The sequence below is a fragment of the Duganella sp. CF402 genome (genome assembly GCF_900109645.1).
GTDB lineage: Bacteria > Pseudomonadota > Gammaproteobacteria > Burkholderiales > Burkholderiaceae_D > Rugamonas.
The window spans coordinates 1-57671 of record NZ_FOBG01000001.1; the positions used below are offsets into that span (position 1 = coordinate 1).

Below are 57671 nucleotides of genomic sequence, written 5' to 3' on the forward strand. Positions count from 1 at the left end.
CTTGTCCCTATAACCTTGACGGTTATACGCATTTACTCGTTGATGAGTTACCCCTAAGTTAAATTGGATCCCGGCCTTCGCCGGGACGACGCGAAGCGTCGCTTTACTTCTCCCAGATTCGCTGCGCAGCCACCGGCTGCGCAGCATACAAGTCAAAGCTTGATGACCATAGTAAGTCGGTCCCACCCCTTCCCATCCCGAACAGGACCGTGAAACGACTCTACGCCGATGATAGTGCTGCAACCAGTGTGAAAGTAGGTTATCGTCAAGCTAGTTATTAGAAGAAGCCCCGTCAGGATGAAATCCGGCGGGGCTTTTTTGCTTTTTCTAGTTGCATAATGCATAATTGCCAATCGTCAATCTTGCCTATGCTTCTATATGTTTTATCAACGATTTTTGATTCTGGCTACGCTGCTTGGCTTACTGTCCGCTTGCGGCGGCGGAAGTGGTGCTCCTGCTACGCCTGCCCCGCCGCCAGTGGTGGTGGTGGATACTGATAAAGACGGTTCACCGGATAACCAGGACGTCGCACCGAACGATCCGCTGTGCTTCGCAGCCTCAGATGCCGTTGGTGGCGTCTGCTATCTGAAAATTCTCGCTAGTTCACGGCTGAAAGTGGTTGGCAACGCCAATGGCAAGATCTTCTTTAATTCTGAAGACGATGCGCTGCGCCTGTATGCCTACGACCTGAAAACCAGGCACTTCCTCGGCCGCGTGAACATGGTGGGTTTTACGCCGGTGGCCTACGCCTATGTGCCCGACCACGCCACGCTGTATGTCGGCGACTCGGCTGGCAAGGTGCACGCCTATTCCGAATCGCTGCAGGAAAGCACCACCCTCTTTGCCAGTGTGAAAAGCGCAATTGGCGGCATGGCTGCCGCCGGCAAATACCTGATGGTGGAAGATGGCAGCGGCGCCTGGGCTACTCACTACGTCTACGATAAACAAGGCAAGCTGACTGACAGCAAGGATTGGAACTACTATTCGCGTTATTACGAATGGAGCGCGGCACTGTCGCGCCTGTATTTCTTCCGCGACGCGCAAACGCCCAATGACCTGATGTATGAAGTCATCGACCAGTCCACTGGCAAGATTAGCGCCAACGGTGAGACGCCTTATCACGGTTCTTACATTATCAACGGACCGATCAAGGCCAATCCATCGGGAAGCAAGGTGCTGCTGGGCAGCGGCGATATCTACGCAGCGCCCGAGCTGACCTGGAGCGGCAGCCTGGGTAGCAGCGTCACCAATGCGGCCTGGATCGCCAGCGGCGAACTGATTTCCCTGAGCCCGGCGGGTACGCAAACCCGCTTGTTACGCTACGATGCCAACAACCGGCGTGTCGAGGAAGTGCTGATCGCCGGCGACGTGCTGGAGGTCGCGGTCGACAGCGGCGTCAATTACCTGGTGGTGCGACTGGCGGACCATATCGATTTCGTGCGCTACACGCCTTCGGACGATACCGATGGCGACGGCGTTCCCAATACGCTGGACAAATTCCCGCTCGACAAATCGGCTGCGGTTGACTCCGACAACGACGGCTATCCGGATGCTTTCCTGAGCGGCATGTCGGCCGCCGACAGCACTACCGGCCTGACACGCGACTTCTATCCACTCGATGCCAGTTGCCATGCCCAGGAAGAGGGCGATGGCGTCAACTGCAAGGTGGTGATGCCGGCCTTCACGCCCGATGTGGTGGCTGGCGACGGACGCGACGTGATCTACCTGTTGAGCAAGGCAAATAACCGCGTGTACCGCTGGTCCAAGGCCAGCGGCGGCTACGTGTCGCCGTATGTGGTCGGGCAAAAAAGCGGCACGCCGGAAAGCCCGGTCAAGATGGCCCTGTCGCTGGAACACCAGCGGCTCTATTTGGGCTACGCTTCCGGTCTGATCACCTACATCAGTCTCAGCGGCGATCCGGTCGAAACCCGCTTTGCATCGACGGCAATGGCTGTCGGCGGCCTGGCGGCCACAGGCAACTATTTGCTGGCGCAGGATGCCAGCGGCGCATGGGCCACGCACTACATTTTCGACAAACAAGGCAAGCTCACGGACAGCAAGGACTGGAACTATTACTCGCGGTCATATGAATGGTACGGTGCGCTGTCGCGCATCTATTTCTTTCGTGACGACACCAGTCCAAATGACTTGCTTTACGAAACGATCGACCAGGCCAGCGGCAAAATCAGCGGTGATGGCGAGACCCCGTATCACGGCAGTTACGCGATCCAGGGGCCGATCCGGGTATCGCTGGGCGGCGGCCGGATTCTTCTCGGTAGCGGCGATATCTATAGCGGCAGCGACCTGACAGTGGTCAAATCGCTGGGCGCGTCCGTCTTCGACGCCCAATGGCTCGATAGCGGCGGATTAGTCACGATGACGGCTAGCGGAACGGAAACCCGGCTTGCCAGCTACGATGCCAGCATCAAATTGAGCGGGCAGCAGACCGTGGCCGGGAAGCCGGTGGCCATGTTGCGGATGGGGACGGGGATCGTCGTCATCACCCAGGCTGCCGATCTGTCGAGGCTGAATTTCGTGAGTATGTGATTTAATGCAACGCGTCATCACTATTCCTGTGCAGGGCAGCGTTTGGGTTGTATTATTTATCGGTGTCCAACCCACCTGAGGTAGAGATCTTATGGCAGATGCAAAAAAATATCGCTTGGTTACGCGGAGCGATTTTGACGGCTTGGTGTGTGCGGTACTGTTAAAGCACCTGGACTTGATCGACGAGATCCTGTTCGTACACCCGAAGGACATGCAGGATGGCAAAATCACCATTACCGATCGCGACATCACGACCAACCTGCCGTACGTGGCGGGCGCGCATCTGGCGTTTGACCACCACTTGTCCGAAACCATCCGTAATACTGGCGAGCGCAAGAACCACATCATCCATCCCGAGGCGCCATCGGCCGCGCGCGTGGTGTATGACTACTACGGCGGTTTGAAAGCGTTCCCGGCCTCGTGGGACGACATGATGGCGGCGGTAGACAAGGGCGATGCGGCGCGCTTCAACGAGCAGGAAGTGCTGAATCCGGAAGGCTGGGATCTGCTGAACTTCCTGATGGACGCGCGCACCGGCCTGGGCCGCTTCCGCGAGTTCCGCATCTCGAACTACAACCTGATGATGGACCTGATCGACTACTGCAAGAACCACTCGATCAAGGAGATCATGGAACTGCCGGATGTGAAGGAGCGCAAGGAGCTGTACTTCGAGCATGCCGAGAAGTGCAAGGACCAGATCCGCCGCTGCGCTACGGTACACAAGAACCTGGTGGTGCTGGATCTGCGCAATGAAGAGATCATCTTCGCCGGCAACCGCTTCATCGTCTACGCGCTGTTCCCGCAGACGAATATCTCGATCCACGTGCTGTGGGGCCTGAAGAACCAGAACACCGTGTTCGCCACCGGCAAATCGATTTTGAACCGCACCTCGAAGACCAATATCGGCGCGCTGATGCTGGAATATGGTGGTGGTGGCCACGAGAATGCCGGCACCTGCCAGGTCGATAATGAAATGGCGGATGACGTGCTCGGCGCGTTGATCCATCGGATTACTACCGAGGGCTAAAACCAAAACGGCGCCAGAGGCGCCGTTTTTAATTAGAACTCTTTTTCAGGAAGAGCTATGGTGTTATCGGTGCTGAACTGGTAGTCCCTGAACACGTGCTCCGCCGTCAGCATCTGGTAGTCGCCATCCGGCTTCTTGAACGAAGTGTCCTTCAGCTTGTAGGTGTAATGGCCGCAGGTCCAGCAGTTGAAGTTGCGCATGTGGGTGCACAGGCAGGTCTTGTCCATCACCACCACGGTCTTGGCGTCGGGATTGGCCATCACCTCGCGGTTGTACGCGTTGATGTAGGAGCAGTTGCCGGTCGAGTCCAGCAGGTAGCCATACGATTCGCAACCCGGACGGATGCCGGAGCCGATCGCCGGCGTGTTCTTCAGCATGCGCATCGGATAGCCGGTCGGCGAGACGCCGTTGACGATGATGTCGTCTTCCGTCGCCTTGAAGTATTCCTGCTTGACCTTCTCCGGCAAGCCGCATTCCTTGGTGACGGTGAAGCGGGTCGCCACCTGCACGCCAGCCGCGCCGGCTTCGAGGAAGCTCACCGCGTCCGAGCCGGTGAAGATGCCGCCGGCCGCGATCAGCGGAATGTCCAGGTTCTCTTCCTTGAAGTATGCCAGCAACTCCTTGGTGATGGTCATCAGGTCGTAGTCTTTCCAGTCCTCGAGGCCGAAGCCGAGGTGGCCGCCGGCCAGCGGGCCTTCGACAATGACGTAATCGGGCAGGCGGTTCAGCTTGGCGTTCTTGCGCAGGAAGATCTGCAGCGCGCGCACCGACGAGACGATGATGCCCAGCTTGGCTTCACGGAAGCGCGGATGGTCGGCCATCAGCGCGAACGAGCCGAAGTGCAGGCCGGCCGACAGGGTGATGCCGTCGATGCCGGCGTCCAGCGCCGCGTTGAGGCGGGTGCGCAGGGTCTCGCGCGGGCCGTTCATGGTCAGCTTTTCCATGCAGTTGACGAAGATCAGGCCGGGCCCTTGTTTCGCCTTCATGGTGGCGCCGATGTGCAGGCGCTGGGCTTCGGCCAGGCGCTCCAGGTCGAACTGGACAATCGACTTGTCCATGTTGTTGATGTTGTGCTTGTACAGCTTGGTCTTGTCCTTGACGAAGCTGGTGTCGAACTTGCGGTCCGACACGTCTTCCACCATCGCGTCCGAGATATGGCCGATACCGCCCAGGCGGGCCGCTTCCAGCGCCAGTTCCGAGGTCGAGATATCGACACCCATTCCGCCGATCATGATGGGCACATATTCTTCATTGCCAAATCGCAGGCGGAAATCATCAACACGTTTCATTGCTATCCTTAGACTACCGAAGTTATTTGCGGTCGCGCGGCAGTACGCATGATCGGGGTTCCCGATTCATTCTACTCCATGTGTACTACAGCTTTGTGACGGCGCGGCAGCGCTGGGCTGGCCGCGCGCGCGGGCGGCGGATGGACCTTAGTCGCGGAAGTTGTTGAATTCCAGCGGCAGATCGGTGGCATCCTTGCGCAGCAGGGCCATCGCGGCCTGCAGGTCGTCGCGCTTGGCGCCGGTGACGCGCACCGATTCGCCCTGGATCGCGGCCTGCACCTTCATCTTGCTGTCCTTGATGATGCGCACGATCTTCTTGGCGTCGTCGGATTCGATGCCGTTCTTGACCTTGATCACCTGGCGCACTTTGTCGCCGCCGATTTTCTTGATCTCGCCATCTTCGAGGAAGCGGACGTCGACCTTGCGCTTGCCCAGTTTGCCGATCAGCACGTCGCGCACTTGCTGCAACTGGAAATCGGAGTCGGCGGTCACGGTCAGCTCGCGCTCTTTTTGTTCGACGGCGGCGCCGGTACCCTTGAAGTCAAAGCGCGTGCCGATCTCTTTTTGAGATTGCTCGACGGCATTCTTTACTTCGATCATATCGGCTTCCAAAACTACATCAAACGACGGCATAGCTATTTCCTTTATTGTGCTGCTTCAAAGACTGCCATTTTAACGGACAACCTGCGATTCGCAGCCATATCGACGCTGGTTTTTTGCTTGTTTGGCTCTATAATCGACTAAATTTATTGGTTATTTCCCCTCATGTCCGCACCGTCTTCGATCCAGTACCAGCATTCGCTACTATCTCTCAACACTTTCGGCATCGCGGCGACCGCGCGCGCGTATTTGCGCGTTACGGAAAAAGAGCAACTGCTCGGCGTTTATGCTGATGGCGCTTGGGCTACTTTGCCGAAGCTGGTGTTGGGCGGTGGCAGCAATGTGCTGTTGACGCGCGATTTCGACGGCCTGGTGTTGCACATTGCGCTGGCAGGAAAAGAGCTGGTTGGTGGCGATGAGCGGCATCACTTTGTGCGCGCGGCGGCCGGTGAAAACTGGCATGCGTTTGTGCAGTGGACCATCGCACAGGGCCTTGGCGGCCTGGAAAACTTGTCGCTGATTCCAGGCACGGTGGGCGCCGCGCCGATCCAGAATATCGGCGCGTACGGACTCGAAATCAAGGACGTGTTCCGCAGCGTGACGGTGTTCGATCCGGCCAGCGGCGAGACGCGCGTGATGGACGGCGCCGCGTGCCGCTTCGGTTATCGCGACAGTGTGTTCAAACACGAAGGCCGCCATCTGATTATTCTCGACGTGACCTTTGCGCTGCCCAAGCAGTGGACGCCGAATCTGCGCTACGCCGAACTGGCGGCGGAGCCGGACCTGACCTCGCCACGCAACATCGCCGACGCGGTGATCGCGATCCGCAGCCGCAAGCTGCCGGATCCTGCGGTGATCGGCAACGCCGGCAGCTTCTTCAAGAATCCCGTGGTGCCGGGCGCGCAATGCGCGGCGCTGCTGGAGCGTTTCCCGAACCTGGTGCACCATGCGCAGCCCGACGGCAGCGAGAAGCTGGCCGCCGGCTGGCTGATCGATCAATGCGGCTGGAAGGGCAAGAGCCTTGGCGCGGCCGGCGTGTATCCGAAGCAGGCGCTGGTGCTGGTGAATAACGGCGGCGCCACCGGCGCCGAGGTGGTGGCGCTGGCCCAGGCGATCCAGGCCGACGTGCAGGCGCGCTACGGCGTGCTGCTGGAACCGGAGCCGGTGTTTATCTGAGTTTAAGGCCGGGCCGCCTGCACCAGTTCAATCGCGCTGTGGGCGTCTTCAGGGTAGAGCGAGCTGCCGGTGTGGCAGGCGGCGCGCAAGGCGGCGTCGCTGAAGCCTGGCAGAGGTTCGCCCGTCACCGACAGGCTGATGCGATGTAGCTGGCTGGTGACGATGGAGCGGCGCGACGCCATGTTCAGGATCACGCCGAATTCATCGTGGCCGATGCGCGCCACCAGGTCGCCGGCGCGGCATTCGCGTTCGATGCGGCGCGAGATGTCGGCCAGCGCTTCCGGCAGCTTGTCGATACCGTCGATGCGCAGCACCGCCACGCCGATGTGCCCGCCGCCGGCTTGCGCCGGTGCTGCCGCCAGCTTGGCCTGCAGCTGTTCGTAGAAGAAGGCGCGGTTGGCGGTGCCGGTGGCTTCGTCCAGCGTCATGCGCTGCTTGAGCACATTCGGGCCTTCCTGCGTGGCGCGCTGCATCAGCATGGCCGTCATATTGGCCAGCAGCTGAGCAATCTCCACCTCGTACTCATTGAATTCGCGGGCTTCCTTCCACACCAGCTTCATGACGGCGACGGCCTCGTCGCCGGCGATCAGCGGCACGATCACCATCGCGCGCAGGCCGACCTTGCGGCAGGCTTCGCGGTTGACGCGGTCATCGGTTTCGCTGTCGGTACACAGGGCGGCGGTGCGGCTGGTGAGCACGTGGCCGGACAGGCTGTTCGCCACCTTCATGCGCAAGCCTAGCTGCGCTTCCGCCAGGCCGCTGGCGGAGCGGTAGACGATGGAGTCGCCTTCCAACAATTCGACCACGGCGCCGTCGGCTCCCGTCAGTTGCACCGCCGTGGCGGAGGCGGCGTCCATCACCGCGCTCAGGTCATTGCCGAGGCCTACCAGCTGGACCTGTGCTGCGATGATGGCGAGTAGTTTATGGTTTGGGATCATGGTCGTAAAAAAAGCAGGCATATGCCTGCTTTCAGTGTAGTTGCGGTTTAGCCGAAGTGGCAAACGTAATCGAGGGTTTCTACCGTTTCGATATCGAACTTGCTGTTGCCCGGCACTTTGAATTCCTGGCCGGCCGAATAGGTCTGCCATTCGCTGGCGCCGTCCAGGCGCACCTTGCACACGCCGCCGGTGATTTCCATGATTTCTGGCGCGCCGGTGTTGAAGGTCAGGCTGGATGGGAAGATCACGCCGACGGATTTCTTGCTGCCGTCCGCGAGGATGATATTGTGCGATACGCATTTGCCGTCGAAGTAGATATTGGATTTCTTGACGACGCTGACTTGATCGATTTGAGCACTCATGCTGCTGGTTTTCCTTGGTTCGATGAGGTGGGAGCGGGCAGTTCATCCGCGCTGACCACGCGGTTGCGGCCCGCGTGCTTGGCGGCGTACAGCGCCCGGTCGGCTTGCTGGATCAGCTCTTCGATGCTGCTGGCCGGCGACGGCACCACGCTGGCCACGCCGATCGACATGGTTACGCAGGACAGTTCCGTGGTCGCCTGCGGGTTCTCGATCGCGAGCTGCTCCAGGTGGCGGCGGCATGACTCGGCCACGATCAGCGCCCCAGTCAGTTGAGTATCCGGCAGGATAATCGCGAATTCCTCGCCGCCGTAGCGCGCAGCCAGGTCGGCCGGGCGCTTCAGGTGTTCGGTTAATACCGCGGCCACCTTCTTCAGGCATAAGTCGCCCGTGAGGTGGCCGAAGCTGTCGTTATACAGTTTGAAGAAGTCGACATCGCACATCAGCAGCGTCAACGGCTGCTTGTCGCGCTGGCCGCGCTGCCATTCGATGCGCATCACGTCATCGAAGCGGCGGCGGTTGGCGATGCCGGTCAGGCCGTCCAGCGCGGCCAGCTTTTGCAATTCGATGTTGGCGTCGGCCAGCTGCTTCTGGCTTTCGCGCAGGAAGCGGAAGGCCTGGTCGCGCTGCAGGCGGCTGATGTGGGCGCCCGAGTGGTAGCGCACGCGCGCCAGCAGTTCCAGCTTGTCCGGCAGCTTGACCATGTAGTCGTTGGCGCCGGTGGCGAAGCTGTGGGCCTTGAGCTTGGGGTCTTCCTTGGCCGAGAGGACGATCACCGGCACGTTGCGCAGGCCTTCCTCGTTGCGGTACTGGATGATCTGGCCGAAGCCGTCGATGGCCGGCATCACCAGGTCCTGCAGGATCACGGTCGGCTGCAGTTGCAGGGCCGTCTCCAGAGATTTGGTGGCGTCGGTCACGTAATGGAATTCGATATCCGGCTGGTCGCTCAGCATGCGGCGCACGGCTTCGACGATGATCAACTGGTCGTCGACCAGCAGCACGCGCACTTTGAAGATGGTCAGGCCTGTTTCTTGATCTGCTGCGATTACTTGTGCTTCCGACATCAGGATTCTCTTCTTCTGTGTTATTAACTACGCCCACCCAGGGTGCCGCGCAGGACCGGCCCGATTTTCGCGAGCGGTAAAATCATCTGCGCCGCGTCCAGTTCAGCTGCGGCGCGCGGCATGCCGTACACCGCACTGCTGGCCTGGTCCTGGGCGATGGTGGTGTGGCCGGCGCGGCGCATGGCCAGCAAGCCTTCAGCGCCATCGCGTCCCATGCCGGTCAATAGTACACCAACTGCCTCGCCCTTCCAGTGTTGGGCCACACAGTGGAAGAATACGTCCACCGACGGGCGGTAGGCATAGTCCTTTGGATTGGCATCGTAACGCAAGCGGTGGTTTTGATCCAGCGTCAGGTGGTCGTTGCTCTTGGCGATAAGGACGGTACCGGCCGCCAGTTCGTCGCCTTCATCGATGGCGCGCACCGGCATGTCGAGCTGCTCGCCCAGCCAGCGCGCGAAGTTGTCGGCGAAGTGCTGGTCGATGTGCTGCACCACCACGATGGCGCAGCCACGCGGCGGCTTCCATCCGGCCAGCATCTTGGACACCGCCACCGGACCGCCGGTGGAGGCGCCGATGGCCAGCAGGGCGGTGACCCGTTCGGCGTCGGACGCATCGGCCGCGCCGTTGCCGTTGAGGGCAGTCTTGGGCAGCATGGCCTGGTTGCCGCCGCTGTGGCGTATCAGCTTGTCCATCGTGCGGATCTTGGCCAGCAGCTCGGCATCGCCGCCTGGCTGGCCTTGCAGCACCGGCGTCGCTGTCACATCCAGTGCGCCCGCACCGAGGGCGCGGAACACCTGGTTGACGTTGTCCTGCGGGCGGCCGGTGACGATCAGGATGGCGCACGGGCTTTGCTCCATGATCTGGCGCGTCGCCTCCACGCCGTCCAGCTCCGGCATGTTCAAATCCATCAGCACCAGGTCCGGGCGGTTTTCCGCGCACATGCGCACCGCTTCGGCGCCGGTGCGGGCGATCCACAGCACCTGATGTTCGGCGGTGCTGGCGACCACGCGCCGCAGCGCTTCGGCGGCCATTGCGACATCGTTGGCGATGGCGATTTTCATCTGCGGGCGTCTCCAATTAAATCGCTGACGGCATCGAGCAGGGTCTCGTCGTGGAAGCTGCCCTTGGTCAGGTAGTAGTCGGCGCCTGCCGAGAGGCCGCGTGCGCGGTCCTCAGGCCGGTCTTTGTAAGAGACTATCATGACTGGCAGCTTGTGCAAGTGGATGTCTTTTTTAATTAACGTCACCAGTTCGATACCGTCCATGCGGGGCATGTCGACGTCGGTGATCACCAGGTCGTAATCGCCGCTGCGCACCACGTTCCAGCCGTCGATGCCGTCGATGGCGATATCGACCTGGAAGCCGCGGCCAAGCAGCAGCTTGCGTTCCATCTCGCGCACGGTGAGCGAGTCGTCGACCACCAGGATGCGCTTGGTCTTGCGGCGCTCGGCGGCGTCGGACTTGGCCAGTTGATGCAGGCCGCCTTCGTGCAGCAGCTTGTCGATCGAGAGCAGCAGGTCCGGCACGTCGAGGATCAGCACCGGTTCGCCGTTGTCGAGCAGGGCGGCGGCCGAGATGTCGCGCATCTTGCCGAAGATAGGATCGATGGCTTGCACCGCCAGGCTTTGTTCGCCGCGTATGGCTTCCACCACCAGCGCGTAGCGGCGCGCGCCGGCGCCGATCACCACCACCGGCAGCTCGTTGCTGCCGGCGTCGGTGTCGCCCAGTTCCAGCACTTGCGAGGCCGAGACCAGCCCGAGATGCTCGCCGCCGAAGTCGAAGAACTGTTTGCTCTCCAGCGTGTGGATGGCCGACTGCGGCACCTTGAGCACCCGCTCCACCTGCACGATGGGCACTGCGTAGGCTTCGCCTTTGATGTCGACCACCAGCGCGCGCACGATCGATTGCGTCAGCGGCAGGGTGATGTAGGTGTTGAAGCCGACGCCCAGTTCGGACTCGATGCGCACGGTGCCGTTTTGCGAGCGGATGGTTTCGTGCACGATGTCGAGGCCAACGCCGCGTCCTGAAATTTCGGTGATGTTTTCTTTCAGGCTGAAGGCGGGCAGGAACAGGAATTCCATCAGCTCCGCCGGCGACATGGAGGCGGCCATTTGGGCCGGCGCCATTTTGCGCTCGATCACGCGGGCGCGGATTTTTTCCAGGTTCACGCCTTTGCCGTCGTCGCGGATTTCGATGCTCAGCATGCCGGCGCGGTGTTTGGCTTCCAGCACAATGGTGCCGGTGCCCGGCTTGCCGGCGGCGATGCGCTCGGCGGCGCTGTCCATGCCGTGGTCGATGGCGTTGCGCAGCATGTGGTTGAGCGGGCTCTCGATCCTGGCAAGGATGTCGCGGTCTACCAGCGTGTCTTCGCCGATGATGTGCAGTTGCACGTCCTTGCCCAGGCTGCGCGAGAGGTCGCGCACCATGCGCGGGAAGTGCTGCACGCCGTCGCGGAAGGGACGCATGCGCATGGTCAGCACTTCGTCCACCATGCCTTGCGAAACGCCGAGCAGGCGGCGCTCGTAGGCTTCGATGTCGGCGATGTGTTCGAGCACGAACTGCTTGAGCGGATGGGTCTTTTGCAATGCCAGCAGGGATTTCTCTTTCAGGCTGGCGTCGCTGCTGTTGGAGATGGCTTCGTGCAGTTGTTCGATCAGCGAGAACAGGCTGCTCTGGTTGCGCTTGAAGCGCTGCATGTTCTGGATGAACGGGTGCATCTGGTGCGCGTTGATGCGCGATTCGCTGGCCAGCGAGAGCAGCTTGTCGAAGTTCTGCGCGTGCTTCATCGGCGCGTGCGCGGGCTGGCGCGCGGCCGGTGCGTCATCGGTGACCGGCGCGGCGACAGGTGCTGCGGCAGGCGAGGGGGCAGCGGGCGGCGGCGGTGCTGGCGGCGGCAGGCCCACCGGCTCCGGCAGGAAGGCGATGGTGCTGATGGCGCTGAGCGTGGATTTTATCTGCCCGCCGTTGGCGGCCAGCCAGGCATCGACGCCGCTGTCCTGCAGGCGCGATGCCTGCAGGATCAGGTCCACGCCGGCCAGCAGCACGTCGACCCGGTTGGGCGTCAGCGCCAGCTTGCCGTTCTGCGCGGCGATGAAGGCATCCTCCATGCCGTGCGCCAGCTGTACCACCACTTCCAGTCCGACGATGGCGGCCGCGCCCTTGATCGAATGCGCCGCGCGCATCATCGATTCGACCGCGCTGGCGTCATCCTTCAGGCGTTCCATCGCCAGCAGGCCGTCGGTCAGGATTTGCGTCTGGCTGTCGGCCTCCATGCGGAACAGGTCCAGCATGGAGAACTGGCTCAGGTCTCCGTTGTTATCGACGCTCATCGTAGGGTTCTCGCGAGTTGGTAGCCGATCAGCGCTTCGTCCAGCAGGCCGATACGCATGTCCTGATGCGATATCACGCCGGAGAGGAAGCGGGACAGGCCCTTGTTGATGGTGGCGGCCGGCGCTTGCACGCCGCTGGCGGCGTAGCGCAGGATGCCGTGCAGGTCAGCCACCGGCAGCGCGTAGGCCTGGTCTTCCCAGCGGGTGAGCAGCAGGCGCGCGAAGGTGTGGCGGTGGGTGGCGGCTTCGCCTTCGTTTTCGTCGATGTCCAGCAGGTCGGCCAGCGCCATGCAGGGATACAGCGTGCCGCCGACGTTGACGATGCCGCCCAAACCGCGCGCGTCGCGATGTGGCAGGCGGTGCGGCTTGGCGATCGGCGCCACCGAGACGAACATGCGGGTCGGCAGCGACAGCCATTCGCGGCCGATGCGGAACACCAGGCAGGAACTGTCCTGCTGCTGGTTGTCGGTGGCGGCCTGGCTGAAGTGGGCGGCCCAGTCTTTCTTGTAGTCGTCGCCGACCTGGCGTTGCAGGTTTTGCTGCGCGGCGGCGGCGTAGACTTCGCAGTTGCGGCAGTGGACGTGCTGTTCCAGCTTGTCGCAGCTTTGGTCGCCGTTCACGCCGATCCGGTTCCAGCAGGCTTCGATGATGGTTGTGCTCATGGCTTAGCGTCTCAGGAGGCCTGCTGGCGTTTGTAGATGCGGGCGGCGCGCGCTTTGAGCGCGGCGGCGCCGGCGGCGTCGTTGTTGGCTTCGGCCAGCAGGGCAAGGTGGCACAGGGCTTCGTAGTGGTCGGGCTGCAGGTAGATGCAGCGCTTCCAGTAGTCCGAGGCCATCTGCGGCTTGTTGGTCAATTCGTTCAGCAGGCCGAGGATGAAGTAGGCTTCGGCCGATTCCGGATGCCGGGCCAGATGGTCGCGGCACTTGCTCTCGGCGGCCTTGACGTCGCCCAGGTCGGCCAGACGGCGCGCTTCGGCCAGCAGGTCAGCCGCCGGCGCCGGTGCGCTCGCAGCGGGGGGCGCGGCGGCACTGGCACGCGCAGCGCGCACCGGCGTAGGGGCGGGGGCAGGGGCAGGGGCAGACGGCGGCAGCGATGGCGGCGAGGCGATGCTGCGCGCGGCGCGCGGCGGCGGAGCCTTGGCCGGTGCGCGTGGCGTGTGGGCCGGCTTGCGCAGCGGCGCTGCGGCTTCCTTCTGCAAGCCGAACGCCTGGTTAATCGGCAGTGGCGAGAAGCCGTGCTGGCAGAACGACGGCACTTCGGCGTAGCCGGCGAACAGCTGGCCGTCATCCATCAGCAGCGCTTCCAGTTTTCCGATGGCGGCCTTGGTGGTCGGCTTGTCGAAGTAGATCAGCAGGTTGCGGCAAAACACCACGTCGTAGTAGCGGTTGCGCGTGGCGAGGTCGAACTCCAGCAGGTTGCCCTGTTTGAAGCGCACCTGCTTGCGTATGGCGTCGTTGATGCGGTAGTCGCCATCGCCGACGTTGCTGAAGTGCTGGTCGCGGAACGCCAGGTCCTGCGCGCGGAAAGCGTTGCGGCCGTAGATGCCGCTGCGCGCGCGCTCGACGCAGGTCGGGCTGATGTCGAAGGCTTCGATGATGAAGTTATGCGGCGCGATGCCGGCGTCCGTCAACACCATCGCCATCGTGTACGGTTCCTCGCCGCCGGCGCAGGGGATCGACAGGATGCGTACCAGCCGTTCGCTGTTGACGGCCAGCCGTGCGCGCACGAAGTCCGTCATCGCCGCGAAGGCTTGCGCATCGCGGTAGAACCACGACTCCGGCACCACCACCAGTTCCACCAGCGCGGTCAGCTCTTCGGGCGTGATCTGCTCCAGGTAGGCATCATGGTCGGTGACGGCGGTTTGCTCCATGCGGTTCTTGATCGCGCGTTCGACCACCGACTTGGACAAGTTCAAGCCGGTGGCGGCGCGCAGCATGGACTGGGCCGGCGTCATAAGGCGTTATCCGTGGTCTGGAACAGCAGCGCGCGCAGCTCGGCCGGCAGCAGCTGCGACAGTTCAACCAGCTGCAGCATGCCGTGGGCGTCGCTGGCCACCTGGCCGAGGAACGGCGCGGCCTGCACGCCGCTGTTGAGCAGCAGTTCGTCGCGCACTTCCTGCACGCCCAGCACGCGCTCTGCGCGCAGGCCAAGCGGGTGGTGCGCGCCTTCCGGCGTCACATAGTCGGCGACGATGATGCGGGTGTCGAAATGGTCCTCGCCGCTGGGCAGGCCGCTGGCGCGGCACAAGTCGATCACCGGCACCGAGGCGCCGTGCAGATCCATCAGCCCGGCCACGCTGTCCGGCGCCAGCGGCAGCTGCTTGAGCTCCACCAGCGGCAGCACGCGTACCACGTCGCGCAGGCGCAAGCCGTAGCGATCGGCGCCGATGTGGAAGACAAGGAGTTTCACGTTACACCGCCACCGCGAAGTTGGCGACGCTGGTTTGCAGGTCGCCGGCCGCGTACTGCAGCTGGTGCACCGCCTCGCTGGTGGCTTTCAGCGATTCCACGGTCTGCTGGGTGGCGTCGTTCAGCTGCATCATGGTGGCGGTGATCTGTTCCGCGCCCACGGCCTGCGACTGCATCCCTTGCAGCACCACGTCGAACTGCGGCGCCAGTTTCTGCACCTGGTCCATCACGCCGGACAACTGATCGGTCACCTGGCGCACCTCGCCCACGCTGCGGCGGATCTCTTCCGAGAATTTATCCATGCCCATCACGCTGGCCGAGACGGCGGACTGCATCTCTTTCAGCATCTGCTCGATGTCCCAGGTCGAGACCGAGGTCTGGTCGGCCAGGCGGCGGATTTCAGTGGCCACCACCGAGAAGCCGCGTCCCGCCTCGCCGGCCTTCTCGGCTTCGATGGCGGCGTTCAGCGACAGGATGTTGGTCTGGTCGGCCACCTTGGTGATGGTAATCAGCACGCTGTTGATATTGGAGGCTTTCTCCGACAGCGCCGCCAGCTTGGCGTTGATCGAATCGGTCGCCGACACCATGTGCTGCATGGTGCCGTCCATGCGTTTCAGGTTGTTCTGCGCGTCGGCGGTGGCGCTGGTGGTGTAGTCGGCGACGGCGGTGGCTTCTTCCATCGTCTTCAGCAGCTGCGAGGTGTTGGCCGAGATTTCCTTGGTGGTGCTGAGGATCTCGACGCTGGTCTGCGCCTGTTCGATGCCGGTGGCTTCCTGCTGCTTGGCCGAGGCGGCGATTTCGGTGGCCGAGGTGGTGACCTGGATGCCGGCCTTCTGCACATTGTTCAGCAGCGCGCGCAGGTTGCTGAACATGCGGTCCAGCCCACCGGCCAGGCGGCCGATGGCGTCCTCGCCTTGTACCGTGATCTGGCCGGTCAGGTCGCCGTCGGCGGCCTTGCTCACCACGCCCAATAAAGAATCGACCTTGGACTTGAGCAGGTTGGTGGCCGCCAGTTCGTTGGCCTGGTTGTCCTGGATCGCTTGCGCCATGCGGTTGAACTCCGTGCTGACGTCGCCCAGTTCATCGTTGGACAGCACGCGCGCGCGCGCCGACTGGTCGCCGGCGGCGATCTTGTGCACGGCCTGGGTCAGGTTGTTGAGCGGCGCGAGCAGGGCGCGCGCCAGCAGCCACGCCACGCCCAGCGACAGCAGTACGCACACCATGCCGCCGCCGATCAGCACCGCGCGCATGGTTTCCTGCAGCTGCTCTGAAGCCTTGGTACGCGCCACCAGCAGGCGTTTCTCTTCGGCCGAGGCGTCATTCATGGTCTTGTAGACTTCACCGATGGCGGAGGTGGCGCTGCCGGACAGCTGCGGCGTGCGGCCCATTGCGTCGGCGGCGCCGACCTTGTCGCCCAGTTCCTGGCGCAGCTTGAGCTGCGATTCAATGATCTCGTCGCTCCACGTGCGGATCATTTGCTCGAGCTTCTTGAAGCGCGCCACCTGGTCCGGATTGTCGGCGGTGAGTTTTTGCAGTTCGCCGATGGCGCCCGGCAGGTCGGCTATTTCCTTGTGCGTGCGCTCAAGGCGCTGCTGATTGCCGGTCAGGTAGTAGCCGCGTGCTTCCACCTGCACTTGCAGCAGGTCGTTGCGCAACTGGTCGATGGCGTGGATCACATCCATCGTATGCCGGTCCCACCCGTTGGCTTCGGACAGGTTGTTGAAGCGGTTGTAGGCGATGGATAACAGCACCAGGATGATGGCGAGGATGGCGCTAAAACTGAGGTACAGCTTCTTCTTGATGCTCAAGTCTTTAAACATTTTTTCTCCAGGGCTGGCGGCTACCAGCGTGCGACTGGCATTGTCCCATACCGGCCGTTTTTATGGTATTCAGGTCGCGACCGAAAAAGTGGCGACGCTGCTTTGCAGTCCGCCGGCGGCATACTGCAATTGATGGACTGCCTCGCTGGTCGATTTGAGCGATTCCACGGTTTGCTGGGTGGCGTCGTTCAACTGCATCATGGTTTCATTGATCTGCGATGCGCCGACGGCCTGCGACTGCATCCCTTGCAGCACCAGGTCAAATTGCGGCGCCAGTTTCTGTACCTGGTCCATCACGCCGGACAGCTGGTCGGTCACGGCGCGCACCTCGCCCACGCTGCGGCGGATCTCTTCCGAGAATTTGTCCATGCCCATCACGCTGGCCGAGACGGCGGACTGCATCTCTTTCAGCATCTGCTCGATATCCCAGGTGGAGACCGAGGTCTGGTCGGCCAGCCTGCGGATTTCGGTGGCCACCACCGAGAAGCCGCGTCCCGCCTCGCCGGCCTTTTCGGCCTCGATGGCGGCGTTCAGCGACAGGATGTTGGTCTGGTCGGCCACCTTGGTGATGGTAATCAGCACGCTGTTGATGTTGCTGGCTTTTTCCGACAGCGCCGCCAGCTTGGCGTTGATCGAGTCGGTGGCGGCGACCATGTTCTGCATGGTGCCGTCCATGCGTTTCAGGTTGCCCTGCGCGTCGGCGGTGGCGTGGGTGGTGTAGTCGGCCACCGAGGTGGCTTCCTCCATCGTCTTCACGAGGTGCGATATATTGGCCGAGATTTCCTTGGTGGTGGCGAGGATTTCGATGCTGGTCTGCGCCTGTTCGACGCCGGTGGCTTCCTGCTGCTTGGCCGAGGCGGCGATCTCGGTGGCCGAGGTGGTGACCTGGATGCCGGCCTTCTGCACATCGTTGATCAGGGCGCGCAGGTTGTCGAACATGCGTTCCAGTCCCGCCGCCAGCTGGCCGATGGCGTCTTCGCCCTGCACCGTGATTTGTCCGGTCAGGTCGCCGGCGGCGGCCTTCGACACCACGCCCAATAAAGAATCGACCTTGGACTTGAGCAGGTTGGTGGCCGCCAGCTCCTTGGCCAGGTTGTCCTGTATCGATTGCGCCATCTGGTTGAAGGCGCGCGATACCTGGCCCAGTTCATCGTTGGAGCTGACCTCCACGCGCGCGCTTTGCTCGCCGTGGGCGATGCGCTCCACCACGGCGCTCAGACGCACCAGCGGTCCGGCCAGCGCCGAGGACAGCACGCCGCCAATGACGAGGGCCAGCACGGTGCAAACCGCGCCGCCGACGATCAGCAGCAGCATCATCGTTTGCGACAGGTTGCTGGAGAACTGATTGCGCTCGGCCAGCAGGCGGTCTTCCTCGTCGCTGATCTCCTTGATCAGCAGGCGCGCTTCGGCGATGGTCTTGGCGCCATTCAGGACATCGGCCGACGTGGCCACCTGCTGCGATACGCCGACCTGCTTGTTCAGGGCGCGGCGCTTTTCCAGCAGCGGGTGAATCACATTGTCGATCCAGCCTTGCACCATTGGCGCCAGCCGTTGCAGCCGCTCCTGTTGCGCGGGATTGTCGGCGGTCAGGCGCTTGATCGTGACCATGTGCTGGCGGATCTTTTCCTCTTCGATGGGGATCGGCTTGGTGATGCTTTCCTCGCCGGTCAGCATGAAGCCGCGGGTGGAGTTCTGGACCTGGATGACCGAGGTTTCGATCTCGCCCGCTTCCAGCAGGACGCGCAGCGTATGCTTGTCCCATTCATTGGCGACGGATAGCTTGGTGAAGTTGGCGTGGGCCGTGGCCAGCAGGATGACGATGATGACGATAATTGCGCCAAAGCCGCTGGCGAGTTTTTTCTTGATACTGAGGTTTGCTAGCATGGTGGCTTCACTCTCGATCAGACGGTGGAGCCAATGTATCAAAAAAATGGCCGCTCAGCGAGCGGCCATTCCTGGGAGAAGCGAATGTGGCTTATTGGCCGCGCTTCAGGCGTGCGTTGGCGGCGATGCGCATGCGCAGCGCGTTCAGCTTGATGAAGCCGCCGGCGTCGGCCTGGTTGTAGGCGCCGCCGTCTTCGTCGAAGGTGGCGATGTTCATATCAAACAGGGAGTCGGTCTTCGAATCGCGCGACACCACGATCACGTTGCCCTTGTACAGCTTGATGCGCACCCAGCCGTTGACGGTGGCCTGGGTGTGGTCGATCAGGGTTTGCAGCGCGACGCGCTCCGGCGCCCACCAGTAGCCGTTGTAGATCAGCGAAGCGTAGCGCGGCATCAGGTCGTCCTTCAGGTGGGCCACTTCGCGGTCCAGGGTGATCGACTCGATGGCGCGGTGGCCTTTCAGCATGATGGTGCCGCCCGGGGTTTCGTAGCAGCCGCGCGACTTCATGCCGACGTAGCGGTTTTCCACCAGGTCGAGACGGCCGATGCCATGCTTGCCGCCCAGGCGATTCAGTTCGGTCAGCACGGTGGCCGGCGACATGCGCACGCCGTTGATGGCGACGATGTCGCCTTTTTCGTATTCGAGGTCGATGTATTCGGCTTCGTTCGGCGCCTGTTCAGGGCTGACGGTCCAGCGCCACATCGATTCTTCGGCTTCGGCGCTTGGGTTTTCCAGGTGGCGGCCTTCGAACGAGATGTGCAGCAGGTTGGCGTCCATCGAGTACGGCGCGCCGCCGTTCTTGTGTTTCATGTCGATGGCGATGCCCGCGTCTTCCGCGTACTTCAGCAGTTTTTCGCGCGACAGCAGGTCCCATTCGCGCCACGGGGCGATCACTTTGACGCCCGGTTTCAGCGCGTAGGCGCCCAGTTCGAAGCGCACCTGGTCGTTGCCCTTGCCGGTGGCGCCGTGCGAGATGGCGTCGGCGCCGGTCTGGTTGGCGATCTCGATCAGGCGCTTGGCGATCAGCGGACGCGCGATCGAGGTGCCCAGCAGGTATTCGCCTTCGTACACGGTGTTGGCGCGGAACATAGGGAACACGAAGTCGCGCACGAATTCTTCGCGCACGTCGTCGATGAAGATGTTCTCAGGCTTGATGCCGAACTTCAGCGCCTTGGCGCGCGCCGGTTCCAGTTCTTCGCCCTGGCCCAGGTCAGCGGTGAAGGTGACGATTTCGCACTGGTAGTTATCCTGCAGCCATTTCAGGATGACGGAGGTATCGAGGCCGCCCGAGTAGGCGAGGACTACTTTTTTAATGTCGCTCATGATGGTTCTCTTTAGGTGATTATTTGTTTTCGATGCGGCCCAGCAGCAGATACTCGATCAGCGCTTTCTGGATGTGCAGGCGGTTCTCGGCTTCATCCCAGACCACCGATTGCGGGCCGTCGATGACGTCGGCCGACACTTCTTCGCCACGGTGGGCCGGCAGGCAGTGCATGAACAGCGCGTCCGGCGCGGCGCGCGCCATCTTGGCGCTGTCGACGATCCAGCCGTCGAAGGCTTTCAGGCGGGCGGCGTTTTCTTCCTCGTAGCCCATGCTGGTCCAGACGTCGGTGTTGACCAGGTGCGCGCCGTCGCAGGCGTCGGCCGGATTGGCGAACACGGTGAAGCGGTCGGTCGAGACCAGCGACATGTCCATCTCGTAGCCGTGCGGCGTGGAGACGTTGACGTGGAAGCCGAATACCTCGGCCGCCTGCAGCCAGGAGTACAGCATGTTGTTGGCGTCGCCGACCCAGGCCACGGTCTTGCCGGTGATCGAGCCGCGATGCTCGATGTAGGTGAAGATGTCGGCAGCCACCTGGCATGGGTGGTGTTCGTTGGTCAGGCCGTTAATCACCGGCACGCGCGAGTTGGCGGCGAAACGCTCGATGATGTCCTGGCCGAAGGTGCGCACCATGATGATGTCGCACATGCGCGACATGACCTGGCCGGCGTCTTCGACCGGCTCGCCGCGACCGAGCTGCGAATCGCGCGTGTTCAGGTAGATGGCGGCGCCGCCCAGCTGGTGCATGCCGGCCTCGAACGAGAGGCGGGTGCGGGTCGAGTTTTTATCGAACACCATGACCAGCGTGCGGTCGATCATCGGGTGATAAATCTCGTAGTTCTTGAACTTGCGCTTGATGATGTGCGCACGCTCGATAACGTACTGGTACTCGTCCAGCGTGAGGTCGGAAAACTGCAGGTAATGCTTGATCGGTTTTTGGATAGGCATAATGACAACTGACAGATGGCTACGGCTTAGCCGAACAATTATAAAGGCAATTCGGCCGATAGGGCTAATCGCCGCAGATTATGCTGTCTATACAGGTAGTTTAATTGTAAATCTGAGCGGTGGCAGGCTGCTGATGCTCGGGCGCGGTCAGGGGCAGGTCGAGCGTGAAGGTGGTGCCTTCGCGCGAGCTGTGGACGGAAATTTGCCCGCCCATGAGCGAAGTGACAATGTTGTAGCTGATCGACAGTCCGAGGCCGCTGCCGCCCTGACCGAGCTTGGTGGTGAAGAACGGGTCGAAGATGCGCGACATGTGCTCGGGCGCGATGCCGCAGCCGTTGTCGCGGAAGGTCACCAGCACCCGGCCGTCCACCGGCGCCTGCGCGCGCAGCCACATGCTGCCGCTGCCGGCGCTGGTGAAGGCGTGCAGCAGGGCGTTGTTGATGAAATTGGCGATCACCTGGCCATACGGGCCGGGATAGCTGTCCAGCGCGATGGTGTCCGGCACCTCGATCTCGATGCGGTGGTTGGAGGCGCGGATGCGGTTCATCATGGTGGCGATCACCTCCATCGACACCTGCGACAGATTGAATTCGCGCCGCTGCTCGGTGGTGCGGTCGACCGCCACCTGCTTGAAGCTGTTGACCAGGTTGGCGGCGCTGTTCAAGCCGCGCATCACCAGTTCGTGCGCCTTGCGCGCATCCTCGAGGTAGGCCGCCAGCGCCGAGCGTTTCAGGCCGGCGCCGTTCATCTGCGCTTCCAGCTCCTCGGTTTTTTGCACCAGCGTGCTGGCGATCAGCAGGCTGTTGCCGATCGGCGTATTGAGTTCGTGCGCCACGCCGGCCATCAGCGCCCCCAGCGCGGCCAGCTTTTCCTGCGAGACCAGCTGCGTTTGCGCGTCCTTCAGCTGGCGGTAGGCCTCGGCGTTGTCGAGCGCGATGGCGCCGTAGGCGCACAGGGTGCGGAAGATCAGCCGTTCGCGCGCGCCGTAGGCGTTGGCCAGCGTGCATTGCACCGTCATCACGCCCAGCGCGCGCTCGCCCACCAGCAGCGGCACATACAGCGCGCTGGCCATCAGCTGGGTGCCGGGGGCGAGGAAGATGTCGTTCGGGCCGGCGTCGGCGACGTAGATCTCGGCCCGCTCGCGCAGGCTGCGCGCGGCGTTGGCGCGCGGGTTGTCGATAGCGATGGTGTTGGCCGCCAGCGGCTGGCCGTTCTCGATGCCGAACACGCGGCTGATGCTGTCGTGGCCCGGATCGCACAGGTAGACCGCCAGCGAATTGGCCGGCAACAGCGCCTGCACGTGGCGGTCCAGCGCCTGGAACACGGCGCCGGCGTCGAGGTGGGTGGTGATCTCCTGGCCGATGGCCGACAGCCGTTCCAGCGTGGCGGTGGTCTGCTGCAGCAGCTGCACCCGGCGCGCTTCGGCGGCGGCCAGCTCGCGGTGGTGCTGGCCCTCGGCGCGCGCGTGCTCGGTCTGGTGCTGCACCTGCATCGCGATGGCGCGGTTGGTGGCGTCCTGGCTGTGGGTCTTCTCGCGCGCGGCCGCCGCCAGCTGCGCCGAGGCGTAGGCCTTCTGGTAATCGCCGATGTGCGCGTACTCGCGCGCCAGCGCGTCGTGCAGGTCGGCCGGCAGGGTGTAGCCGTTGATGTGGCCCGCCACCGCCAGCGCCTGGTGCAGGAAGTGCAGGGTGGCGTTGGGCTCGGTCATGCCGGCCGGCGCGGGCAGCTGGTGGCGCAGGTGGATCAGCGACATCACGCGCAGCGCCGCCACGTGGTTGTAGCGGTTGGCCTGCTCCTGTGCCAGCTGCGCCGCCTGTTCGGCCATCGCCAGCGCTTCCTGCGGACGGTCGAGGAAGCAGAGCGCGTGGGCCTGGCCGCGCCGGGCGATGCTCTGGAAGTCGGCGTGCTGCAAGGCGACACCGCGCTCCTGCAGCTTGCGGAAGGCGTCCAGCGCGGCGGTGTAGTCGGTCTTGTCGAGCGACAGGTCGCCCAGGTAGTGCAGCGCGGTGGCGTAGGCGCGCGCGCCGGACATCGGCGCCAGGATGTCGAGCGCTTCGTGCAGCAGTTCGGCGGTGGCGTCGAGCCGGCCGAGGCGGCGCATGGTGTCGGCCGTGTGCATCAGGCAGGCGCCGATGCTGCGCGGCCAGCCGGTCGGGCGGGCCAGGTCGAGCGCGCTTTCCATCCACTCCAGCGCCGCGTGGTGGTCGTTGAGGATGGTGAAATCGAGGCCGATGTTGATGGCGGCGGTGATCGCCATGCGCAGCTGGCCGGTCTCCAGCGCCGCCTCGTAGCAGCGCAGGTAGTGGGCGGCGGCGGCGCCGAAATCGCTGGCCTGGCTGGCCGCCAGGCCGTAGTAGTCGTAGATCCAGCTGGCCACCGCCGGCACGGCTTCGTCGTCCGCGGTGAAGCGGCCGCCCCAGCGCTGCTGGGCGGCGGGCAGGTCGTGCAGCACGCACCAGCGGGCGTTGACGGCGTCGGCGATGGCGCTGCGCTGGGCGTCGCCGGCCGCGCGGGCGGCGGCGGCCATCTGGTCCAGCTCGGCGGCGGCAGCTTCGTGCCGGCCCTGGTCGATGGCGATCCAGGCGCGCAGCCAGTGGGCGTCGGCCTGGCCGAGCGGATGGTGGAGGGAGGCAAAGCGTTCGCCGGCGTCGGCGGCCTGCTCGTCGGCCAGTTCCAGCTGGCCGGCCAGCCAGCTGGCTTCGGCCCGTACCAGCAGGAAGCGGGTGGCGATGGCCTGGGCGTCGGCCGTGGGCAGGGCGGCCCCGGCCAGCAGGGCCAGACCTTCGTCGGTCAGTTGCAGCGCACGCGGGGTGTCGCGCTGGCGCAAGTGCCAGGCCAGCGGCAGCAGCATCGGCAGCCGCGCAGGGCCGCGCGAGGAGGGCAGGGCTGCCTCCCAGTCGGCCAACGCGTCGTCGAGCGCAAACATGTCCATCGCTACTCCCCAGGCTACTTGCCTCAGAGCATTATAGACACAAAACCTTGTAGTTAATACAGGGTCTGTGAAGATTCATGCAAGAGCTGGCCGTACAGCGTGTGTCGCATCCTGGCGATCTTGCCTTCCTCGACGGCGGCCAGCACCGCGCATTGTGGTTCGATCAGGTGGCGGCAGTTGTAGAACTTGCAATGCCCGAGGTAGGGCGCAAATTCGACGAAAGCGCGCTCCAGCATGCCTTCGCTCAAATGGTAGAGGCCGAATTCCTGGAAGCCCGGCGAGTCGATGATGGACGAGTCCGGCCCCAGCTCGGGCAGGGTGTACAGGCGGGTGAAGGTGGTGGTGTGCTTGCCGGTGTCCAGCGCGGCCGAGATTTCACGCACGGCGATGTCGGCTTCCGGGATCAGCAGGTTGATCAGCGAGGACTTGCCCATGCCGGACTGGCCGATCAGGATCGACGATTGCCCGGCCAGCAGCGGTTTCAGCACGGCCAGCGTTTCCTCCGGCTTGGCCTTGGCCGACACTTCATGCACCGGATAGCCGAGCGCGGCGTACGGCGCCACCCGTTCGCGGGTGCGCGCCAGCGATTCGACCACGTCGGTCTTGTTGAGGATCAGGTGGGCCTTGATGCCGGCCGCGTCGGCCGCGACCAGCGCGCGCGACACCAGGTCGTCGGTGAAGCCGGGCTCGGTGGCCACCACGATGAACAGCTGGGTCAGATTGGCCGCCAGCAGCTTGGACTTGTACTGGTCCGAGCGGTACAGCAGCGTGTTGCGCTCTTCGATCTTGTCGATCACGCCCTGGTCGGGCGAGGTCATGGTGATGTGGACGATGTCGCCGACGGCCACGTTGGTCTTCTTGCCGCGCGTGACGCATTGCAGCTTCTGGCCGTCCACTTCCGCCAGGTAGTGGCGGCCGTGCGCGGCGATGATGGTGGCGGTACGTTTATGGTTCATGCTTGTGCCGCCAGTTTCAGTTGACGGATGCGCACGCTGGCCGGCGGGTGCGAGTCGTAGAAGGCCGAGTGCAGCGGATCGGGCGTCAGGGTCGAGGCGTTGTCCTCGTACATCTTGACCAGCGCCGACACCAGGTCGCGCGCGTCGGTGTGCTGGGCGGCGAAGGCGTCGGCCTCGAACTCGTGCTTGCGCGAGGTGAGCGAGGTCAGCGGGCCGAGCAGGAAGGTGAACACCGGCAGCACCAGCATGAACAGCAGCAGCACCATCGCGTCGTTGCTCTGGCCCGGCAGCAGCACCGGATTGACGCCGAGGCCGTCGTAGAACCAGGTCTGGGTTTTCAGGAAGCCGAGCAGGGCCAGGAAGCCGAGCGAGATGGCAAACATCACCACCACGCGCTTGACGATGTGCTTGAGCTTGAAGTGGCCCAGCTCGTGCGCCAGCACCGCCTCGATTTCCTGCGGCTGCAGGCGCGCCAGCAGGGTGTCGAAGAAGACGATGCGCTTGGCCGCGCCGAAGCCGGAGAAGTAGGCGTTGCCGTGGGCGCTGCGCTTGGAGCCGTCCATCACGAACAAGCCCTTGGAGGCGAAGCCGACGCGCGCCATCAAGCCTTCGATGCGGGCTTTCAGCGACTGGTCTTCCAGCGGCGTGAACTTGTTGAACAGCGGCGCGATCACGGTTGGATACAGCACCATCATCAGCAGCTGGAAGCCGCTCCACACCATCCAGGTGTACAGCCACCACAGATCGCCGGCCTTGCCCATCAGGGTCAGCACCACCCATGCCAGCGGCAGACCGATGGCCGCGCCCAGCAGCGAGCCTTTGACCAGATCGGCAAAGAACAGGCCCTTGCTCATCTTGTTGAAGCCGAAGCGCTGCTCGAGGCTGAACTGCTTGTAGTAATCGAAGGGCAGGTCGATGGCGCCCGAGATCAGGGCGAAACCGGCCAGCAGGGCCAGCTGGTAGGTCATGCCGGGGCCGGTGGCCTGGAAAATTTGCAGCGACAGCCATTGCAGGCCGCCCAGCAGCGTGAAGCCGACCAGCACCAGGGTGTTGACCAGCAGCGTCAGCAGGCCGAACTTGGTGCGCGCGATGGTGTAGTCGGCCGCCTTCTGGTGGGCCGCGAGGCGGATTTTTTCAGCGAATTCGGCCGGCACGGCGCTGCGATGCGCCAGCACATGGCGGATATGACGCGAGGCCAGCCAGAAGCGGACCAGCAGGGTCAAAATGATGAAAGATACGAACAAAATCGAAAACGCGAGTGAATACATTCTGTGCCTGTGAGAAAATGGCGGATTCGGATTAATTTAGCCAAGAGAGAATTATGTCACAAGCTACTGATTTGCCAGAAGATTCCGCTGCTGCGCCGGCGACGCCGCGTCAGAACGAGTTTAATCTGGTATGGGTGGATATGGAAATGACCGGCCTGGAGCCGGACACGGATCGTATTATCGAAGTTGCAATGGTGATCACCGACATGCACCTGAACGTGCTGGCCGAGGCGCCGGTGTTTGCCATCCACCAGTCGGATGAAACGCTGGACAAGATGGATGCCTGGAACAAGGGCACGCATGGCCGCTCGGGCCTGACCGAGCGCGTGAAAGCATCGACCATCACCGAGGCGCATGCCGAGGAAGAGCTGATCAAGTTCATGAAGCTGTGGGTACCGAAGGGCAAGGCGCCAATGTGCGGCAACACCATCGGCCAGGACCGCCGCTTCATGGTGCGCTACATGCCGAAGCTGGAGGCGTTCTTCCACTATCGGAACATCGACGTCTCGACCCTGAAGGAACTGGGCAAGCGCTGGAATCCGGCGATGGTGAGCGGCTTCAAGAAAGCCCAGAAACACACGGCGCTGGCCGACATCGTGGAATCGATCGAAGAGCTCAAATACTACCGCGAGCACTTCATCAAGCTGTAAGGCAGACAACGCCGGCCGATGCCGGCGTTTTTTATTGGCCGTCGCGCAAGGCGAACGGCACGGCGCGGGCCCAGCGGTTGGAGGAGAGCGAGAAGGTCAGCGCGCGCACCTGGTGATACCAGCCGGCCGGGACGTACAGCATGTCGCCCGGCTGCACGATCACCTCCACCAGATTGGCCTGGCGTGCCAGCGGGTAGCGCTCGTAATCGGGCGCCTCCGGATCGAAGGGCGAGCCGAACAGGATGGCGTTGGCTTCCTTCGGATACAGGAATGCGTCGTGATGCGGCGGCGCCAGGAAGATGCGCTTGGTGCCCCAGATTTGCGCGAAGATATTGTCGTCGTAATCGCAATGCAGCGGCGTGACCGTGCCGGCCGGGCCGATCCAGAAACGCGGCGGGCCCATCTTGTCGAAGAAGGTGGGCCAGTGGCACATATTGTTCAACTCTTTCAGCTCAAGATTGCCGAGGTAGGGCGGCAGGCCCTCGGTGCGTTCGGCGAGGTCGAGGTACTCGGCCATCGTCATGTCCTGCATGGCGCGGTCCGGCGCGAAGGCGGTGCCGATGTAATCGCCGACACGGGCGCGCACCGGCATGTGGCCGTGGCGCTCGCGCAGGATGGGCGGCGCGTGTTTGGTCAGCGGCCAACGGCCAACGATGCCCTCGATCAGGAACGGCAGGTTGAGCGCAGCTCGCGCGCGAAACGCCGCCGCATCGAGCACGCCAACGCGTAGCACTTCGCTGATATGCGGCAGGCCGCGCGACGCCAGCTTGATCGCCTCGCGCATCTCATGAATCGATGCCACCCCGCGCACCTGCGCATCACGCTGCTCGCGCGCCAGCTTTTTAGCGGACGCCTGTTCCGGCGTCTCGTCCGCCAACACGCGGGGCGGCAGTTTTTGTTTTCCTAACATCTTTTCCATCTTCGTTGCGTTACAGGCAGAACTCTAACAGCTTTGAGCCGCCTCAAGTTGAGTAGCATTTTTGTATATACGATGAACCCAAGTTAGCTTGCATATTTAAGCGCTTCATCTATCTTTGTATATACAAAGGAATGAACATGGTTAGATTGGTCATTTCCGATGCCGTCGCGGGCAAGCTCGTGCAAAAGCATAATGTGACGCAGGATGAAGTCTCCGAATGCTTTGAAAACCGATCCGGCAAAGTTCTTATTGATGACCGAGCGCTTCATAGACGTAATCAGCCGACGCTATGGTTCATCGCAGAGACCACGAGTCGACGCTTGTTGAAGGTGGTGTTCCAGATTCGCGAGGAGAGCAGCCACCTCATCACGGCTTATGAACCCAATGTGGATGAGATACGTATTTATGAGACTCAGGGAGGGCTATGAAAGCTCGCAAAATTGAAAGCACGCCAGAGGCGTGGGAGGATGGGAGGTTGGGGCGCGATGCTGCACATGCAAAAGCTGCTCCGCAGGAAATGCAGGCCTTAGTCGATGAGAGCCTTGGACTGCAGATGATCTCTATCCGGCTGCAAAAGGATTTGATTGAAGATTATAAAAAAATCGCCGACTTTCGTGGTGTCGGCTATCAGCCTTTGATGCGCGACGCTCTAAAGCGTTTCGTGGATGCAGAATTCAAGAAGATGGCTCTTGAATACGCTAACTTGAAGGCCGTGAAGAAATAGTCCTCATTCGCAGACAAAGGACGGCACGCCGTTTGGGGCGTGCATGGCGGCCTCGTTGGGATCGGGGCCTTTCTTTGTAGGGCGGATTTCAGCCGCCCGTATTGATGCACTTCAGAACACCTGCCACACCAGCCACACGTTGGCGCAGGAGATCACCACGAACAGGAACCACGACAGCGCCGTAGTCCACCACGCATTGGCGAAGTTGCCCATGATGCGCTGCTGCGAGGTCAGGCTGATCAGCGGGTACATGGCAAACGGCAGCTGCATGCTCAGCACCACCTGGCTCAGCACCAGCAGCTTGCCGACCGAATGTTCGCCCAAGGTCAGCACGCCGATCATGGCCGGCACCAGCGCCAGCCCGCGCGTCAGGGCGCGCCGCTGCCAGCATGGGATCTTCATTTTCAGGAAGCCTTCCATGATGACCTGGCCGGCGATGGTGCCGGTGAAGGTCGAACTCTGCCCCGACGCCAGCAGTGCCAGACCGAACAGAATGGCCGCCAGCGCGGTGCCGGCCACCGGTTCCAGCAGGCGGTAGGCTTCATCGATATCGAGCACGCGGTCGTTGCCCGGCTGGTAGAACGCTGCCGCCGCCAGCACCAGAATCGAACCGTTGATCAGCAAGGCCAGCAGCAGCGACACGATGGTGTCGATGCGCGACAGGCCGATCGCCTGCCGTTTGGCCGCATCATGCTTGCCCACCACGCGCGTCTGCACCACCGAGGAATGCAGGTAGAGGTTGTGCGGCATTACGGTCGCGCCGAGGATGCCGATGGCCAGATACAGCGGCTCGCGCGACGACAGCGCGCTCACCGACGGCACCAGTCCCGCCATCACCGCCTGCCAGTCCGGCTTGACCAGCGCCAGCTCGGTGAACAGGCAGATGGCCACGGTCAGGATCAGCCCCAGCACTATCGCTTCGACCTGGCGGAAGCCCTTGCCCTTCAGCCCCAGCACGATCAGGGTATCAAGCGCGGTCAGCGCCACGCCCACCGGCAGCGATACGCCCAGCAGCAGCTTGAACGCCAGCGCGCAGCCGAGCACCTCGGCCAGGTCGCAGGCGATGATGGAAATCTCGGCAAAGCCCCACAAGGTCTTGCCCACCACCGGCGGATACTGCTCGCGGCAATGCACGGCCAGATCCTTGCCGGTGACGATCCCCAGCCGCATGCTCAGGCATTGCAGCACGATCGCCGCCAGGCTGGACAGCACCACCACGAACAGCAGTTGATAGCCGAACTGCGAACCGCCCTGGATGGCGGTGGCCCAGTTGCCCGGGTCCATGTAGCCAACCGAGACCAGCAGGCCCGGCCCGGCAAAACGCAGGATTTTCTTCCAGAACGGATCGCCCTCCGGCACCGCGACGGTACCGGCTACTTCGGAAGGGCAGAACGGCGCAGTGGCCGTGGTGGGCAGCTTGAAGATCATTCCGCCGATTCGGCGCCGTGGCATTTCTTGTACTTCTTGCCGCTGCCGCAAGGGCAATCGTCGTTGCGGCCGACTTTCGGCTCTTCGCGCTTGACGGTTTCCACGCCGGCCTTGCGCAGCGGCAGCCAGAACTTGTAGATGTTCGGCAGGTTGGCTTCCAGTTCCAGTCCCAGCTTGTGGGCCTTGACCGGATCTTCCACCAGCGCCAGTTCTTCCTCTTCGATTTCGTCGGCGCCCAGCAGGTAGAGCGGACGCATCAGGTCGGACTGCTCCGAATCCCAGATCGGCTGCCACGAGCCCGGACGCAGTTCCATGCCTTCCCAGAAGCCCCAGCACCACGCTTCGGCGTTGATCAGGGTCTGGCCTTCGTGCTCGTGCTCGACGAACAGCGGCTCGAATTCCTTCGGCGCCACTTCAAACGTCACCAGCACTTCGTTCATGAAGCGCATGATCAGGTGGATGATGCGCTGCTCTTCCTTCTCGTGCTTGAAGCTCGGGATGTCGGTCTCTTCCTTGCCCCACACCTTCTTCAGCCATTCGGCCGGCATGATCGGCTCCGGGCCGATGGCGATGGCGGTCAGGTAACCGTGCAGCATGTCCATCGTCATGGCATCTTCAGGGGTGCGGTCGGACAGCAGGAAGTTGTCCAGTTCGTCGAATTCTTTATCGCTCAGTGGCTGGTCGAGTTGCATATTTTGCTCTTTTTATTTGGGGGAATGTGACAGTATACACGCCGCGCCCCGTACAATGGCGGTATGACTGCACCCCACCCATATTCCGCGTTGAGCCCAGACTGCGTGCTCGACGCCCTCGACAGCATCGGCCTGCGCGGCGATGGCCGCCTGCTGGCGCTGAACAGCTATGAAAATCGTGTTTACCAAGTCGGCATCGAAGACGACAAGCCGCTGATCGCCAAGTTCTACCGGCCCGGCCGCTGGAGCGACGAGGCCATCCTTGAAGAACACGCCTTCACGCAAGAGCTGGCGACCGCCGAAATTCCGGTGGTGCCGGCGCTGGCGCTGAATGGCGGCACGCTGCACCACTATCAAGGTTTTCGTTTTGCCGTGTTCACCCGCCACGGCGGCCGCGCACCCGAACTGGGCGACCCGGCGGTGCTGGAGTGGACCGGCCGCTTCATCGCCCGTATTCACGCGGTGGGCGCGACCCAGCCGTTCCAGCACCGTCCGGCGCTGGATATCGCCACCTTCGGCACCGAACCGTGCGATTTCTTGCAGGCCAACGGCTTCATCCCGCCAGACCTGAAAGACGCCTACGCCACCATCGCCCGGCAGGCGCTGGACGGCGTGCGCCGCTGCTACGACCGCGCCGGCGAACTGCCGCAGTTGCGCCTGCACGGCGACTGCCACGGCGGCAACGTGCTGTGGACCGACGCCGGCCCGCACTTTGTCGACTTCGACGACGCCCGCATGGGCCCGGCCATCCAGGACTTGTGGATGATGCTGTCCGGCGAGCGCGCCGAGCAGGTGCGGCAGATGGGCGACATCCTGGCCGGCTACGAAGATTTTTGCGAATTCAACCCGCGCCAGATGCATCTGGTGGAAGCGCTGCGCACGCTGCGCCTGATCCACTACTCGGCCTGGCTGGCGCGGCGCTGGGACGATCCTGCCTTCCCGGCCGCTTTCCCGTGGTTTAACACCCAGCGCTACTGGCAAGACCGGGTGCTGGAACTGCGCGAGCAGGTGGCCCTGATGGACGAGCCGCCGCTGCCGGTGTAAGGCCTCAGGCCAGCCCCAGGCCTTTGCGCAAGCTGGCGTCGACCGGGCCGGCCGGCATGAACCGGCGCAGCTTGCTCAGCAACGATGCCTGGCCCGGCGGCGTGCGCCGCATGCGCCATTGGCCCAGCGCCGCCTTGACGATGATGGCGGCAACGGCGCGCTGCACCGACGCCGCATCGCGCACATCCATTTCCACCAGCGTCACGCCGCAGATCATTTCCTTTCAAAACTGATAGTTGTAGGCGAGGCCCAGCAGCGAGACATGGGTCTGGAAGCTGCCCTTGGTGGTCTCGCCATTGCCGGTGCAGCTGGCGTTGAGCGGGTTGCAATGATTGGTGTAATCCACCGCCACCTTTTTGACATGCACGTAGCTGTAAGCCAGGTCGATCGATGAGTGTGCGTCAAGCTTCCAGTTGCCGCCCAGGCTGGACTGCACGCGGTCGCCGTCGGGCAGGGCAGGGTGCGCCAGCGCGGCCTTGACCGGCGACTGGTCGTACGCCAGGCCGGTGCGCAGCGTCACGGCCTCGCTGTAGGCATAGTTGACGCCCGCCGCCAGCCGCGCCGTGTTGCGCCATTGCTGGCGTATCACCTCGGCGCCTTGGCCGGTGCCGGGGAATTCGATGTTCAGATTATCGAGCCGGTTGTTGCGGGTCCAGCTCAGGTCGGCCATGCCCGCCCAGCGGCGATTGAACTGGTGGAAGGCATGCAGCGACAGGCTTTCCGGCGTGCGCACCGTCACCAGCGCGGCCGAGTTGCTGCGGTGCGAGGCCGCCGCCAGCACCTGGTTGACGATGGGGTCGGGTGTCACGCCCGAGAAGTCCCACACGGTGCTGCCGCGCAGCTGGTGCGCGATGGACGAGCGGTAGCTCAGGCCGACACGGGTATCGGCGTCCGGCATCCACAGGTAGCCGAGGTTGAAACCCCAGCCCCAGTCCTTGACGTCGTTGGAGCCGTGGCCATCGGCCGCCGCGCGCAACAGCGCCGGATTGCCGCCCAACGCGGCGATCTGCCGGGCCAGCGCAGCGCTCTGGACGGCCGCCGCCGGCGCGGACAGCGCCGCGATGGTGCCGGGTACGTCGACCGCCTGGCCGAGGGCCGCGTTCATGCGCTCGGCGTCGATGCCGACGCCAAACGCGTGGTGCTCATTGAGCTTGAACGAGGCCGACGGATTGAGCGTCACGGCTTCCAGCTTCATGTCGGTCAGCGCATAGCGGCCGGTCCAGCTCCTGCCGAAATCGAGCTTGGCGCCGTATGGGACGAAGACACCCAGTCCGGCCGTCCAGCGCTCGTCGATTTTTTTACTGAGGTAGAACGAGGGCGCGACCACCGCGTCCGGCACGTAGCCGCTGGCCGCGCTGCCGCCGGCCGGCTGGCCGGTGAAGTGGGTCGAGCCCTGATCGGTAAAGCGCGAATGCGGCAGGACCACGGTGGCGCCTGCGCTGATGCGCAGGCCGTCCAGGCGCGCCAGCCCGGCCGGGTTGTAGAACACGGTCGACGCGTCGGCGGCCTCGGCGCTGTTGGCGTCCGCCGTGCCTTGCGCGGCCACGCTCTGCGAGCCGAAACGGTAGCCCGAGGCCTGCGCACCAGCCGCCAGCGTCGCCAGGGCGGCGGCGACCAGCAATGGAATGGATTTGGAAATCATATGTCTCAAGCCTCTAAATATTCGATGTGTTCGATGCTGTCTGCGCTGGCCGGCGCGCTCTCCTGCGGCCGGATCTTGAACCAGATTGAGTACATGGCCGGCAGGAACACCAGCGTCAGCACGGTGCCGGCCAGGGTGCCGCCGATCAGGGTGTAGGCCAGCGTGCCCCAGAACACCGAATGGGTCAGCGGGATGAACGCCAGGATGGCCGCCAACGCGGTCAGGATCACCGGCCGCGCACGCTGCACGGTGGCCTCGACCACGGCGCGGAACGGATCGAGCCCCTCCGCCTCGTTATGGTGGATCTGGCCGATCAGGATCAGCGTGTTGCGCATCAGGATGCCCGACAGCGCCACCAGGCCCACCAGCGCGTTGATGCCAAACGGCTGCTGGAACAACAGCAGGGTCGGCACCACGCCGATCAGACCGAGCGGACTGGTGAGGAACACCATCACCATCGCGGCGATCGAGCGCACCTGGAAGATGATCAGCAGCAGCGTGATGGCCAGCATGATGGGGAACAGCGGCAGCATGGCCTTGGTCGCCTTGCCCGATTCCTCGATGGCGCCGGCTTCTTCAATCCGGTAGCCGGCCGGCAGCTTGGCGATGATCGGCTTCAGCTGCGCGGTGATGGCGTTCGAGACGTCCGGCGGCTGCATGCCGTCGGCGATGTCGCCGCGCACGGTGATGGTGGGCATGCGGTCGCGACGGCGCAGCACCGGTTCTTCCATGCGCACCTCGACCTTGCCGACCTGCGACAGCGGAATGCGCTGGCCATTGGCGCCGGCCAGCGTGAAGTCGCCGATCCGGGCCGGGTCGAGCCGGGCGCCGCCGGCCGAACGCGCCACCACCTGTACCGTGCGGATGTCTTCGCGCACGCTGGTGATCGGTGCGCCGCTGAGCAGGAACTGCAGCTGCTGCGCGACCGTGCTGGTGCTCAGCCCCACCGCCTGCAGGCGGTCCTGCTGCAACACGAAGTGCAGGGTCGGCACGCGGGCGCCGCCGTCGTTGTTCACGGTCCGCATCATCGGGCTGCCATCCATCACGCGCTGCACCTGCTCGGCGACGTCGCGCAGTTGTTCCGGGTCCGGACCGCTGACGCGGTAAGCCACCGGGAACGGCGAATATGGGCCGAACACCAGCTGGGTGACGCGCACCCGCGCCTCGGAGGCCAGGCCGGCGCCCACCGCTGCGCGCAGCCGCTGTTTCAGCTCGTCGCGCTCGTGCTGGCTGTCGGTGCGCACCACGATCTTGGCAAACGAAGGATCGGGCAGTTCCGGTCCCATCGCCAGAAAGAAGCGCGGCGCGCCCTGGCCGATGTAGGCGGTGACGATTTTCGCTTCCTTCTGCTTGCTCAGCCACGCTTCCACCTTGGCGGCGGCGGCGCTGGTCTGGGCGATCGAGGTGCCATACGGCATCTGCACTTCGACCAGCACTTCCGGCCTGTCCGAGATCGGGAAGAACTGCTTCTTGACCAGCGCCATGCCGAGGATGGCGGCCACGAACAGGGCAATCACCGAGCCGGCCACCAGCCACTTGCGGGCGATCACGCGGCCCAGCACCTGGCGGAAACGGTTGTAGCGCGGCGTGTCGTACATCGCCTCGTGGCCGCCGGCGATCTTCTTCATGTCGGGCAGCAGCTTGACGCCTAGGTAGGGCGTGAACACCACCGCCACCACCCACGAGGCGATCAGCGCGATGCCGACGATCCAGAACATATTGCTGGTGTACTCGCCGGCGCTCGAGCGGGCGAAGCCGTTGGGCATGAAGCCGACCGCCGTTACCAGGGTGCCGGACAGCATCGGCGCGGCGGTATGGCTCCACGCGTAGGCCGAGGCGGTGATGCGGTCGTAGCCTTCCTCCATTTTCACCACCATCATTTCGATGGCGATGATGGCGTCGTCCACCAGCAGGCCCAGCGCCAGGATCAGCGAGCCGAGCGTGATGCGGTCGAAGTTCTTGCCGGTGGCGGCCATGATGATGAACACCACGGCCAGCGTCAGCGGCACCGCCGCCGCCACCACCACGCCCACGCGCCAGCCCATGCTGATGAAGCTCACCAGCATCACCACCAGCAGCGCGACGAAGAATTTGACCATGAACTCGTCGACCGACGAACTGATGTTGACGGCCTGGTCGGTCACCTTGCTCAGGCTTGCCCCCAGCGGCAGTTGCGCGTTGATGGCGCCCACTTCGCCGTCCAGCGCCTTGCCCAGCTCGAGGCCGTTCCAGCCGTCGCGCATGACGATGCCCAGCAGCAGCGCCGGTTCGCCGCCGTTGCGGATCATGAAGGTGGCCGGGTCCTCGTAGCCGCGCTTGACGGTGGCGACGTCGGACAACTTCAGCGTGCGGCCCTGCACCACCACCGGGGTGTCGCGGATCTTCTGCAGCTGATCGAAGGCGCCGTCCAGACGGACCAGCACCTGCGGCCCCTGGGTTTCCACCGAGCCGGCCGGGGTCAGGACGTTCTGCGCGCTCAGGGCCGCGAACACATCCTGCGGGCTGATGCCCAGCGTGGCCAGGCGCGCGTGCGAGAACTCGACGTAGATGCGCTCGGCCTGCTCGCCGACGATGTTGACCTTCTTCACGCCCGGCACGAGCAGCAGGCGCTGGCGCAGGGTTTCGGCGTCGCGCACCAGCACGCGCGGTTGTTCGCCCTTGGCCTTGAGCGCGTACAGCGCAAAAGTGACGTCGGCGTACTCGTCGTTGACCATCGGGCCGATCACGCCGGCCGGCAGGTTGGCGACCTCGTCGCCGACCTTCTTGCGCGCCTGGTAGAACTCATCGGGCACGGCCGCTGGCGGTGTGCCGTCGAGCAGGGTCAGGGTGGTGAAGGCCAGGCCGGGGCGGGTATAGGTTTCGCTGCGGTCGTACCAGCGCAATTCCTGCAGGCGCTTTTCCAGTTTCTCGGCGACCTGGTCCTGCATCTCCTGCGCGCTGGCGCCCGGCCAGGCGGTGACGATGGTCATCACCTTGACCGTGAAGGCCGGATCTTCGGCCCGTCCCAGTTTGAAAAAGGCCAGCACGCCGGCCAGCGAAATCAGGCAGATCAGGAACAGCGTGATGGCGCGCTCGCGCACCGCCAGCGCCGACAGGTTGAAACGGCCGGCGCTCACGGCCGTGCTCCTTCGGCGGCGGCGACCCGGACCGGGACGCCGTCGCGCAGCAGATGGGCGCCGAGCGCGACCACGCGGTCGCCCTGGTGCAGATTGCCGCTGACGCGGGCGTGTTCGGCATCGAGCTGCAGCACCGAGACCGGGCGCCAGGCCGCCTTGGCCGGGGTGCCGTTGACCAGCCACACGCCCGCGCCCTTGCCGGCGTCATACAGGGCGCCGATCGGCACTTGCAGGCCGGCCGGCGCGGCCGCCGGCCCGTCGGCGATGCGGATGGTGACGGTGGCGCCCAGCGGCGCGTTGGCCAGCGCGCCTTCCAGCACATAGCGCGCCTCGAAGGTGCGGGTCAGGCGGTCGGCGGTGTCGGACAGCTGGCGCAGTTTCGCCGCCACGCTGGCGTCTTCCTTGCCGAACAGGCTGGCTTGCCCGGTGGCGCCGAGCGCGGGGCGCAAGGTCTCCGGCAACTGCACCACGGCTTCGCGCTGGCCCGCATGCGCCAGCCGCAGCACCGGCTGGCCGGCGCTCACCACCTGGCCCGGTTCTGCCAGCGTTTCCATCACCACGCCGTCGCCGTCCGCCACCAGCACGGCGTAGCCGCTGGCGTTGCGGGCGACGTCGGCCTGGGCTTCGGCCGCGCTCAACTGCGCCTGCGCCGCATCGGCGGCGGCCTTGACCTGATCGTAGGCGGAGATCGAAATCGCGCCGGTGCCGCGCAGATCGCGGTAGCGGGCTTCATCGGCCGCCGCCTGGCGGGCGCGGGCGCGGGCGGCGCTGACGGCTTCCAACTGGGCGTGCGCGGCCAGCTGGAGGTCGGCCGGATCGATGCGCATCAGCGGCTGGCCGCGCTTGACGGTTTGGCCGGCGTCCACCAGCCGCGCCAGCACCTTGCCGGCGACGCGGAAACCGAGGTCGCTCTGCACCCGGGCAGCCACGGTGCCGGTGAATGAGCGGGAGGTGGCGTCGGCCTGCTGGACGGCGGCGGTGCGCACCAGCGGCGCCTCGGTGCGCGGGTCGGCGGCCGGTGGTTCACTGCAGGCGAGCAGGGCCAGCGGCAGCAGGGCATAAATGACTGTGGTGGAAGATCGCCGGAGCATAGGTATCCCATGAGCAAAGTAAATGAGAGCCCATTATGATTCTAGTGACCAATTTAGTCAACAGTCACAGCGATCCGGAAGTGTCAGGGGGACAGGCTGCGCAGCACCAGGCTGGACAGTTGCGCCGGGGCGTCCTCGGTGTAGTCGAAGCTGTATTGCAGCAGCAGGGGATTGAGGTAGGGGCGCATCACCAGGTAGATCGACATGGCCGCTTCGTCGAGCGGCGTCTTGCGCTCGAAATCGCCGGACAGGCGGCCGGCCTGCAGCACCTCGCGCAATTGTTTTTGAACGCGCTCCTCGTAGGCCAGCACCGCTGGCCAGCGTTCGGTGGCAGCCGAGGCCGCAATCTCGTACAGCTTGCGGTCCTGGAACAGCAGGCGCAGCGTGGCCTCGGTGTAGGCCTTGAACATGCGCCGCAGCTTTTCCGGCGGCGCATCGCTCTCGGCGACGGCGGCGCCGACGTCGGTTTCGATCTGGCGCATGCAGTTGGCGCAGATGGCCTCGCCGATGGCCTGCTTGGATTCGAAGAACTTATAAATGTAAGCCTTGGAAAAACCGATCGACTTGGCCAGGTCGGAGACCGTGGTCTTGGCATAGCCGTAATGGCTGAAATGCTCGGTTGCGGCGGCAATGATTTGATCGCGGACCTCGTGGTCCGCCGGCCCTCGGGCCGAAATGGGGCTGGGATTGTTCATGGGCGAGAGTCTACGCTAAAACGCCGGGATTGGACAACTTGTGACCATTTGGTATTATAGTCACCAATTCCACCATTTAATGAAAGTGTCCCATGTCGCCCAAATCCACCCTTGCCGCGCTGATTGTTGCTTGCTTTTCAACGGGGTGCGCCGTCGGCCCTGACTATGTTCGACCCGCTACCACCATGCCGGAACAGTTCCACGGCCAGGCCGCAGTCGATGGCCGCCAGGCCGCCCCGGGCGCCGGCCTGGACGCCTGGTGGGCCGGTTTCGCCGATCCGCAGCTGAACCGCTACGTCGAGCGCGCGCTCGAACAAAATCTCGATCTGGCCCAGGCCGGCGCGCGCGTGGCGCAGGCGCGCGCCGGCGTCGGTGCGGCCGATGCGGCATTGCTGCCTTCCGGGAATGTCTCCGGCCAGGCCGCCAGGGCTTACCAATCGCTGGAAACGCCGGTGGGCAGAATCGCCAGCGCCGCCCCCGGCTTCGACCGCTACGGCAATGCCTATGAAATGAATGCCGGCGTGGCGTGGGAGCTGGATCTGTTTGGCGGCCTGCGCCGTGGACGGGAGGCGGCCCAGGCCGAGTACCAGGCTTCAGAGGCGGGCGCGGCAGCCACGCGGCTGGCGGTCGCGGGGCAGGCGGCCGACACCTATATCAGCATCCGTGGCGTGCAAGCGCGCTTGGCCGTCGCGCGCCAGCAAGTGCAGACCCAGCAGGAACTGCTGGCCACCATCAATCTGTTGTACAGCAAAGGATTGGCGGCGGAACTTCAGGTCCGGCAGGCCGAGGGCGCGCTGGCGCAGGTGCGGGCCTCAATTCCCGTGCTGGAGACCGCGCTGGATGCCGCCATGCATGCGCTCGACGTCTTGCTGGGGACGCTGCCGGGCACGCACCGGGCCGAGTTGACGGCCAGCGCGCCGATTCCGGTGGCGCCGCAGATCGCGGATGCCGGCGCGCCGGGTGAACTGCTGCGCCGCCGGCCAGACTTGATCGTGGCCGAGCGATGCCTGGCCGCCTCCCATGCGCGCATCGGCGTCGCGATGGCCGAGTATTATCCCAAGCTGTCGCTGAGCGGCCTGGTGGGCAGCGCCACCGGTGTTGGCGGCAATCTGTTCACCAGCGGCGCCAGCCAGGCGTCGGGCGCGCTGGGACTGCGCTGGCGGCTGTTCGACTTTGGCCGCATCAACGCCCAGATCGCGCAGGCCAAAGGCCAGGAGGCGGAAGCGCTGGCGGCCTACCGCCTGGCCGTGCTGCGCGCCGCCGAAGACGTCGAGAATGCCTATTCCGCGCTGGTCAAGCGCGAGGAGCAGGCGCTGCTGCTGGCGCAGGGCGTGGACTCGCTGGGCCGGGCGCGCGGCGCCTCCTTCGCCGCTTATCAAAAAGGCGTGGTCAGCCTGATCGAGGTGCTGCAGGCCGATGACAGCCTGCTGCGGGCGGCCGACGCGCGCGCCCAGGCCCAGGCCGAGGCGGCGCACGCGGCCGTCGCGGCGTTCAAGGCGCTGGGCGGCGGCTGGCAGGGCGCGCCGCTGGCGGTGAAGGTGGCGGTGCAGCAGGACTGACGGCCGCCGGGAGCAGGGCGGGCAATCGGAGAATTGGCGGGTTTTTCCGCCTCTGCTTGCGGCTAGGATTGCTCAGCAGCCACATGATAATGAGAGCTCAGAAATCCACCTGCGAGAACTCTCATGAACGACACCGACCTGCTCCCGATCCCGATGGTTTCGCTGCATGATGCGGACGAACCGGCCGCCATGCCGCGTGCGGCGATGGAAATGAAAGCCATCACCGAAGCGATCGCCCGGGTGGAAGCTGAAGCCAAGGCCGCTTGCGCCGCCGAAAGCCGCGCCCATGCCGAAGCCCGCGCCCGCGCGCTGGCCGAGGATCGCGCCGCGATGGATGCCGCCGCCGCCGCCGTGGCGCTGCAAAACGCCCAGGCCGCGGAAGAAGCGATCGCCGCCAACAAGGAACGGCTGGAATCGATGCGCGCCGCCGCCCAGGCCAGCGTGGCCCGGCTGGACGCGGTCAAGCAGGAAACCGCCGAGCTGCGCGCCCGTGCCGAATCCGATAACCTGATCCGCAAAGCCGCCGAGGAACGCGCCAGGGCCGAGGAAGAAAACCGCAAGCGCGCCCACGAACACATCGCCACCGAGGCCGAACTGGCCGAGCAAGCCTCGCGCGCCGCCGCCGAGCTGCAGGCGCAAACCGAACAAGCCCGCCGCCAGGCCGCCGAGCGCGTCGCCGCCGTGCAGGCCGCCAAGGAAGAGGTGGTCGGCATCGCCTCGGCCGACGCCCGTGTCGCCACCCTGGCGCGCGAGCGCGAGCGCCATGCCGCCACCGCCCGCCAGACCGCGCAGCAGCTGGCCGCAGCCGAAGCCGAAGCGCTGGAACTGACCAAGCAGCGCGAGATCGCTGACCAGGTCGCGCTGGAAGCGGCCTTCAACCGCTCCTCCGCCGAAGTGCGCGCGCTGGAAGAAGCCCGCGCGCTGGCCCACCTGGAGCAGGAGCGCGAACAGATCGCGCTGGCCAAGGCTGAATCCGACCGCAGCGCCGCGCAATCGCTGCGCCTGCGCCTGCAAACCGAAAAAGAACTGCGCGACGCCGCCATCCAGCGCGAGCGCATGGAAGCCGTGGCCGCCGCCGCCGCCCAAGCGCGCCGCGAAGCCGACGCCCGCATCCTCAGCGCTACCGAAGCCCGCATCGAAGTCGACAGCCAGTTGCGCGCCGTCGCACAAGCCCGCGTGCAGGCGGAAGAGGAGGCCGAAATGGCCACGCTGGCGAAAGTGGAGGCCGAAGCCGAAGCACTGCAACAAGCCAAGCTGCGCAAGGCCGCCGATGACGCCGCTGCCGAAGCGGCGCGCATGGACGCCGTCGAGCAGCAGCGCGCCGCCGCGCTGGCCGACGAACGTGCCGCACTGGCGTACGCCGCCGCCGAACTGGCTGCCAGCCGGAACGACGCCGAGCAAGCCGAAATCGCCACCCTGGCCCAGCTCGTGGAAGCCCAGCAAGCCGCCAATGCCGTGGCCGCACAGCGCGCCGAACAAGCGGCCGTGCTGCTGCAAGCCGAGCAGGAGCGCGCCGCCGCCGAGCAGCAGGCCATCGTGTCGCTGAAAGAAAAACTGGACGCCGAACAGCGCGCCACCGAAGCGGCCCAGCAGCGCATCGCCGCCGAGCGCGCGCAAACCGAAGCCCTGCGCCAGCAGCGCGAAGCCGACCAGCGCCTGACCGACGCCGCCAACCAGGAAGCCGAAGCGGCGCGCGTGATGGCGGTGCAAGTGTCGGCCGAAGCCGAACAGAAAGCCATCGCCGCGCAGGCGCTGGCGGCGCAAGCCAGCCTGGCGGTGGAACTGGGCGCGGTGCACACCGAGCGCGCCCGCGTCGAGCAGGAGAAGGCCGCCAAGGCCGAAGAACTGCTGCAGGCCGAACGCGAATTCGTCGAAGCCGAGCGCAAGTCGCTGGCGCTGATCGACCAGAAACTGACCCAGCAACGCATCACCACCGCCTCGGAAGTGCGTGCCTCGCAAGCGATCGCCGGCCGCCTGGAAGCCGAGAAGGCGGTTGCCGCCAGCGCCCGCCAGCGTGCCGAGGAAGCCCAGTCCGAAACCGAAGCCATGCACCAGCGTGAGCTGGCCGAGCAGGCCGCCACGCAAGCCGTTGCCGACAAGGCCGCCGCCCAGAAAGCCCTGATGGAAACCGCGCAAGCGCACGCCGCCATGCAGCGCAAAGTGGCCGACACCACGGCAGCCATGACGGCCGCCAAGCAGAAATTGCTGGAACTGGAAACCCGCCGCCTGGCGGCAGCGCAGAAAGTGCTGGCCTCGGTGCAAGCCAAGGTCGCCGCCGAAGAAGCGCTGGCAGTGGACAGCGGCACCGTGGTCGCCACGCTGGACGACGCCCGGGCCCGCAAGGAAGCGGCAGCCGCCGCACAGGCCGCCGCACCTAAGGCCGTCTGGCGCGCCCGCTGAAAATCGTTAGAAGCTGTAGCCGATGCCGACCAGCAGCAGGTCGGCATCGCGGTGGTAGTCGGTGACGACGCGGCCGAAGTTCACCGTGCCGACCACGTGCTTGTCCAGGTGGTAGCGGGTGGCCACGCTCACCAGCCCCGCCTTGTGCGAACGCGCCTGGTTCCCATCCGGCACCTTGGCGTTGAAATACCAGCCCGCGCCCATGCCCAGCTCCACCTTCTGGCTCAGCGAACGGATCAGCCACAGCTGCGTGGCCACGCCGTTGCGCTTGCTCTGCGGCGCATTGCCCTCATCGATGGCGGTGACGGTCCAGTCCACATAACGTCCCACCGCGCGCCGGTATTCGAGCGCCGCAATCGTCGAACCCTCGGAGCGCAGGCTGTTGCGGATGCCGCGCCCGCCCATCAGGCTGACCGATTCATCGGTGGTGGCGTCGACCAGGTGCAGCTTGTCGCCTTTGACGCCGTTGAACTGGTAGCCCACGCCCAGCATCAGCGCAGTGGTGGCGTCCTTGCTATCCGGCGTGATGCGGTTGATCTGCACCTGGTTGTACCAGCGGCTGTCCGGATAATGATAGGTCGCCTGCAGGCTGACGATGGTCGCCCAGCCGTGGTCGTTGGTGTAGCGGCGGCCGCTCGGGCTGTGCAGGTCGGTGGTGTCGAAGAAGTAGTACCGGCCGGCGCCGGCGCCAAAGCTCCAGCCCGGCTTGTTGTAGCCGGTGCGCACCCACAGCTGGCTGGCCACGCCGTCGCGGTGATGCTCGAGCGGGTGGCCTTCGTTCAGGTAGCTGAGGCTGAGCGCGAAATGCTCGCTCAACGGATGGGAATAGGAGGCACCGACGCTGAACGTCATTTCATCGGCTTCGCGGACGCGCAGGGCGCCGCCGTAGGCGGTCACTTCCTGCGCCGTCGCCGCGCCGCCCGCTAGCAGCGCCAGGGCGGCCATGAGAGTGCGTTGCATGAGCTGAGTCTCCGGCAAAAAGCAGAGTCTACCGGAAATCAGCTTTTGTCGCTTACGGTTGGATAGTGACCTTGGTGACGAAGTATTCGGTCTCGCCGAAGCACTGGCTCGGCACGCCCTTGTGCTGGGCGTAGCTCAGCACCACGCGCTTGCCGGTGGCGGCGGTCAGGTCGGCCGCCACTTTGTCGTCGCGCACACTGAATTCGAATTTCTCCGGGATCGCGCCCGGCATCGAGGTCAGCAGGATTTCACCTTCCCAGGTCTTGCAGACCCAGCCGCGCGACGAGAATTTCTGCAGGTAGCCGGCCCGTTCGCCGTCCGAATACGAGATGTGCAGCATGGCCCAGGTGTAGCCGGCCAGCAGCAGCAGGGCGGCCGCCAGCAGGCCGAAGAAGAACAGCAGGATGCGTTTGGAAGTGGTCATAGGGGTTCTGGATTAAGCAACGTTACGCATATTATCACGCAGCTTCCAGCCGCTTGTGGCGCACCGACGACCACAGCGACACCGCAATGAACGCCACCCCGGACAGCCCGGTGAACCACTCGGGAATGTGGTATTTCACGCTGGCCAGCATGATGATGGCCAGGATGCCGATCGCATAGTGGGCGCCGTGCTCGAGATAGACATACTCGTCCAGCGTGCCCTTGTGCACCAGGAACACCGTCAGCGAGCGCACGAACATGGCGCCGATCGCCAGCCCCAGCATGATGATGACCACGTCCGAGGTGATCGCGAACGCGCCGATCACGCCGTCAAAGCTGAACGAGGCGTCCAGCACTTCCAGGTAGAGGAAGCCGCCGAAGCTGCCTTTGGCCACCGTCGCCACCACCTGGCCGACGCCGGCCTCGGTGGTGTCGTCCTCGTCTTCCGGCTCGTCTTCTTCCAGCAGGCTGCTGATCCAGCCCACCGCCAGATAGACGATCACGCCGACCACGCCGGCGGTCAGCACCTTGTATTGCTCCTCCGCGCCGACCAGCGACACGCAGCCGAACACCGCCGCCAGCGCCAGCAGCACCGACAGGCTTTCGGTGCCGTGCTGGCCCAGTTTCTTCTCCATCCAGCCCAGCCAGTGCAGTTCCTTCTGGTCGTCGAACAGGAAGTTGAGGAACACCAGCAGCAGGAAGGCGCCGCCGAAGGCCGCCACCTCGGCGTGGGCGCCGGTCAGGTGGCGCGAGTATTCCTCCGGGGTGGTGGTGGCCATATGCCACACGTCCAGCAAGCCCATGCCAGTGGCCATCGAGACGATCAGCAGCGGGAACACCAGCCGCATGCCAAACACCGCGACCACGATGCCGACCGTCAGGAACAGCTTGCGCCAGAATTCATTCCAGTGGCGCAGCACCGAAGCGTTGACCACGGCGTTGTCGAACGACAGCGACACCTCCATGATGCCCAGCACCGCCGTGATCCACAGCGCCTGCAGCAGGCCGCTGGCGCCGCCGTGGTTGTAGCCCCACCAGCCAGCCAGCGCCATGAGGATGAAAGTGACGGCAAAGGAAATTCGGAAGTGCTGCATCGTTGTCTTTATGGAAATTGTGGAATAGGGTGAATTTTATAATACTTGCTTCCGCCGCTGGGGAGGCATCTGCCATAATGTCGCCACAAAAATGCAAAGGACTGCCACGATGGACATCGCTTATCTCGTTACCCCGCTGATTACCTGGCTCACGGTCGGCCCGATCAAATTCCTGATTAATAGCGCCAAGGCGCGTAAATGGGCCTTCAACCTGGTCGGCAACGGCGGCTTCCCGAGCAATCATAGCGCGGTCGTGTCGAGCATGGCGACCCTGATCGCGCTGCGCGAGGGCATCGGCCATCCCGCCTTCGGCGTGGCCGTCACGCTGTGCTTTATCGTGATTATCGACGCCAACAGCCTGCGCCAGCACGTCGGCAAGCAGGCCGCCGCCATCAACCGCCTCGCCAAAGAGGATGGAGGACAAGGTACTGGCCACACCTGGCTGCGCGAACGCATGGGCCATACTTTGGTGGAAATCGCCGGCGGCCTGACCACCGGCATCATCATCGGCCACGTCATCAACGCCGTGTTCGGACGCGGCTAAAACTGTCCGCCCGGAACCGGACAGTGTCCGGTTCCGCACATTCCTGCATTACCGTTCATCCCCGTATTTGGCGTTTCAGCCACAAATTCTACCGTTCGTCGCACTGTGATTGACCTGACAATGCTGGTCAAGGATACTCTGCGCCCTGTAGTCTGGCTCATTCTAAAAGCACCCCGCAGGTGCCACTTTCTGGAGAACTTTATGTTGCGCAAAACCCTTCTAGCTCTTGCCATTGCCTCTGCCCTGGTCGCATGCGGCAAATCAGCCAAGGAGCCTGAAAAAGCCGCCGCCAGCGCCTCGGCCTCCGCTTCCGCAGGTAAAGACGAACCGAAAGTGACATTGCAGATGTCGCCGGAAGACACCATCACCATCGAATCGAACGCCCTGGCGTCCGGTCCGGTCATTACCGGCTCGATCCAGCCGGAACGCCGCGCCGACCTGCGCGCGGAAGTCAGCGCGGTTGTAGTTCAGGTACTTAAAGAGAACGGCGAGTCGGTCAAAAAAGGCGACATCCTGTTGCGCCTGGACGAAACCGCGATCCGCGACAGCCTGACCTCGGCCGACGAGGCCTTGCGCGCCGCCGAACAGACCCTGGCCCAGACCCAGCGCATGTACGAGCGCCAGAAAACCCTGCTGGCCTCCGGCATGGTCTCGACCACCGCGATGGAAGACGCCGAAGTACGCCGCAACAACGCCCAGAGCGACCTGGCGGCAGCCCGTTCGCGCTCGGTGGCGGCGCGCCAGCAGCTGACCCGCACCGTGGTGCGCGCGCCGTTCGACGGCATCGTCAGCGACCGCAAGGTATCGAACGGCGACACCGCCCAGGTCGGCAAGGAGCTGATCAAGGTGATCGACCCGGCCAGCATGCGCTTTGAAGGCATGGTCTCGGCCGACAAGGTGGGCGTGCTGAAGGTGGGGCAGCCGGTGCTGTTCCGCGTGAACGGCTACCAGGGCCAGAATTTCAACGGCAAGATCAAGCGCGTGGACCCGTCTGCAAACGCTGTCACCCGCCAGGTGGAAGTGCTGGTCGACTTCGCCGACGCCACCCGTCCGGGCGTGGCCGGCCTGTACGCCGAAGGCCGCATCGAAGCCCAGACCACCTCTTCGCTGATGGTGCCGCCGTCGGCGGTGGTGCAGGCTGGCGACAATAACTATGTCTGGCGCGTCAAGGGCGGCCAGCTGGCCAAGGTGCCGCTGACCATCGGCACCCGTGACGAGCGCAGCGGTCGCTGGCAAGTGCTGAGCGGCCTGCAAGCCGGCGACATGGTGGTGCGCGTGCCGGCGTCCGGCTTCAAGGATGGCCAGAAAGTGGCGCTGACGGCGCCAAAAGCCGTGGCCTCGGCGTCGGCTTCGGTCGGCCAGGTTGCAGAAAAATAATCAGGAGGCCCAGCCATGTTCTTATCGGATTTTAGTATCAAGCGGCCCATCGCCACGATCGTCCTGATCGTTGCGATGATGTGCCTCGGCCTGATGGCGCTCAACAAGCTGCGCGTCAACCAGAACCCGGACGTCGAAGTTCCGTTCATCGTGGTCAACATCCCGTATCCGGGCGCCTCGCCGGAGACGGTCGAGCGCGAGATCGTCAACCGCCTGGAAAAATCGCTGCAATCGATTACCGGCGTGACCGAGCTGAATAGCACGTCCTCGGAAGGCTATGCCAGCATCTTCATCAAGTTCAGCTTCAACAAGAACCTGATCGAGGCCTCGGACGAGATCCGCAACGCCATCGCGGCGGTGCGCTACAAGCTGCCGATCGAGATGCGCGAACCTATCCTGCAGCGCATCGATCCGTCGGCGCAGCCGGTGATGCAGATGGCGCTGTCGTCCAACACCCAGAGCCACGCCGAGATCTCGCGCCTGGCCGAGGACAAGCTGGCCGACCGCTTCCGCGGCATCGACGGCGTCGCCTCGGTGAATATCGACGGCTCGCTCAAGCGCGAGCTGAGCGTGTTGCTGAAGGCGGAAAAACTGCGCGAGTACAACGTCTCGGTCGGCGACGTGGTCAACGCGCTGCGCAACCAGAACACCAACGCCCCGGTCGGCAAGGTGCGCGGCGAGCTCGATGAAAAGAGCATCCGCCTGGTTGGCCGCATCGAGCGTCCGGAAGAGTTCCAGCAAGTGGTGGTCAAGCGCAACGGCAACGAGCTGGTGCGCCTGTCGCAAGTGGCCACCATCCAGGACGGCTTTGCCGAAACCAATAGCCTGAGCGTGCGCTCCGGCAAACCGAACGTCGGCATTTCGGTGACCCGCTCGCGCGACGCCTCGACCGTGACCGTGGCCCGCAAAATCAAGGCGATGGCCGAGGAAATGCAGAAGGAAATGCAGCCCGGCACCAAGCTGGAGATCACCCAGGATGACGGCGAAAACGCCGAAAGCAGCCTGGACAACGTGATCCACGCGCTGGTGTTCGGCGCCGGCCTGACCATCTTCGTGGTGTACGCCTTCCTGAACTCGTGGCGTTCGACCCTGATCACCGCGCTGTCGCTGCCGACCTCGGTGCTGGCGGCCTTCATCGGTGTCTGGCTGTGCGGCTTCACGCTGAACTTCATGACGCTGCTCGGCCTGTCGCTGGCGATCGGCGTGCTGATCGACGATGCCATCGTGGTGCGTGAAAACATCGTGCGCCACATGCAGATGGGCGCCGACCGCCGCACTGCCGCGCTGCAAGGCACGGCCGAGATCGGCATGGCGGTGGCCGCGACCACCTTCTCGATCATGGCGGTGTTCATTCCGGTGGCCTTCATGCAGGGCATCACCGGCGAGTGGTTCCGTCCATTCGCGCTGACCGTGACCTGCTCGGTGGCGGTGTCGCTGCTGATCTCGTTCACGCTGGACCCGATGCTGTCGGCCTTCTGGGGCGACCCGCCGGGCCACCACGACGCACCGCGCAAGGGCCTGGAGAAGTACTTCGCCAAATTCAACGTCTGGTTCGACCATCAGGCCGACCGCTACGGCAACGTGATCGAGTGGGCGCTGCACCACCGCCGTTCGATGGCCGTGATCGCGGTGGCGACCTTTGTCGGCGCGCTGGTCCTGCAAGGCAAGTTCGGTGGCGCCAGCTTCGTGCCGGCCTCGGACTGGGGCACCATCGCGATCGACGTGCGGACCCCGTCGTCGAGCTCGCTGGAGTACTCGCGCCTGAAACTGGAAAAGGCCGCCGTGATCGCCCGTTCGATCAAGGAAACCAAGGAAACCAATAGCTACGTCAACCTCAGCGGCGGCCGCATCTACGTGGACATCGGCAAGAAAACCGAGCGCGAGCGCGGTGCAGTCGAGGTCGCCAAGGAGTTGCGCGAGAAGCTGGCCGGCCTGGTCGGCGCCGAGTACACCGTGCTGGACGACCTGAGCAACGGCGCCCGCAAGCCGGTGCAGATCGAATTCACCGGCACCGATTCGCGCAAGCTGATGGAAATCACCAACGCCTTCATGGACCGCCTGCGCAAGGTGCCGGGCGCGGTCGACGTCGGCCTGTCGGAGATGGATCCGAAGGACGAGCTGCAGATCGAACTGAACCGTGGCCTGGCCAACTCGATGGGCATCGCCGCCGGCGACGCTGCGCAAGCGCTGCGGGTAGCGTTTGCCGGCATCGAGGTGGGCGACTGGGTCGACCCGACCGGCGAGTCGCGCGACGTCGCGGTGCGCCTGGCGCCGGAAGACCGCACCAGCGCCGAGAACATCGAGCGCCTGCCGATCGCCGTCTCCGGCACCAGCCAGATGGTGCCGCTGGACCAGATCGCCCGCGTGACGATGGGCAAGGGCCCGTCCACCATCAAGCACAAGGACGGCAAGCGCGTGATCTCGGTCAGCGCCAACGTCGAAGGCCGCTCGCCGGGCGAAGTCACCACCGACGCCATGAAACTGGTCAAGGACATCGACTTCCCGCCGGGCTACGGCCTGGCGCTGGGCGGCGCCGGCAAGGACATGCAGGAAGTGTTCGGCGCGATGGGCATCGCCCTGATCGCCGGTATCGGCCTGATGTATTTGATCCTGGTGATGCAGTTCGGTTCCTTCACGGCGCCGATCGCGGTGATGCTGTCGCTGCCGCTGTCGCTGATCGGCGTGGTGATCGGCCTGCTGCTGACCAATAGCACCATCAACCTGATGAGCCTGATCGGCGTGATCATGCTGATGGGCCTGGTCGCCAAGAACGCCATCCTGCTGCTGGATGCGGCGCGCAAGCGCGAGGAAGAGGGCTTTGGCCGCGAGGACGCGCTGATGTACGCCGGCCGCATGCGCCTGCGTCCGATCCTGATGACCACCTTTGCGCTGATCGCCGGCATGCTGCCGGTGGCCATCGGCCTGGGCGAGGGCGGCGAGTTCTACCGTCCGATGGCGATCGCCATCATTGGCGGCACCATCACCTCCACGCTGCTGACCCTGCTGATGGTGCCGACCTTCTACGACAGCATCGAGATCAGCAAGGACCGCATGCTGGCCAAGTTCGGCCGCCGCGCCAGCCGCTGGTCGGCCGCGCCGGCCCTGCTGGTGACGCTGGTCGAGGCGCTGCTGACGCTGGTGTTTGTGCGCTTCCTGTTCCGCATGGTGATGAAGGCGGTGTACAAGCTGACCGGCCGTGGCGGCCCGAGCGCGCCGCCGCCGGCCGAACCGGTGGAAGATGAACGCAAGGTTGCTTAAAAGTATTTTTGATTAAGCACGAGAAAGGGCCTTCGGGCCCTTTTTTTATTAATGAAATGCAGAGCGTTCGCTCGGTTTACTGGTTTTTGGTGTATGCTGCTGGCCTTCCCGTACCGTTTCGGCTATGGGACCCAATAAAACCATTCAAAAAGTGAGACTTCCATGCAGCACAAATATCTCCCCCTGATTGTTGCGGCCGCCCTGAGCGCCATGTCCGTCGGCGCGCAAGCGTCGGGTTACCGTTTCGGTTCGCAGAGCGTGGCCGGCCAAGGCACGGCGGACGCCAACGGCGCCGAAGCCAACGACGCATCGACCATCTTCTACAACCCGGCCGGCCTGTCGCGCCTGGACGGCACGCAGATCAGCGTCGGCGCCACCGTGGTGGTGCCGCACTCGACCTACAAAGACACCGGCTCGACCCACTTCACCGGCGCGCCGACCGGCGGCACCGCAGCCGATGGCTATGCACCGGATGCAGTGGCTGCACCGTCGCTGTACGTCAGCAAGAAGCTGAACGACCAGTGGGCCGTGGGCCTGGGCCTGTTCGTACCGTACGGCGCCAAGCTGGACTACGGCAACAACTGGAACGGCCGCTACGCGCTGTCCAACATCAAGCTGGAAGCCATCACCCTGAACCCGTCGGTATCGTGGAAGCTGAACCAGCACCACGCCTTCGGCTTCGGCATCGACGCCGAGCACATGAAGGCCGAACTGGGCCAGGCAGTGGACGTGCCGGGTTCGATCGCCGCGCTGTCGAGCGGCGCCGGCGCTGCGCAAGGCGCGGCGCTGATCAAGCAGATCGCTGCCCTGGGCGGCAATCCTGCGCTGCTGAAGACTGCGGGCGACGCCCACGGTTCGAACGACGGCCAGGACTGGGGCTGGGGCTTCAACCTGGGCTACCTGTTCACGCTGGATGAGAACACCCGCTTCGGCCTGGCATATCGCTCGTCGATCTCGCACCAGCTGAAGGGCAGCACCGTGTGGGACTTCTCGCAAGTGACCACCGACCCGATCGTCAACAAGGTGCTGGCAGCGGCGTCGCACAAGGTCAACTCGGCCGCGCTGGTGCGCCTGCGTACGCCGGAAACCCTGTCGGCCAACGTGTTCCACCAGTTCGATTCGAAGTGGGCCGGCATGGCGGACGTGACCTTCTCGCGCCACAACCGCATGGGCGACCTGCACATCGAATTCCCGGGCACCGGCGAAGGCGATGAAGTGATCCGCCAGCAGTGGAAAAACACCGTGCGCGTTTCGCTGGGCGGCAACTACGCCTACAACGAAAACCTGACCCTGCGCGCCGGCGTGGCGTACGACGAGTCGCCAGTGCAGAGCGCCGAGCTGACCCACCCAGCACTGCCGGACAGCGACCGCATGCAGTACTCCTTCGGCGCCAACTGGAAACTGAGCCCACGTTCGTCGATCGATCTGGCGTACAGCTTCCTGGACTTCAAGGACGCGAAGATCAACTACACCAACCAGTGCAACCCGCTCGCAACCGCCTGCACCGGCAACGGCGAAACCACCCGTGGCGTGTACAAGACCCACCTGTCGCTGATCGGCATCGCCTACAACTACAAGTTCTGATTAAGAATTTGACAGTCTGAAAGCCCGGCCGTTGCCGGGCTTTTTTTATCCCAATATTTGCTTCAGCGATTGCGCCATGACGAGCGCATCGCTCCATGCCTCCACCTGAGCCCGGCTGGCCTTGGCCAGCTTTTTGCGGGCAGTTGGCGGCAACGGCCCGAAACGCTGCGTGAGCTGCCGCTCCAGTAGCGCGGCCGCGCCTTCCTTGCGTCCTTGTTCCAGTCCTTGCTCAAGTCCTTGCTCAAGCCCTTGCTCCAAGCCTTGCTCCAAGCCTTGCTCAAGCCCTTGCTCAATCCCTTTCTTGAAGCCCTTCCTCATGCCGTTGTCGATGAAGGTTTGCTCCACTTGGTTGTACAGTCTCATTTCGTGCTCCTTTTCCCATCGGGATATAGCCTTTAGATAGCGTCTGTTGTGTACCTCTGGCAAAGTCATCATCCAGTTGATCACATTGAGTAAGGTGATTATGCGCTTGCCGCTCCATCGATGTTGGTACACTAGCTTGGTCAAGTGCAGCTTGGCTGCGTAGCATTTCTCCGGATCGTGATGAGTCTGCTGCGTACGCAGATGGACCAACGTAATCCAGCCAAATGGATTGTGCGAGGCTTCCAGCGCTTGAATGTCGGTAGCGTAATCGAGTAGCTTGGCTACGCCAAAAGAGAATTCCGTCGCCGTACTGTCCAGCTGCTCATGGAAGCTGCTCGGACGCCACTGGGGACGTTCGTCGGCAAGCAGTGCCAAGCTAATGACTGGCAAGCCGTATGCCTCGCGTATGCGTTCATGGTAGTCGTGCATGCGGCGAGCCAGTCGGGCGTCGCGCTGTGCCTGGATTTCGATGTGGATCAACACCCGCTGACCGTCACTATCGCGCAGGCACACCTCGGCCAGCTTGTCGGCCACCATGATGCCGGCCGGGGCGCCGAAGCCGAACCGGGCCAGTTCCTTGTCGCGAAAACGTGGTCGTTGGCGCCAATCGATGCGGGCGCTGGTGTCGGGGAAGTAGAAATCGAGGAAGGGGCGGAAAGCATGCGATAGCGCGGCTTTCCACGGCAGATCATAACGGGCGGGCGGGGCGGTATTGGGCATTTGCCCAGTCTGCAGCCAGACTGGGGCATGCCTCATGACAAACTGCAAAGCAAAGCTTTTTTATGCGGCCTTGCGTTCGCTGTCGAGCGGCGGTTCGGCGTCGCTGTTGAAAATGGCGTGGTCGGTTTCGCCGAGCACGCGGCTGGCGACGGCGCCGGCGGTCACCGAGCCGCTGACGTTGAGCGCGGTACGGCCCATGTCGATCAGTGGTTCGATCGAAATCAGCAGGCCGGCCAGCGCCACCGGCAAATTCATCGACGACAGCACGATCAGCGCCGCAAAGGTGGCGCCGCCGCCGACGCCGGCCACGCCCACCGAACCGATCGTGATGATGGCCAGCAGCGGCGCGATAAAGCCCAGCGTGAACGGATCCACGCCCACCGTCGGCGCGATCATCACCGCCAGCATGGCCGGGTAGATGCCGGCGCAGCCGTTCTGGCCGATGGTGGCGCCAAACGAGGCGGCAAAGTTGGCGATGCCTTCCGGCGTGCCCAGGCGCGTGGTCTGGGTCTGCACGCTCATCGGGATGGCGCCGGCGCTGCTGCGCGAGGTGAAGGCAAAGGTCAGCAGCGGCAGGATCTTCTGGGTCCAGCGCAGCGGATTCAGGCCCAGGCCGCTGACGATCAGCAGGTGCACGCCAAACATCAGCAGCAGCGCGCTGTACGAGGCCAGCACGAAGTCGATCAGGTGCAGGATGTCGGTGTAGCTGGAGCTCGACACCACTTGCGCCATCAGCGCGAACACGCCGTACGGCGTCAGGCGCAACACCAGCGTCACGATGCGCATCACGATGGCGTGCGCCACCTGCACGAAGCGCTCGAACGAGGCGAAGATGTCCGGCTTCTTGTCATGGATGCCGGTGGCGGCGATGCCGATGAACACCGAGAAGATCACCACCGCGATGGTGGAGGTCTTGCGCCCGCCGGTCATGTCGAGGAAGGGATTGGCCGGGATGAAGCTCAGCAGCATGCTCGGCAGCGAAATCGCCTGCGCCGCTTCCACCTTGCCTTGCAGGTAGATGCCGCGCGCGATGTCGGCGGCCGAGGCGGTCAGGCCGACCGCCGTCAGGCTGAAGGCCTTGGCCATCAGGATGCCGATGCTGGCCGCCACCAGCGTGGTCACCATCAGCGTGCCGATGGTCACGGCGCTGATCTTGCCCAGCGAATTGATGCCTTTCAGTTTCAGGATGGCCGAAATGATGGACACCATAATCAGCGGCATCACGATCATTTGCAGCAGCTTGACGTAGCCGCTGCCGACGATGTCGAGATAGTCGCCGGTGGTCTTCACCTCGGCCGACCCGGCGCCGTAGATCGCCTGCAGCACCGCACCCAGCAGCACGCCCAGCCCCATGCCGGTGAATACGCGCACCGAAAAGGACGCATGCTTGCGTTGTTGCGCATACAGCAGGCCCAGCAGGGCCAGCGCCGCCAGCAGGTTGAGAATCACATTGATCGTCATGGCTTATCCTTTACTACATCTCTGAAGCGAATCGTGCATTTTATCTGTCCTCTTAGACGGTTATTCGAATATTTGGCTATATAGGCATGCTAATTTCGCATATAGAAAGTGTTGTAAGTTATTTCGGTGTGGAAATTTGTGAAACTCTGTGAAGTTTTCGGGCGCTACAATGCTCAGACTTCCCACCTGCAAGGAGTAGTGGCATGGCTACCATGAAAGTAGGCACCCGGCTGAGCCTGGGCTTTGGACTGGTGTTGGCGTTGTTGATGCTGGTCTCCGTGCTGGGGGTGTTTAACATGAGCACGATCCATGCCCAGCTGGAACGCATCGTCAACGAAAACGCCGTCAAGACGCAGATGGTGAGCGAGATGTCGGAATCGGTGCACATCGTGGCGCGGGTGACGCGCAGCGTGGTGCTGCTCAGCGATGAAGCGGCGATCCGGCGCGAAATGGAAAAATCCGCCAAGGCGCGCGCCGTCTACAACCATGCGGTGGACGAATTGGCCAAGCTGCCGGCCACGCCCAAGGGCGTGGAAATCCGCGAGCGCATCGCCGCCCAGGCCAAGCTCACGCGCCCACTGAACGACAGGGTGTTCGAGCTGGCGCTGGCCAACAAGGATGAGGAAGCCACCGAGGTGCTGATGAAGCAGGCCGGCCCGCTGACCCAAAGCTGGCAGGACGTGATGGATGAATACGCGGCGCTGCAGAAGGAAAACAACGAGAGCGCCGCCAGCGCCGCCAGCGCCGCCTACCAGCGCGCGCGGCTGCTGATGCTGGTGCTGAGCGGCGTGGCCATCGTGGTCGGCGCGGTGGCGGCGACCATCATTGCGCGCGGCCTGCTGCGCCAGCTCGGCGGCGAACCGGACTACGCCGCCGCGATTGCCGGCCGCATCGCCTCGGGCGACCTGACGGTGGTGGTGGATACCCACAGCAACGACAGCCACAGCATGCTGCACGCCATGAAGATGATGCGCGACGCGCTGGCCCGCATCGTGGCCGAGGTGCGCACCGGCACCGAGACCATCGCCTCGGCCTCGAGCCAGATCGCCAGCGGCAACCAGGACCTGTCTTCGCGTACCGAGCAGCAAGCCAGCTCGCTGGAAGAAACCGCCTCCTCGATGGAAGAGCTGACCAGCGCGGTGCGCGCCAACAACGACAACGCGCGCCAGGCCAATCAGCTGGCGCAGTCGGCCTCGGCGGTGGCGCAGCAGGGCGGCGCGGTGGTGTCGCAGGTGGTCGATACGATGGGCGCGATCAATGAGTCCTCGCGCAAGATTGTCGACATCATTTCGGTGATCGACGGCATCGCCTTCCAGACCAATATCCTGGCGCTGAATGCGGCGGTGGAGGCGGCCCGTGCCGGCGAGCAGGGGCGTGGCTTCGCGGTGGTGGCGTCGGAGGTGCGCACGCTGGCGCAGCGTTCGGCCTCGGCCGCCAAGGAAATCAAGGAACTGATCGGCACCTCGGTGGAGAAGGTGGAGATCGGCAGCAAACTGGTCGAGCAGGCCGGCCAGACGATGGACGAGGTAGTGGCCAGCGTGCAGCGCGTGACCGACATCATGGCCGAGATTTCCACCGCCGGCGACGAGCAGAGCGCCGGCATCGAGCAGATCAACCAGGCCGTCAGCGAGATGGACACGGTGACGCAGCAGAATGCCGCGCTGGTGGAGGAGGCCGCTGCGGCGGCCGAGGCCATGCAGAACCAGGCGGCCAACCTCGAGCGCGTGGTCAGCGTGTTCCGCCTGGACGGCATGGCGGACGCGCCGCTTGGCGCAACGCCGGTGCCGATGCAACGATCATCCGGCGGGCCGGGCCGGCCTCACAGCCAGATATCGAAAGCGGTGGTGCGCTTGCCGGTGGCGGCCAGCCGGTAAGGGAAGCCGTGCCGGTTCAGCACTTCGCGCACGAACAGCAGGCCGATGCCCTGGCCGCCTTTCTTGGTGGTGAAGAAAGGGGTGAACAGCTGGTGCGCCGGCACGTCGCCCAGCAGGTCGCCGCTGTCGATCACCGATAGCCGCACGCCGCCGTCCTCGCGCGCCAGTTCGAAGGCGATGCGCTTGTCGGCGCCGGCGCGCATTTCCACCGCTTCCATCGCATTCTTCACCACGTTCAACAGCGCCTGCTCCATCAACTGCCGGTCCATGAGAATGGCCGGCACCTCGTCGCAACGCTCCCAGGCGATGCTGATGCCGCGGCTGCGGCACTGCTCGCGGTACAGGTAGAGAATGTCGTCCATGATGTCGCGCACGGCGGCGGGACGCAGCTCCGGCGCCGGCATCTTCACCACCCGCGTGAAGCGCTCGATGAACTCCCCCAGGCTGGCGTTGCGGCGCTGCACCGCGAGGATGGCGGTGCTGAAGTCTTCGCTGTCGCGCTCGGCCAACTGGCTGCGGTAGTAGAGCAGGGAATCGAGCACCGAACCGGTGGCGGCCACAGTGTTGTTGACTTCGTGCGCCAGCACGCGGATCAGCTTTTCATAAGTCGCGCGTTCCGAGCTTTCCAGTTCCTCGGTCAGTTCCTCCACCAGCAGGAAGTGGCGGGCGAAGCCGCGATCGTAGAACTGGCCGCGCTGGCCACGGTAGCGGCGGCCATCGGCGTCGGCCAGCAGTTGGGACTCGCCGAGCGGCAGCGCGTCGAGCTGGGCCGGCAGGCTGTGGCTGTGCTGCTCGCCAAGCCCAGCAGCGCAGGCGGACAGGGTCTTGCCGCGCGCGTCGGCCAGGCCGCGCAGGGCCTGCGCGCTGGCGTTCAGCAGGCTGATGCGCCCGTCGAAATCGAACACGATCACCGCGCTGGGCGTCGCCTCCAGCAGGCGGTCGAGGAAGCCTTGCTGTTCGCCGATCTGCAGGCGCTCCTGATACAGCTTGCCGAGCATGGTGTTGAACAGCTGGACCAGTTCATTGAGCTCGCTGTCGCTGCTGTGCTGCAGGCGGGCGGCGTAGTGCTGGTCTTGCAGCAGGTCGTGGAAATGGCGCGTGTAGCCGAGCGGTTCCAGCGCGCGGCGCGCCAGCCGCAAGCCCAAGGCCAGGCTCAGCAGCAGCACCGCTTCCAGCGCCAGCATCAGCATCGGCTGGTCGCGCAACAGCAGCACCGTCAGCGCAAAGAACAGCGCGTGCGCCGCGGCCAGATAGGCGTACAGCTGCTGTCGCAAGCTCATGGCTGCTCGGCGCCGCCGAGGCCGTGGCGTTCGAGGCGGCGGTACAGCGCGGTGCGGCTCAGGCCCAAGGTCTTGGCCACGCGCGAGATATTGCCCTGGTGCTGGTCCAGCGCGTGCACGATCATGTGGCGCTCGACCTGCTCCAGTGTCATGCCGTCGACACCGAGGCGTTGACCGCCCGCTGCGCCGCCATGCTCGTGCTGCTCGACGGCGACAAAGTCGGCCTGCCGAAATTCGCTGCCGCCCACCAGCAGCAAGGTGCGCTCCAGCGTTTGCTTGAGCTGGCGGATATTGCCCGGCCACGGCTGTGCGCTCAGCCATTCCAGCGCCTGCGGCGTGAGGGTGGCCGGCGGCAAGCCGTAGCTGGCCGCCACTTCACCGATGATGTGGCGCGCCAGCAGCGGGATATCGCTGCGCCGCTCGCGCAGCGGCGGCAGGCGGATGGTGATCAGGTTGAGGCGATAGAACAGGTCTTCACGGAACTCGCCGCTGGCGACCAGTTCCGCCAGCTCGCGGTTGGTGGCCGACACCACCCGCACATCGGCCTTCTCGCTGCGGCTGGCGCCGACCGGCTGGTAAGTCTGGTCCTGCAGCACGCGCAGCAGCTTGACCTGGTCCGAGCGATTCAATTCGCCGATTTCATCGAGGAACAGCGTGCCCTCGTGCGCGCAGGCGACGTGGCCCTTGCGGTCGCTCTTGGCGTCGGTGAAGGCGCCGCGCACGTGGCCGAACATCTCGCTTTCAAACAGCGTCGGCGTGATCGCGCCCATATTGATCTTGACGATGGCGTGGCCGGCGCGCGCGCTGTTGCGGTGGATGGCGTCGGCCACCAGCTCCTTGCCGCAGCCGCTTTCGCCGAGGATCAGCACCGGCGCGCGCGTGTTGGCGACCTGGCCGATGGTGGCCA

The 57671-nt window shown here is 64.2% G+C and carries 45 protein-coding genes, 1 rRNA gene and 1 pseudogene (1 of these 47 running past the window's edge); 15 read left to right on the forward strand and 32 right to left on the reverse strand.

From position 1 onward, the window contains the following. Positions 1 to 158 precede the first annotated feature (158 nt). From rrf to BMZ70_RS00015, 3 genes are all read left to right on the forward strand, one after another. Positions 159 to 271 (forward strand): 5S ribosomal RNA (rrf, locus tag BMZ70_RS00005). A gap of 215 nt (positions 272 to 486) precedes the next feature. Then, entirely contained in the window at positions 487 to 2547 is a 2061-nt protein-coding gene (locus tag BMZ70_RS00010) for a hypothetical protein (RefSeq protein ID WP_130300966.1), read from the forward strand. Between the two features lie 91 nt (positions 2548 to 2638). Then, positions 2639 to 3574, forward strand: coding sequence for an exopolyphosphatase (locus BMZ70_RS00015; RefSeq protein WP_092268500.1), 936 nt, complete (start codon positions 2639 to 2641; stop codon positions 3572 to 3574). Positions 3575 to 3606: 32 nt separating this feature from the next. Here BMZ70_RS00015 and BMZ70_RS00020 read toward each other — a convergent pair whose 3' ends face one another. Beyond that, positions 3607 to 4863 carry a nitronate monooxygenase gene (locus BMZ70_RS00020; RefSeq protein WP_092268501.1) on the reverse strand — a complete coding sequence of 419 codons (1257 nt, stop codon included), beginning with the start codon at positions 4861 to 4863 and terminating at the stop codon, positions 3607 to 3609. A gap of 147 nt (positions 4864 to 5010) precedes the next feature. Next, positions 5011 to 5496 (reverse strand): YajQ family cyclic di-GMP-binding protein, encoded by a 486-nt coding sequence (locus BMZ70_RS00025; RefSeq protein ID WP_092268502.1) that lies wholly within the window; start codon positions 5494 to 5496, stop codon positions 5011 to 5013. A gap of 132 nt (positions 5497 to 5628) precedes the next feature. Here BMZ70_RS00025 and murB point away from each other — a divergent pair, with 132 nt between their 5' ends. Further along, positions 5629 to 6639 carry a UDP-N-acetylmuramate dehydrogenase gene (gene murB, locus BMZ70_RS00030; RefSeq protein ID WP_092268503.1) on the forward strand — a complete coding sequence of 337 codons (1011 nt, stop codon included), beginning with the start codon at positions 5629 to 5631 and terminating at the stop codon, positions 6637 to 6639. 2 nt (positions 6640 to 6641) lie between these two features. Here murB and BMZ70_RS00035 read toward each other — a convergent pair whose 3' ends face one another. The 15 genes from BMZ70_RS00035 to BMZ70_RS00105 form a co-directional block, all read right to left on the reverse strand. Continuing rightward, complete coding sequence (locus BMZ70_RS00035; protein WP_165403553.1) at positions 6642 to 7577, reverse strand: sensor domain-containing diguanylate cyclase; 936 nt, start codon at positions 7575 to 7577, stop codon at positions 6642 to 6644. Between the two features lie 47 nt (positions 7578 to 7624). Beyond that, positions 7625 to 7939 (reverse strand): pyrimidine/purine nucleoside phosphorylase, encoded by a 315-nt coding sequence (locus BMZ70_RS00040; RefSeq protein WP_092268506.1) that lies wholly within the window; start codon positions 7937 to 7939, stop codon positions 7625 to 7627. After that, on the reverse strand, positions 7936 to 9000 hold the full coding sequence (locus tag BMZ70_RS00045; RefSeq protein WP_092268508.1) for a diguanylate cyclase: 1065 nt from the start codon (positions 8998 to 9000) through the stop codon (positions 7936 to 7938). Before BMZ70_RS00045 ends, BMZ70_RS00040 begins: the two co-directional genes overlap by 4 nt. Positions 9001 to 9023: 23 nt before the next feature. Continuing rightward, on the reverse strand, positions 9024 to 10061 hold the full coding sequence (gene cheB, locus BMZ70_RS00050; protein WP_092268509.1) for a chemotaxis-specific protein-glutamate methyltransferase CheB: 1038 nt from the start codon (positions 10059 to 10061) through the stop codon (positions 9024 to 9026). Beyond that, complete coding sequence (locus tag BMZ70_RS00055; RefSeq protein WP_092268511.1) at positions 10058 to 12328, reverse strand: hybrid sensor histidine kinase/response regulator; 2271 nt, start codon at positions 12326 to 12328, stop codon at positions 10058 to 10060. Before BMZ70_RS00055 ends, cheB begins: the two co-directional genes overlap by 4 nt. Next, on the reverse strand, positions 12325 to 12990 hold the full coding sequence (locus BMZ70_RS00060; protein WP_092268512.1) for a chemotaxis protein CheW: 666 nt from the start codon (positions 12988 to 12990) through the stop codon (positions 12325 to 12327). Before BMZ70_RS00060 ends, BMZ70_RS00055 begins: the two co-directional genes overlap by 4 nt. A gap of 11 nt (positions 12991 to 13001) precedes the next feature. Then, positions 13002 to 14282 carry a CheR family methyltransferase gene (locus tag BMZ70_RS00065; RefSeq protein WP_092268513.1) on the reverse strand — a complete coding sequence of 427 codons (1281 nt, stop codon included), beginning with the start codon at positions 14280 to 14282 and terminating at the stop codon, positions 13002 to 13004. Further along, positions 14279 to 14737, reverse strand: coding sequence for a chemotaxis protein CheW (locus BMZ70_RS00070; RefSeq protein WP_092268515.1), 459 nt, complete (start codon positions 14735 to 14737; stop codon positions 14279 to 14281). Before BMZ70_RS00070 ends, BMZ70_RS00065 begins: the two co-directional genes overlap by 4 nt. A gap of 1 nt (position 14738) precedes the next feature. Then, entirely contained in the window at positions 14739 to 16556 is a 1818-nt protein-coding gene (locus BMZ70_RS00075; protein ID WP_092268516.1) for a methyl-accepting chemotaxis protein, read from the reverse strand. A 69-nt stretch (positions 16557 to 16625) separates the two neighbouring features. Beyond that, positions 16626 to 18440: a methyl-accepting chemotaxis protein gene (locus BMZ70_RS00080; protein ID WP_092268517.1), complete on the reverse strand. Its 1815-nt coding sequence runs from the start codon at positions 18438 to 18440 to the stop codon at positions 16626 to 16628. A gap of 91 nt (positions 18441 to 18531) precedes the next feature. Beyond that, on the reverse strand, positions 18532 to 19764 hold the full coding sequence (locus BMZ70_RS00085; protein ID WP_092268518.1) for an argininosuccinate synthase: 1233 nt from the start codon (positions 19762 to 19764) through the stop codon (positions 18532 to 18534). Between the two features lie 19 nt (positions 19765 to 19783). Continuing rightward, entirely contained in the window at positions 19784 to 20710 is a 927-nt protein-coding gene (gene argF / locus BMZ70_RS00090; protein ID WP_092268520.1) for an ornithine carbamoyltransferase, read from the reverse strand. Positions 20711 to 20810: 100 nt separating this feature from the next. Then, on the reverse strand, positions 20811 to 23642 hold the full coding sequence (locus BMZ70_RS00095; RefSeq protein ID WP_092268521.1) for an ATP-binding protein: 2832 nt from the start codon (positions 23640 to 23642) through the stop codon (positions 20811 to 20813). A gap of 53 nt (positions 23643 to 23695) precedes the next feature. Continuing rightward, positions 23696 to 24598: a ribosome small subunit-dependent GTPase A gene (gene rsgA / locus BMZ70_RS00100; RefSeq protein ID WP_092268523.1), complete on the reverse strand. Its 903-nt coding sequence runs from the start codon at positions 24596 to 24598 to the stop codon at positions 23696 to 23698. Continuing rightward, on the reverse strand, positions 24595 to 25866 hold the full coding sequence (locus tag BMZ70_RS00105) for a M48 family metallopeptidase (protein WP_092268525.1): 1272 nt from the start codon (positions 25864 to 25866) through the stop codon (positions 24595 to 24597). The genes rsgA and BMZ70_RS00105 overlap by 4 nt, the downstream gene beginning before the upstream one ends. A 53-nt stretch (positions 25867 to 25919) precedes the next feature. On the opposite strand from BMZ70_RS00105, the gene orn reads away from it, so the two are divergent. Next, the gene (gene orn, locus BMZ70_RS00110) at positions 25920 to 26516 is read left to right on the forward strand and encodes an oligoribonuclease (protein WP_092268526.1); all 597 of its coding nucleotides are present in this window, start codon (positions 25920 to 25922) and stop codon (positions 26514 to 26516) included. A 31-nt stretch (positions 26517 to 26547) separates the two neighbouring features. Here orn and BMZ70_RS00115 read toward each other — a convergent pair whose 3' ends face one another. Continuing rightward, positions 26548 to 27426: a cupin-like domain-containing protein gene (locus BMZ70_RS00115; protein ID WP_092277332.1), complete on the reverse strand. Its 879-nt coding sequence runs from the start codon at positions 27424 to 27426 to the stop codon at positions 26548 to 26550. A 146-nt stretch (positions 27427 to 27572) separates the two neighbouring features. Between BMZ70_RS00115 and BMZ70_RS00120 the strand changes: the two genes are divergently transcribed. Further along, positions 27573 to 27863 carry a BrnT family toxin gene (locus tag BMZ70_RS00120; protein WP_092277335.1) on the forward strand — a complete coding sequence of 97 codons (291 nt, stop codon included), beginning with the start codon at positions 27573 to 27575 and terminating at the stop codon, positions 27861 to 27863. Further along, complete coding sequence (locus tag BMZ70_RS00125) at positions 27860 to 28159, forward strand: hypothetical protein (protein WP_092268528.1); 300 nt, start codon at positions 27860 to 27862, stop codon at positions 28157 to 28159. Before BMZ70_RS00120 ends, BMZ70_RS00125 begins: the two co-directional genes overlap by 4 nt. 111 nt (positions 28160 to 28270) lie before the next feature. Here BMZ70_RS00125 and BMZ70_RS00130 read toward each other — a convergent pair whose 3' ends face one another. Next, positions 28271 to 29587: an Nramp family divalent metal transporter gene (locus BMZ70_RS00130; protein ID WP_229205226.1), complete on the reverse strand. Its 1317-nt coding sequence runs from the start codon at positions 29585 to 29587 to the stop codon at positions 28271 to 28273. Beyond that, a complete protein-coding gene (locus tag BMZ70_RS00135) occupies positions 29584 to 30279 on the reverse strand; it encodes a UPF0149 family protein (RefSeq protein ID WP_092268531.1) in 696 nt (231 codons plus the stop codon). The genes BMZ70_RS00130 and BMZ70_RS00135 overlap by 4 nt, the downstream gene beginning before the upstream one ends. 63 nt (positions 30280 to 30342) lie before the next feature. On the opposite strand from BMZ70_RS00135, the gene BMZ70_RS00140 reads away from it, so the two are divergent. Beyond that, positions 30343 to 31323 carry a serine/threonine protein kinase gene (locus BMZ70_RS00140; RefSeq protein WP_092268532.1) on the forward strand — a complete coding sequence of 327 codons (981 nt, stop codon included), beginning with the start codon at positions 30343 to 30345 and terminating at the stop codon, positions 31321 to 31323. 4 nt (positions 31324 to 31327) lie between these two features. On the opposite strand, the pseudogene BMZ70_RS00145 reads toward BMZ70_RS00140, so the two are convergent. The 5 genes and pseudogenes from BMZ70_RS00145 to BMZ70_RS00165 all read right to left on the reverse strand — a co-directional run. Further along, positions 31328 to 31477: pseudogene (locus BMZ70_RS00145) on the reverse strand (short-chain dehydrogenase/reductase); the annotation flags it as partial. Between the two features lie 69 nt (positions 31478 to 31546). Continuing rightward, positions 31547 to 32965: an OmpP1/FadL family transporter gene (locus tag BMZ70_RS00150; protein ID WP_092268533.1), complete on the reverse strand. Its 1419-nt coding sequence runs from the start codon at positions 32963 to 32965 to the stop codon at positions 31547 to 31549. A gap of 5 nt (positions 32966 to 32970) precedes the next feature. After that, positions 32971 to 36081, reverse strand: a complete 3111-nt coding sequence (locus BMZ70_RS00155) for an efflux RND transporter permease subunit (protein ID WP_092268534.1) — start codon at positions 36079 to 36081, stop codon at positions 32971 to 32973. Beyond that, positions 36078 to 37172, reverse strand: coding sequence for an efflux RND transporter periplasmic adaptor subunit (locus tag BMZ70_RS00160; protein WP_092268535.1), 1095 nt, complete (start codon positions 37170 to 37172; stop codon positions 36078 to 36080). The genes BMZ70_RS00155 and BMZ70_RS00160 overlap by 4 nt, the downstream gene beginning before the upstream one ends. Positions 37173 to 37255: 83 nt before the next feature. Beyond that, positions 37256 to 37867, reverse strand: a complete 612-nt coding sequence (locus BMZ70_RS00165; RefSeq protein ID WP_092268536.1) for a TetR/AcrR family transcriptional regulator — start codon at positions 37865 to 37867, stop codon at positions 37256 to 37258. Positions 37868 to 37959: 92 nt separating this feature from the next. Here BMZ70_RS00165 and BMZ70_RS00170 point away from each other — a divergent pair, with 92 nt between their 5' ends. Further along, entirely contained in the window at positions 37960 to 39426 is a 1467-nt protein-coding gene (locus BMZ70_RS00170) for an efflux transporter outer membrane subunit (protein WP_092268537.1), read from the forward strand. A 123-nt stretch (positions 39427 to 39549) separates the two neighbouring features. After that, a complete protein-coding gene (locus tag BMZ70_RS00175; protein ID WP_229205227.1) occupies positions 39550 to 41826 on the forward strand; it encodes a hypothetical protein in 2277 nt (758 codons plus the stop codon). A 6-nt stretch (positions 41827 to 41832) separates the two neighbouring features. Here BMZ70_RS00175 and BMZ70_RS00180 read toward each other — a convergent pair whose 3' ends face one another. From BMZ70_RS00180 to BMZ70_RS00190, 3 genes are read right to left on the reverse strand one after another with little or no spacing between them, the layout of a single operon-like run. Beyond that, positions 41833 to 42786, reverse strand: coding sequence for a hypothetical protein (locus tag BMZ70_RS00180; RefSeq protein WP_229205228.1), 954 nt, complete (start codon positions 42784 to 42786; stop codon positions 41833 to 41835). Between the two features lie 52 nt (positions 42787 to 42838). Further along, complete coding sequence (locus BMZ70_RS00185; RefSeq protein ID WP_092268545.1) at positions 42839 to 43210, reverse strand: hypothetical protein; 372 nt, start codon at positions 43208 to 43210, stop codon at positions 42839 to 42841. A 34-nt stretch (positions 43211 to 43244) separates the two neighbouring features. Then, complete coding sequence (locus tag BMZ70_RS00190) at positions 43245 to 44303, reverse strand: DUF475 domain-containing protein (RefSeq protein ID WP_092268547.1); 1059 nt, start codon at positions 44301 to 44303, stop codon at positions 43245 to 43247. Positions 44304 to 44412: 109 nt separating this feature from the next. Here BMZ70_RS00190 and BMZ70_RS00195 point away from each other — a divergent pair, with 109 nt between their 5' ends. The 4 genes from BMZ70_RS00195 to BMZ70_RS00210 all read left to right on the forward strand — a co-directional run bounded on the left by BMZ70_RS00195 (position 44413) and on the right by BMZ70_RS00210 (position 51066). After that, entirely contained in the window at positions 44413 to 44847 is a 435-nt protein-coding gene (locus BMZ70_RS00195) for a divergent PAP2 family protein (protein WP_092268549.1), read from the forward strand. A gap of 201 nt (positions 44848 to 45048) precedes the next feature. Next, the gene (locus BMZ70_RS00200; protein WP_092268551.1) at positions 45049 to 46224 is read left to right on the forward strand and encodes an efflux RND transporter periplasmic adaptor subunit; all 1176 of its coding nucleotides are present in this window, start codon (positions 45049 to 45051) and stop codon (positions 46222 to 46224) included. A gap of 15 nt (positions 46225 to 46239) precedes the next feature. Further along, entirely contained in the window at positions 46240 to 49482 is a 3243-nt protein-coding gene (locus tag BMZ70_RS00205; RefSeq protein ID WP_092268559.1) for an efflux RND transporter permease subunit, read from the forward strand. Positions 49483 to 49644: 162 nt separating this feature from the next. Next, positions 49645 to 51066: an OmpP1/FadL family transporter gene (locus BMZ70_RS00210; protein WP_092268561.1), complete on the forward strand. Its 1422-nt coding sequence runs from the start codon at positions 49645 to 49647 to the stop codon at positions 51064 to 51066. Positions 51067 to 51111: 45 nt separating this feature from the next. Here BMZ70_RS00210 and BMZ70_RS00215 read toward each other — a convergent pair whose 3' ends face one another. Further along, the gene (locus tag BMZ70_RS00215) at positions 51112 to 52149 is read right to left on the reverse strand and encodes a DUF4351 domain-containing protein (RefSeq protein WP_165403552.1); all 1038 of its coding nucleotides are present in this window, start codon (positions 52147 to 52149) and stop codon (positions 51112 to 51114) included. Between the two features lie 60 nt (positions 52150 to 52209). Then, positions 52210 to 53610, reverse strand: coding sequence for an L-cystine transporter (locus BMZ70_RS00220; RefSeq protein WP_092268565.1), 1401 nt, complete (start codon positions 53608 to 53610; stop codon positions 52210 to 52212). Positions 53611 to 53822: 212 nt separating this feature from the next. On the opposite strand from BMZ70_RS00220, the gene BMZ70_RS00225 reads away from it, so the two are divergent. Beyond that, positions 53823 to 55484 (forward strand): methyl-accepting chemotaxis protein, encoded by a 1662-nt coding sequence (locus tag BMZ70_RS00225; RefSeq protein WP_092277341.1) that lies wholly within the window; start codon positions 53823 to 53825, stop codon positions 55482 to 55484. Here BMZ70_RS00225 and BMZ70_RS00230 read toward each other — a convergent pair. Together BMZ70_RS00230 and BMZ70_RS00235 are read right to left on the reverse strand one after the other, a co-directional pair. After that, entirely contained in the window at positions 55430 to 56764 is a 1335-nt protein-coding gene (locus BMZ70_RS00230; RefSeq protein WP_092268567.1) for a sensor histidine kinase, read from the reverse strand. The two genes, BMZ70_RS00225 and BMZ70_RS00230, sit on opposite strands and share 55 nt — an antisense overlap. Continuing rightward, a protein-coding gene (locus BMZ70_RS00235; RefSeq protein WP_092268569.1) for a sigma-54-dependent transcriptional regulator crosses the window boundary here: on the reverse strand, positions 56761 to 57671 show its 3' portion. 484 nt of this gene lie beyond the right edge of the window; only the last 911 of its 1395 coding nucleotides appear in the window; its start codon lies beyond the right edge, outside the window; its stop codon occupies positions 56761 to 56763. Before BMZ70_RS00235 ends, BMZ70_RS00230 begins: the two co-directional genes overlap by 4 nt.

Coding starts and splice junctions, on each gene's coding strand:
- BMZ70_RS00015 (WP_092268500.1), top strand. CDS start 2,639: ATGGCAGATGCAAAAAAATATCGCTTGGTTACGCGGAGCGATTTTGAC.
- BMZ70_RS00020 (WP_092268501.1), bottom strand. CDS start 4,863: ATGAAACGTGTTGATGATTTCCGCCTGCGATTTGGCAATGAAGAATAT.
- BMZ70_RS00025 (WP_092268502.1), bottom strand. CDS start 5,496: ATGCCGTCGTTTGATGTAGTTTTGGAAGCCGATATGATCGAAGTAAAG.
- murB (WP_092268503.1), top strand. CDS start 5,629: ATGTCCGCACCGTCTTCGATCCAGTACCAGCATTCGCTACTATCTCTC.
- BMZ70_RS00035 (WP_165403553.1), bottom strand. CDS start 7,577: ATGATCCCAAACCATAAACTACTCGCCATCATCGCAGCACAGGTCCAG.
- BMZ70_RS00040 (WP_092268506.1), bottom strand. CDS start 7,939: ATGAGTGCTCAAATCGATCAAGTCAGCGTCGTCAAGAAATCCAATATC.
- BMZ70_RS00045 (WP_092268508.1), bottom strand. CDS start 9,000: ATGTCGGAAGCACAAGTAATCGCAGCAGATCAAGAAACAGGCCTGACC.
- cheB (WP_092268509.1), bottom strand. CDS start 10,061: ATGAAAATCGCCATCGCCAACGATGTCGCAATGGCCGCCGAAGCGCTG.
- BMZ70_RS00055 (WP_092268511.1), bottom strand. CDS start 12,328: ATGAGCGTCGATAACAACGGAGACCTGAGCCAGTTCTCCATGCTGGAC.
- BMZ70_RS00060 (WP_092268512.1), bottom strand. CDS start 12,990: ATGAGCACAACCATCATCGAAGCCTGCTGGAACCGGATCGGCGTGAAC.
- BMZ70_RS00065 (WP_092268513.1), bottom strand. CDS start 14,282: ATGACGCCGGCCCAGTCCATGCTGCGCGCCGCCACCGGCTTGAACTTG.
- BMZ70_RS00075 (WP_092268516.1), bottom strand. CDS start 16,556: ATGTTTAAAGACTTGAGCATCAAGAAGAAGCTGTACCTCAGTTTTAGC.
- BMZ70_RS00080 (WP_092268517.1), bottom strand. CDS start 18,440: ATGCTAGCAAACCTCAGTATCAAGAAAAAACTCGCCAGCGGCTTTGGC.
- BMZ70_RS00085 (WP_092268518.1), bottom strand. CDS start 19,764: ATGAGCGACATTAAAAAAGTAGTCCTCGCCTACTCGGGCGGCCTCGAT.
- argF (WP_092268520.1), bottom strand. CDS start 20,710: ATGCCTATCCAAAAACCGATCAAGCATTACCTGCAGTTTTCCGACCTC.
- BMZ70_RS00095 (WP_092268521.1), bottom strand. CDS start 23,642: ATGGACATGTTTGCGCTCGACGACGCGTTGGCCGACTGGGAGGCAGCC.
- rsgA (WP_092268523.1), bottom strand. CDS start 24,598: ATGAACCATAAACGTACCGCCACCATCATCGCCGCGCACGGCCGCCAC.
- BMZ70_RS00105 (WP_092268525.1), bottom strand. CDS start 25,866: ATGTATTCACTCGCGTTTTCGATTTTGTTCGTATCTTTCATCATTTTG.
- orn (WP_092268526.1), top strand. CDS start 25,920: ATGTCACAAGCTACTGATTTGCCAGAAGATTCCGCTGCTGCGCCGGCG.
- BMZ70_RS00115 (WP_092277332.1), bottom strand. CDS start 27,426: ATGTTAGGAAAACAAAAACTGCCGCCCCGCGTGTTGGCGGACGAGACG.
- BMZ70_RS00120 (WP_092277335.1), top strand. CDS start 27,573: ATGGTTAGATTGGTCATTTCCGATGCCGTCGCGGGCAAGCTCGTGCAA.
- BMZ70_RS00125 (WP_092268528.1), top strand. CDS start 27,860: ATGAAAGCTCGCAAAATTGAAAGCACGCCAGAGGCGTGGGAGGATGGG.
- BMZ70_RS00130 (WP_229205226.1), bottom strand. CDS start 29,587: ATGATCTTCAAGCTGCCCACCACGGCCACTGCGCCGTTCTGCCCTTCC.
- BMZ70_RS00135 (WP_092268531.1), bottom strand. CDS start 30,279: ATGCAACTCGACCAGCCACTGAGCGATAAAGAATTCGACGAACTGGAC.
- BMZ70_RS00140 (WP_092268532.1), top strand. CDS start 30,343: ATGACTGCACCCCACCCATATTCCGCGTTGAGCCCAGACTGCGTGCTC.
- BMZ70_RS00150 (WP_092268533.1), bottom strand. CDS start 32,965: ATGATTTCCAAATCCATTCCATTGCTGGTCGCCGCCGCCCTGGCGACG.
- BMZ70_RS00160 (WP_092268535.1), bottom strand. CDS start 37,172: ATGCTCCGGCGATCTTCCACCACAGTCATTTATGCCCTGCTGCCGCTG.
- BMZ70_RS00165 (WP_092268536.1), bottom strand. CDS start 37,867: ATGAACAATCCCAGCCCCATTTCGGCCCGAGGGCCGGCGGACCACGAG.
- BMZ70_RS00170 (WP_092268537.1), top strand. CDS start 37,960: ATGTCGCCCAAATCCACCCTTGCCGCGCTGATTGTTGCTTGCTTTTCA.
- BMZ70_RS00175 (WP_229205227.1), top strand. CDS start 39,550: ATGAACGACACCGACCTGCTCCCGATCCCGATGGTTTCGCTGCATGAT.
- BMZ70_RS00180 (WP_229205228.1), bottom strand. CDS start 42,786: ATGCAACGCACTCTCATGGCCGCCCTGGCGCTGCTAGCGGGCGGCGCG.
- BMZ70_RS00185 (WP_092268545.1), bottom strand. CDS start 43,210: ATGACCACTTCCAAACGCATCCTGCTGTTCTTCTTCGGCCTGCTGGCG.
- BMZ70_RS00190 (WP_092268547.1), bottom strand. CDS start 44,303: ATGCAGCACTTCCGAATTTCCTTTGCCGTCACTTTCATCCTCATGGCG.
- BMZ70_RS00195 (WP_092268549.1), top strand. CDS start 44,413: ATGGACATCGCTTATCTCGTTACCCCGCTGATTACCTGGCTCACGGTC.
- BMZ70_RS00200 (WP_092268551.1), top strand. CDS start 45,049: ATGTTGCGCAAAACCCTTCTAGCTCTTGCCATTGCCTCTGCCCTGGTC.
- BMZ70_RS00205 (WP_092268559.1), top strand. CDS start 46,240: ATGTTCTTATCGGATTTTAGTATCAAGCGGCCCATCGCCACGATCGTC.
- BMZ70_RS00210 (WP_092268561.1), top strand. CDS start 49,645: ATGCAGCACAAATATCTCCCCCTGATTGTTGCGGCCGCCCTGAGCGCC.
- BMZ70_RS00215 (WP_165403552.1), bottom strand. CDS start 52,149: ATGCCCAATACCGCCCCGCCCGCCCGTTATGATCTGCCGTGGAAAGCC.
- BMZ70_RS00220 (WP_092268565.1), bottom strand. CDS start 53,610: ATGACGATCAATGTGATTCTCAACCTGCTGGCGGCGCTGGCCCTGCTG.
- BMZ70_RS00225 (WP_092277341.1), top strand. CDS start 53,823: ATGAAAGTAGGCACCCGGCTGAGCCTGGGCTTTGGACTGGTGTTGGCG.
- BMZ70_RS00230 (WP_092268567.1), bottom strand. CDS start 56,764: ATGAGCTTGCGACAGCAGCTGTACGCCTATCTGGCCGCGGCGCACGCG.